This is a genomic window from Dellaglioa algida DSM 15638, from assembly GCF_001434695.1.
GTDB classification, from domain to species: domain Bacteria; phylum Bacillota; class Bacilli; order Lactobacillales; family Lactobacillaceae; genus Dellaglioa; species Dellaglioa algida.
The window spans coordinates 1-57,671 of record NZ_AZDI01000008.1 but is presented as its reverse complement, the minus strand read 5'-3'; the positions used below and the strand labels follow the sequence as shown (position 1 = coordinate 57,671).

Below are 57,671 nucleotides of genomic sequence, written 5' to 3'. Positions count from 1 at the left end.
CCTTTCCACGAATAATGCCATTGGTTAGCAGCTTCCAAAGTGACTGGATCACCCGTTTTATTTCCATTTGCATATAGTTGTGCAGTTACTTTCTCAGGACGCAAGCCATCCTGATTATCGTGGTCGTCCCATTTTTTAGTTACTGAAGCAATTGTTTTATTTTCTCCATCAATCTTGCCATCCACGTTGACATTTTTAACCGTCGCATTTGATTCTTTACCGCTTACCGCTGGTTGATTGAATTCTCGATACCATATTTTACTTTTATTTTCAAAAGACTTTTGATTGTAATCTTGAATTTTTGTTAAATATTTAATTCTAAAAGTATTCTTTGACACCCATCTTTCCGGGATAAAAACCTTAATTTGTCCAGTCTCTGGATCAGCAGAAATAGAGCTACCCTGAAATACTTTTGTGAATTTTTCTACGGCTCCTTTACCCAGAAAACAACTATGATTATAGCCATTCACAGAAATTTCAAAATTATCTAAATCTAGTTTCTGTCCGGGTTGTATTTTGTCATCAATATCGATGCCATCTGTTGCAAAATTTTTATTATTATTAATATTTAAAAACCACCGTACATGACTTGTATCCTCAGGTTGCATGTCGCCCGATTTATAATAAAACGAATTTATAGTCGGCTTCGTTGCAGGTTTTTCGATACTTATTTCCGCAGACTGATTCCCACTTGTGATGATTAAATTCCCAATGTTTTTATCATCCGTTTCAGTCATATTACGGCCCTCCAAATCAAACTCAGTCCATCCCTTAACATCTGACATATCTTCAATATTATGATCAAATAAAATGACTGCTTTTTCTTTGGTTACCGTTAAAGTTCCCACGTCGACATTATGTATTTTAAATTTATAGGTTTTAGCATATCCCGTCCCAAACACGTGGCCAGAATGTGGCCAATTGACAGCAATAACGTCTCCCGCCTTTATCTTTCTCCCTTGAGCATTAAATTCTAATCTAACCGTTGCCTTCCCTCCATCAACCATTCTATTTGTTGATAGTTTAAGATCCGTCACCATATGACTCACATCATTATTTACTTTTGCTTGTTGCGTTACTACATCCCCATGGGTTGCTTCAGCGTAAGCCGTTGCTGGCGTAATGCAAAAAGAAGTTAATAATCCTAATAATATGAAATATGTCCTTATTTTTTTATTCATCTAATCCTCCACTAAGATTCATCATTGGTCTAGTTCATTTATTGAGACGTTTGATCGTTTAATTTCGTTAAAATTTGTCCCATAAGTTCCTTTTCGTCATTTGAAAGAACTTTTATTGATTCGGCTAATGCCTTATCAGCGATAGTACTATAACGATTGTAAGTTTCTTTTCCACTATCTGTCAGCTTTAATCGGGAAGCTCGCTTGTCTAAAGGATTCACTTTTTTATCGACGATGTTTTTATCAATTAAACGTCTTAAAATACCAGAAATCGTTGCCTTATCGATATCTATTCGTTTTGCTAAATCCGCAGAAGTTACTAATTGCGTCTTAGACATTAAGCCTATATTTTTAATAACGGCCCATTGTTGAACCGTTACACCTTCTTTTATTAATTCTTTATTAACTTGATATTTCACTTTTTTAGAAACCGACATGAGCAAATAACCTAAATCCATATCCATCACTCCTCATATTTTAGTTAGCATACTAACTATACCAATTGGTACACAATATTTCTATGAAGGATTTCTCTTTTTTTTAAAATAATGCCAGTAATTTCTTACTGACATTATTAAAAAAAAATTATAGTCACTCACTTATAGAGATTTTATTGCAGGTACCATTGACTAAAGGAACGTATGTTCGTATAATTAGGTATTATATTGAAGGGAGGTTTTTAGAATGTACAATTATGGCAATGAACCTAGAAGGGTCATCTTTATGATTGATTCTAAATCCTTCTATGCTTCAGTTGAATCCGTTGCACGCGGACTCAATCCGCTACGTTCTGTTCTTGTCGTGATGTCTACTGCCGAGAATACTGGTAGCGGATTAGTTTTGGCGGCTAGTCCAATGGCTAAAAAACTATTTGGCATTAGTAATGTGACCCGTGCTAAAAGCGTTCCAATCCACGATGAACGTTTAGTAATTGCTCCACCAAGAATGAATTTATATATAGAAGAAAACATAAAAATTAATAAAGTTTTTCAACAGTTTGCGTCAGATGATGACATCCACCCCTACTCTATTGATGAATCAATTATTGATATGACGACTAGTTGGAAGCTTTTTGGAAATTCTCCATACGAAGTTGCTCGAAAAATTCAACTCGCCGTAAAAAAGGAAACCGGTATTTATACAACAGTTGGCATTGGTGATAATCCAGTACTTGCTAAGTTTGCCTTAGACATCGAAGCAAAACGTAATCATAGCTTAATTGCTGAGTGGCACTATGAAGATGTGCCAGATAAACTATGGCCCATTACTGAATTTGAAAATGTTTGGTCAATCGGGCAGCAGACTACTAAAAAATTAAAATCTTGGAAGTTCAATTCAATGTATGATTTAGCACACTCTAATCCGTATGAACTTAAAGCTAGATTAGGTGTTGTTGGTAGTCAATTATTCGCGCTCAGCTGGGGCATTGATCGTTCAATCATTCATGAAAAATACATCCCAAAAGAAAAATCATACGGTAATAGTCAGGTATTGCCTAAAGATTATGTTATTCAATCCGAAATTGAAGTTGTTATCCGTGAGATAGCTGAACAGGTTGCTGCTCGTTTAAGAGCCCATCATAAATCTGCAACCGTTATTAATTTGGGGATTGGTTTCTCTCTGGCAGAAACCACAGACTCTACACGCAGCCGGCCAGGTTTTGGAATATCAATGAAGATTAATCCCACCAATTCAAATCTAGAGCTGACAAATCACGTCCTGAGGTTATTTCGGAAAAAGTGGCATCACGAATCATTAAGACACATTAGTATTTCTTGTGGCAACTTGATTGATGACAACACACAGCAACTAGACATCTTTGATACTAAAGACGACGAACTTAAAAATCATATTTTAGATCATACAATCGATGACATTCGAAAGAAGTATGGCTTCAACTCACTTGTAAAATTATCCAGTAAATCAAAAGGCGCCACCGCGATTGGTCGTGCCGGTCTCGTTGGCGGCCATGCCGGAGGAAATGCATATGACTAAGGAAACTAGCGATTCAAATCTCATAAATCAATTCCTTAAATATGATTATCATGATCGTGGCATGATGAAATGGCAGGGCTTCTATTTAAGTGACCATACCTCGGCTAGGACAAAGAAATCGAACGAAGAAAAATCCAAACAAGCATTAACCCACGCTATTAAGATGACTAGTCGTGAGATTGCAGAAGTAATTAATTCTGCAATTATGCAATCTACTCCCGTCTCTATTGATTTATCTACCAAAAATATTGATGGCACTCTTCTGGATCCAGTTACGGGTTTAATTGCTGGGTGGTATGAAGATAACTTAATTATTAACGACGCGAAAGTAAATATTACGGATATACATGCGATTTATTTCTCTAGTTATTAAAAGAAGGCAACCGATATACGCAGAGTTTATCTGTGTATATCGGTTGCCTCCTTTTAATTATTCTTTACGGTAAGGATCAATTCATCCAGAACTGCCCACCCTACTTCAGTTACTTTTTCCGTGCACGATATAAATTAACCATAGTTCTACCTAAAAATATCGCTATAATAAAAATTCTACAATCATGAAATAAAGAACTATCTTGAATAAAGAATGATAACATTATTATCATTAAAAATATCGTCCCTATAAGAGAAAGAGAATCATCTACGCTCTTTTTAAATTTTTCCATATTTTACACCCGCCTAAAATATCATTATAGTCAACAAAGTGCCACTTCTTAACATCCACTCAAGTAATAAACTAAGTAAGTACCTTCTAAAAAGTACTCGCTCATTTTTCATTTAGATTTTTAAAATTGCCGCTATTATGAATGTATAAATAATAACAATAATACCCATTAAAATCCCTGAAAGTATTGCCTCTGAACCGATAGCTCCTTGTATACCCGCTAACCACGGTCCAATTATACATAATACGACACCAACTATACCCAGCCATCTCGCCTGATTATTATCAGTCTTAACTATTTTTTTATTGATAAAACTCCCCCTAGTATTTTAAAACCAACATTAGGATAACACCCGTTATCAATTGCTACAATTCATAACGTTTCTTATTCATGATATAATGAACTCATAAAAAAGAAGCCCCACGTCAACAGGCCTTCTCGTATAGAACTGTTAAAGACGATAGCTAAATGTTAATGATTTTTTTGTCCTAATTTTATAATGACCACTCATTTTCATAAGTATTACCTCCTTAAGAATAGCCACTATCTTTTCTGTTAGACACGTTTGCCATGGTCAAAGAATCTTTCTATTTTAAGCGCATGTGATAACATCTGAAATATATATTTTGAAGGAAATATGTTTAAAAAAAGACAATTAAGGAGTGATATATCATGTTTAAAAATAGAAATATACAAGGAATTTTTGTTGGATTCACGGCAGGTTTATCAATTTTATTGACACGTAGTTTAAACTTAAATTTAATCATGTCGGCTCTTGTAACTGCTCTTCTTGTTTATATCGTATCTAAAATAGTTGTGTATTTAGGAAATAAATAAGAAATATTATAAATTTAATTCTACTTTCTCTGGTTATCTAAGTTTGAAGACCCCCGACAATACTGTATCCAACCCTTAGACACAAAACTATTAAGTTTATTGACTGTAAAACAAAAGTCCGTAGAGAAGTTGCTCTCTACGGACTTTTGTATGTTTTCAAATAATAGATATTCATTTTATTTATTTTTTAAATCTTTTTCTAAATTCAAAATTTTTTGGGTAGTTAATTCTTTAATTTTTTCCGTACTAATCATCACTTTTTTTGTGATCTTATTTAATTTATTCCGGTATATTCCTGAATATATCGAACAAACAATCCAAATACATATTAATACTAAATCGATAATAACAATAATATGATTATTCATCTATTTCTCCCATTAACTTTCTTATTTGGTCTTGTTGCTTTTCTTCTAGTTTAGTAAGATAATCGATTTTTTTTCTATCTCTTCGTATTCCTAAAAGTGTAAATACAATTGTAAGACTAAATACAAATAGTCCCCATTTCATAATTTCCATAAGTTCCTCCTAAAGTGCTAATGCCAATGCTAAACATTCAAAAACTTCAACCAAAGCAGCAACTATCTCCGATTCCTCAACATATACTACTACACCACAGTCTATTCCATCAACTTGTGTAACATAGTTACTTTTATAAGATGGCATTAATCTTCTCTTTAAATTTTTCTTTAGTTAACAATTAAGTATATTCAGAGTGCTTTTTCATTCCATTATCGGTATTCTATTGTTTTAACAAGTTCTTAATTTTATTGGACTTTCCTCTAGCAAATTGCCTTGATAATTCAGAATCAAATTTGATTTCACGAGACTTAAAATTAATTTCAGTCATATTTTTAAGATTCACTAGACAATTTCGATTGATTCTAAATAAGTATGGGTACTTTTCCTCTAGATCTCTTAAGTTTCCATAAAATTCGTAGTGCCCATTTTTAGTGTTTAAAAGAACCCTATGGGGTAGACTTGAAGGTTCAATTAAATAGATATCTTGTTTATCAATTGAAAACATTTGGGAACCAATTGAAAACTTAAAATCACATTCTTGACACTCTCTGGTCGCATCAATTCTTTGTTGCGCTAATGTTAGTAATTCAACTATTTCGGCACGATAATCATCTAAAGGTTGATCTTTGGTCACAAATCCAAGTGCCTCAACCCGCCGTCGTAGCGTCAATGGCATCATCTCATCATGAGTTGTGACAAAAATAATTTTAGCTTGGACATCAGTTGCTCGAATCTGTTCAGCTAAATCAATCCCATCAATTGAACTTGCCAAATCAATATCTAAAAAATAAGTCCCTTGTTTTGGATTACATTTTTCTAGATAGTCAATGACTTCTATTGGGCTCTGAGTTTTTATTTCTACTTTAAATAAATCAGTATGAAAAAGAATATATGTTTGAACGATTGCTTCTAGTTGATTCAGTTGGATAATTTGATCTTCACAAAGAATAATTGGATAGGCCAATGTGATACCTCCACTATTTTAATAAAATTAATTGCGCTGAAAAGAAGCCATCTTCTTGTTGATATTGTATAAATATATTAGGATACTTTTGATTAAATTCTTGGATTGTATCTAGTCCAAGCCCTGAATGGTTCTTTTTCGTTGATATCCCTCTTTTTTGTAACCTTTCAATTGAAATATTTAGTTTTTTATAAGTATTTTTTATAATAAATTCAATTTGAGAATCATCTTGGTAAACCATTAGATTCAATGATCTATTGTCACACTCACTAGCTGCTTCGATAGCATTATCGAGTAAAATACCTAAGATACGCACACAATCAAATATTGGTATCATCACATCGTAGAGCGGTTTTTGACATTCAAAGTGGCAAATTACATCTAGTTTTTTTGCTTGATGAAGTTTTGCAATTAAGAGACTTTTTATAAAATCATTATGAATATTATAAAGCGCTTTATAATCAAACTCACCCTTATCAAGATACTTATCTGAGTAACTTTCAAGCATTTCAATTTGTTCAGTCAGTACAACACTATAATCGGATTTTGCAATTTCTTTAAAGCTAAGTAATAAATTCTTATAATCGTGTCTAAACTTAGAAAGCTGTTGTTGCTGTTTTTCTAATGATTCGGTATATTTTTTTAGATTTTCTAATTCTTGTTTTTCTATTTGCGCTTTATATTTTGCCTTTTGCCTAGTCAGAATTTTTAAAAAGAGAAAAACAACAAATACTGTTTGAATAATTAAAAAAATCATAATCCCAAAAACAAAGTGATCATAAGCATTATAATAATGAGCGGCATATGATATTAATGAAATCACAAGCAATAAATAGATAAGTAGGCATGCTATCGTTGCAGACCCATATTTTTCAGCTACAGTATGGAATTTATTTTTTTTATAGAAAAAAATAATAACGCTAATAACTATAATTTCTACAAATAGTTGTATAAAAATGCCAGTGAGTCCAACTATTCGATTATGTGGGAGTATTTGCACCATTATAGTTGAACTCAAAGTAGTAACACAAAATATGATAAACGTACAAAATAGCAAGTCATTTAATAGTAAGTAATCTTTTTCTTTTTTTACTTTTAAAATATAATATCCTGACAAAATTGGAATAACATCTGAAATATCACTATATAACTCTACCAAAAAAGTAATAGGTAAAAAAAACAGTATAAATATTACTCGTTTTCTTACTGTACCTTGCCTATTAATTGAAAAAAATAGTACATAAAACAATAAGTCATCTAATAAAGATCTTAAAATATACGCCTTTGTATCGATTAGCAATAACATCTCTCCCTTGTTAATACAGTATATCAAATTAAGGAGCTATTATAATTAAACTCTAGTAATGTTTAAACCCAGACCAAAAATATTGGGCTACATTTTTGATTGGTTTACCATACTTTATTTTGTTATATCCACCTATAATTAATTGTAATTGATTGTTTTTAATATTGTTAAATTTCATTATAGATTTCTCTCCTTTTTAATAGAATTAATATACCATATTTTTCATTTGTACAAAGGGTGCCTTCCTGAATAGTAAAATCGATAATTTACCCTATTCAAGAAGAATTATTACCTGGTTCAGGAAGGGCCCGCATACAATTAAATTAGTTCTGTTATGATTCATTTGTACAAAAAAATAATAACAAAGGAGCGTTTTAACTATGAGTAATGGTAAAGAATTAATCATGACAAAATTACAAAAGGTTACTGCCGCTGGAATAAATAAATTCTTGCTTTAATTTCAGATACGCTACAATATGTAAATTAACATTGTATCGTATTTATATTTAGCAAATAAAGTTAGGAGAATATACATGAAATTTATAAAGTGGTTTTCGGGAGGTAACGACCGATCAGAGGAAGCAATAAGAATCATTTCATCCCTGGTAAGTGAGTTAGGCGACAAGTCTAATTCGCTGTCACTCGTATTATCTAATTATGAAAAAGAATTAACTGAAAAAAGAACCTCTGTGCCATTTATTTTAAGTAGAATGAATATAGATATTTCAAACGCATTGAAACAAGATAAACTATTGTTAAACACGGAACAATCAAAAAAGTTAAAGCAACTAACCGCGCTATCCAACATTAGATATGGCTATTAATACAATAATAGCGTGCATAGGTTTACCATGTATAGAAAAAAAATCCACTTCCGAGAATAAGAATTAAAGTACACCCATGAAATCATTATTGAGGAACTTTTAACATTATAATCTATTATTTTATATCCCAGTAATATTGATGAAAGATACTCCTTAAGAATATGAGCTTTAAACTTTTTAGATAATTTAACCATAAAAATAACCCCCCTGTAATTAGATTTTTATCATTGTAGTGAACCCCCAGTATTGGACAAAAATCCAATACTGGGGGTTATTTGTATGGTTAGCAACGGATATTTTACATATTCAAATTTAAGATTAAGTACGATAAAAAACATTTTATTTTCTAGATTCATCACTCAATTACTAATATCTTTTCCATTGATAGTTTGCCATACTATTCCTCTGCTAAACTTGTATCAGACATATAAAAAAGAAGCCCTGAGACAACAGGACTCCGTTTAAGACAGTAGCCGGATTTAGTTAAAATCACAAGTACAATTTCACTACCATCTAAGTTACTGTCCTTTAGATATATTTTTTGAACTCATTAAACTATTTAAAATGAAAAAGACATCATAATTCGTATAAAAATAGCGTTCCAACAAGTCAAATATCCAGACAAGATTCGAGCAACTGGCTTCCCATGTCACTATGTAAAAATTATTCTAACTAAATCCAGACCATGCCTTAGGTGTTTCAACAACTGACAGTAGTTTAACCAAACAATCAGGAATCTCAAAATTATTATCAATTGTAAAGCAAGTAACCGTTGGACGAAATTTTCTTTTATAATCATAAAAGATTCTATTTTGTTTAGCTTCTTCTTGAATAATAGTTAGGAAGACTACTAAATCTTTATCTTTTATAATTTTAGGGTTTTTTAAAGCAATAGATGTGTAAGTTAGTATTGAATTTATTTTTTGATAATCTGCTTTCAATTTAAACTATCCTTTGCTATTATTTTTATACAAATGAATCATAACAGAACTAATTTAATTGTGTGCGAACCCTTCCTGAACCAGGTAATAATTCTTCTTGAACAGGGTAAATTATTGATTTTACTACTCAGGAAGACGTCCCCGTTCTAATAAGTAATAGACACAATCTTTGACGACTTACTTAACAAGTATAACTGCATTAATAATTGTTAGTTAAGGTCGCTAAAATCATTTTTTAGATACTGAAAAAGCATTAAATGTTCATCATTATTGTATACAAAAACGATCCAAGTCAGAAAAAATGACTTAGTATAGTGAACCCCCAGTATTGGACCAAAATCCAATACTGGGGGTTCATTTCATCTTCGGTTTTTTATCATTCTTGCCATAGGAGCCCATGACTTGCCATTTAATTTATGCTTTATGACTTTCTTGACTGAGCTCAGTAATTATTTTTGATTGTTCGGTAATGTGTTTCTGAATATCTCCTAGCATTTCTAACTGCATTTTTTGAATCTCCAGAAAGCTGGTATTGTCTTCTTGAAGGAGGTGATCGAGTTTTGAATGAACTTCTCGAATTTCATTTTCTGATTTCTGATTAATATGGTAATCGTTATTGGCCTGTAAACGATCATATTCAGCAGACCGATTCTGGCTCATCATAATTAAAGGGGCTTGCATAGCTGCCAACATACTTAAAAATAAGTTAAGTAGAATAAACGGATAGGGATCAAAACCTTTACCAAATAACTGAGTAGTATTGATAATTATCCAAAAAATCATAAAGAAGACAAAAATAATAATAAATGGCCAACTGCCCCCAAATTTGGCTACATTATCGGCAAGTTTTTGGCCAAAAGTTTGTTTTGATTCTAACTTTTGGCTAATATCGATTACCTTGTAAGCGTCGGATTTCATTATTTCTGTTAGTCGTTCGTTAGATTTTCGGTTTCGCTTAACCCCCTTAGAAATGATGGCATTTGCATATTTTAGCCGATAATCGACTAGATGTACGCTACAAATAAGGTCGTGTTCACTTAATTTGGGATAATCTTTTAGAATTAAATTTTGGATAATAGGATTCAGTTCGCAAATCTCCATACCATCTTCGGGTGAAAAAATTTGATCGTCTACTATACATTTCTTTTGACTAGTCATAATTAAAAACTCCTCTTGATTTTCATATAATCGACTAAATGCTCATACCAGATTTAGCATTCGGTCTATTTAAATTCCTAGATTGACCACAATAAAAAATAGACCACTTGTTGTCAATCTGTGGAAGCCCCTTGTAGTAAAACACAGTCTTGTTATAGCTGTCCTATTATCTTTGGATCAATGAAGTAAGAAACGCTAGTACAATCATCTGTAGACTGGTATTAAGTTGTCGTTCACATTTTCCCCATAGTCGTCGCCTTATCCAGCCAGCTAAATGATTGCTTTATAATCCAAAGTTTTAGCAAGACTTCAAACTTATACAATTCATCGCGCTTAGCCACCTGTGCGGTGGCTTTTATATTAGTTTTAACATCAGATTAAAAATTATATTCTATGTAACCACCATCAACTAATACGGATGTTACTTGATCTAGATGGTCACTATTAATTGCCAACTTAGCACTAGCACCGGCACGATCCGAAACATTGGCAGTTGTTATATGGATTGTCCGCGGTAGTCCATTACTATCTACAGTTAGGTGACGCTTGATTCCCGAAATTTTCTTTTCTGCTTCATAACCCTTATATTCTGCCGTATCGGTATTCTTAATACCTTGTGCATCAATTATAATAAAAGTTATTTTCGCTGACCAAGCTTATTTATTTCGGAATTCAGAGACAATTTTTTTAAACAAACTTCAAGAATAGACTCTTCGGCCACTCCTGGCTTGATCGACCATGGTTATTTTTTGTCCTAATTTTACAATGACGACAAAAGGCATTTTCTTTTCTAGATTGATCACTTATTTTCATAGGCATCATCTCATCAAGAGTGGCCACCATCTTTTCACTTTTCTATTTATTCAGTATATCATAAAAAACTATTCTAACCCGCGCTGATACGCTGCCTTTTTTTACTGACCCGGTAGATACCTAGTATTAATCTACAGTTTATTTAATTGAATGTTTTTTTCTAAACTCTAATACATTCAATTCACGTTGAACTAGAATCTTTTTGTCTACCTTCTTTAAAATCAGGATTATTCAACTTAACATAATATTTTCCACTCTGTATTCGTTCAACAATTTGAGCGCGTTCAAATTCAGCAAATGGCATAAACATCGTTTTCATCAATTAATTCGAGGATTTCTTTTGTATTTCGGGCTAATCAATCCAATTTCACAACAACTTAAAGACCAAGGTAATATCGAAATTATTCTACCCAAACATCCCAGACATAAAACTGCTAAGCTTATTGTCTACAAAACAAAAAAATCCGTAGAGAAGTTGCTCTCGACGGATTTTTGTATATTTTCAAATAATAGATACTCATTTTATTTATTTTTTAAATCTTTTTCTGAATTCAAATTTTTTGAGTGGTTAATTCTACTCCTGTTTACTCTTGGATTTTACTTTTTTTGTAACCGAAAAAAGCCAACAATAGTACTACCTAAAAAAATCATTATTAAATAAATCCTACTATGTATAAAAATCAGAACCATCCTTAATAAAAAAAGATAGAATTATTAGACCTAAAAAGATTATTCCCATAACAGAAAGCGATTCATCCATACTTTTTTTAAAATTTTTCATTTCTATGTTCCCCTTAGCTTGTTATTGTAGACCTGCACGACCTAAAAATGTAGGATAATAGTAATTGCAGTTAAACCAAATGCTACTCTTAATATGATTTACAGAAATACCTACGACTAAAAACAGCTGAGTAGTTAATGCTGCTTCCATTTATTCTTAGTTTTCACTTTTTCGTAACCTAAAAAAGCCAACAACAGTATCACCTAAAAAATATACTATTAAGTATATCCTACCATTATAAAAATAAGAACTATCCTTAATAAAAAAAGATAAAATTATTAAAACTAAAAAAAATATTCCCAAAACGGAAAGCGATTCGTCTATACTTTTTTTTAAATTTTTCATTTTTATGTTCCACCCAACTTATTATTGTAGACCTGCACGACCCAAAAATGTAGGATAAAAGTAATTGTAGTCAAACCAAATACCATTTTTATAAGCTGCACAAACTCCACCAATCGAGAACCCTAAGGCCAATCTTACGTCACTAGCTTTTATTTTTACTCTAGCATAGTTCTAATGAAATGAAATTGAATTCACTCCAGCTCCTATTAACATAACAACATAATATTACCACCTTTTTTAGAATTTAAAAGTATTTAGTCTCTAATTATTAACACCTCTTGCTAGTTCCAGTCATGTAGTTAATTTTCACATTACCCTGTACATTAAAAGTATAAATATTAAAACTAATTTTATTATCTTCAATGCACCAATTGAAAGTTTCTTTAGCTTGATGAAACAAGAATGTCTAAAGTGTCAGGTTATTCATGATATTGGCGAGCTCATTCAAGAAGCAAGCAAATACGTCTAATGGTTTAATAATGACCGGATCCCTTATAAATTAAAAGACATGACTCCAATAGAATATCGAAATCACGCCTTAATTGCTTAATTAACATTTAAACATCTAACTTTTTTGTTACACTTCAAAATTTCCATACTTATAATGCTTTTTAAATAGATGAAAATAGTAATTCCACTTACTCCACCACCGTCGAACTACTCAATTAAATGACTATCGTAATTGAGCTAATAATAATTTCCCACGTACACTTAGACTACAATCTTATCTAAATTATCACAAATAATAACGTTATTTTTATTTTAACTATATACTAGTTTTCTTCCCGTTAGTATAAGTAACTTCGACCTTTCCTTTTGTTACTCCTTTATTAACACCAGTACCTTCAAGACCAGATATTTCTTTCATTTTATCTTTATCATAATAATCAAAGTTAACTTCATTAGAACCAGGTTCTTTTTCATAAGTTAGCATAATAGTCATCATATATTGATTTATCCACGAATTATATAATGCTTGCTTAAATTTTATCGACTTAATACCAGCAACATTTTTTTTCAACTCTACTACAAAACTGTGTTCCACCTTAACTTGAACAATTTCATTTTTTTCTTCTACCTTTTTTTCGTGAACCTTATACAAGTTACCACCGATAACTGAAACTGTTATAAACGTCAGTAAAATAATCCAGCCTTTTCTTCCCATATGAACGCCTCCAAATTCTTGACTCCATTATTTGGTTATACATCTAATTTTAACACCCTCAGTTTACCAAAAAACGGCCTCCAAAAGTTAGACTTTTAGAGACCGTTATAAAAATTTAAATTTATTTGGTTGGTGCATCACTTAAAGACCAATCCATCGTCCCATTGTAGCTACCAATCGTAACATCTGAATTTGCGTGCAATAAAATACCCTTGTTGTCAGTCCAACCGTCATTTAATTTATACGTATCACCAACACCTGTTGCTTTTTGACCCGAAGCAATAAAGGTACTGCCGGTACCAATCTTAGTTTCATTCTGTCCATCAGCCGTGTAGTAAACGTAACCCGATAATTCTTTCCCCGTCTCACTGTTCGTTAATGGCGATTCTGAAACGCTCAAATACCAAGGACTCCCAGATTTACGTGTATCTGTGACCCCAACGTTCCAATCACCAGTTCTCTGAACTATTTGTCCTTGCCCATTGATCATCGTTTTAGCAAAATCACTCCGTGCGGGCATTGTGCTAAATGATAACATACCAGCACCAACTGTCACAGTTAACGGGTTAGCCATCGCAACAGTTTCTCCTGACTTCGTAGCCGTAAAAGGCGTGCTAACTGAAGTCCCACCACTTGCCTGACGCAGGTTCTTCAAAAACTGACTATCACTAGTCCCAATAATAATACCCGTACTACTATTATTATCAGCTTTATCTATCGCGGTAATGCCAAATCGTTTAATTAAATCGGCCATTACTTGATCATCCGACATATTTTGGTAACCTTCAATATCGGATGGCATTAAATTAATTGCCGTTTCTTTTGACGTAATGGATAAGTCCGTACCCGAAATAGTTGCCTCCACCGTTCCCGGTTTATCGCCATAAGCATTGGTTTCTGTTACTGTCATTTTAGCTTGGACCGGGAGTTTACCGCCCCAGTTCAGACTCCAAGTTCCATCGGCTTTAACGGTTGTTTCTTTAGTAGTCCCATTAACAACCACACTGATTTTATCACCAGTTTGCGTTCCAGTACCTGAAATATTTGGGTTTGTAGCTGCTGGTGTTCCTGTAATAGTTGGTTTTAAAGTTATTTGTCCCACATCTGTATATGTTTCTTGAGTTACATAGTAATTACTCTTAATTGGTCTAATACTATGGTAGGTTTGTACTTTATTTCCGATCCATACTTTTTTCCCTGCATTTTTAGCCATATCTGCCGTATGGTCTCCAACTGTGATAGTTGTATCACCCGATATGTCCATTATTCTATCCTTAGACCCACCTTGAATTGTACCCGACTTATCGCCGGCTCCTAGCTCAGAATATGCATCGGCTGAAAGTATATTCCACATATTCGAAAATGTATATCCCGCAGAAGCTGATTCTTGCATTGTTATTGTCCCTTTTGAAGTCACAATTAATTTATCCGTTCTTCCTGTTAAATGCCCATCACGTACAAAATTGGCTTGGATTTTTGTTGTCCCCCATGAAAAAGGATTAGCTCCCGCTGGTCCATCGGCAAGTCTAGGTGCACTTGTAAAAGTATCCGTTATATCCTGCATTGCATTCGTTGGTTCTGTAAGTACAGCCGCTCGAATGGCTTTAGACGAAAGTAATACGCCTACAAAAGCCGTTAAAAATAGACCCGTTTTCTTAAAGATTTGATTCATGTTAATCATTCCCCCCTGAGTTTGATTATTAGTATGTAAAAAAATGAAACCTAATACTACTTTTAATTAACTTATTTTAAATTATTAGGTATTACTTAAACGCTTTTTTTATGCTGTTAAAATTCTATAAACTCATTTCATTGCACATTATGTACGAATATCATCCACGTTTATATTCTACACTAGTTATCCATGATGGCAACATATTTATACAACGCTATTCTACTTAATATTTCTCTTAAATCCCCTCTTCCTAAGCTTCGTTTGCGCTTACTTCAATTATGGTCAATCTTTTACGGCATAGTCCATTTTTTTGACATTATTTTACTGTCTAGCCGCACTAACCAGGTAATTTTAAAATAATGCACTTCTTTAAAACGTTTCATTTGTAAACGTTGTCACATAATGCAATAATGTATTGTGTAAGATACATTATTATCTAATTGAAAGTGGGGATTTAAATTATGTCAGAAAAAATCAAAGCATCTATTGCTATGTTAAAAGTATTACAAGATTGGAAAGTCGAAAATGTTTATGGGTTACCCGGTGGGTCATTCAATACAACAATGCGTGCTCTCGAATCTGAAAAAGAAAATATTAATTATATCCAAGTTCGCCACGAAGAAGTTGGCGCATTGGCCGCTGCTGCAGAAGCAAAATTAACAGGTAAAGTTGGGGTTGTTTTCGGTTCAGCTGGTCCTGGTGCAACGCATTTATTTAACGGTTTATACGATGCACAACAAGATCACGTCCCCGTTCTTGCTTTAATTGGCCAAGTTGCTTCAGGCGCAATGAATATGGATTCATTCCAAGAAATGAATGAAAATCCAATGTTCGCCGACGTTTCTGTTTACAATAGAACCGTTATGACACCTGAAAGCTTACCTCGTGTTATTGACCAAGCAATTAGAACGGCATATCAATACAAAGGCGTTGCTGTTGTAACAATTCCAAATGATTATGGTTGGATGGATATCGACATGGATAGCTATTACGCATCAGGTCATAACTACTCAAGTCCAATTCTTCCTGAACCAGACGATTCAAAAATTAAAGACGCTTTAGCACTAATTAAAGAAGCTAAACAACCTGTTTTATTTGCCGGTATTGGTACAAAAGGTGCTACTGATGAAGTTATCGCCTTTTCTGAACATTTTAAAATGCCAGTTATCATTACGGCTATCAATAAAGGAACAGTTCCTGATAGTTTCCGTGCAAACTTAGGTTCAACTTATCGTGTTGCAACAAAACCAGCCGATGAAGCAATTGAAGCTGCTGATCTTGTTGTCTTCGCGGGTGCTGATTTACCTTTCGCACAAACTAAAAAAATCTTAAAACCAAATATGAAATTCATTCAAATTGATATCGACGCATCAAAAATTGGTAAACGTCATGCAGTTGATGTGGCTTTACTCAGTGATGCTAAGAAAACATTAGCTCGTTTTGTTGAATTAGATGGTGCTCCAGTTGAAAGTCGTCCATTCTTTGATGCAACAATTGAAGATATGGCTAACTGGCGTGAATACCTCAAGAAATTTGAGGACAAAACAACAACACCTCTTCAACCGGCTGCTGTCTTTAAAGAAATTAACAAACATGCAACTGGCGATGACATTTTCGCAATCGATGTTGGTAATGTAACGATGAATAGCTTACGTTACTTAGATATGAATCCTAAACAAAAATTCACAACATCCGCTCTATTCGCTACAATGGGCTACGGTATGGGTGCTGCAATTGCTGCTAAATCAGCATATCCTGACCGCCAAGTCTTTAACCTTGTTGGTGATGGTGCCTTTGCTATGGTCGTTCAAGACTTATTAACACAAGTGAAATACAAACAACATGTTATCAACGTTGTTTTCTCTAACCAACATTTCGGTTTCATTCAAGATGAACAAGAAGATGAAGGCCAACCATTCTACGGTATCGATTTCAACGATGCTGATTGGGCTCAAGTCGGAAACGCAATGGGTGCCGTTGGTATTCCAGTTTCTACTCATGACGAATTGGTTGCCGCATTTGAAAAAGCTGAATCTATAGAAGGACCTGTTGTCATTGATGTTAAAATCACTGACGAACGTGCCATCCCTGTTGAAGATCTAGCTGTTAATCCAAAGAATTTCTCAGCTGAAGAAATCGCCGCATATCGTAAACGCTACGAAGCAGAAGACTTACTTGTCTTAGACGATTTAATTGAGAAATACTCAAAATAATGCCCTCACGAATGATTAAGAACTTATCTGTTTAGATAGGTTCTTTTTTTGTCCATTGATCTCCAGATAATGGTACAATACTAGGCATACAAACCCTTAGGAGGTTACGATTATGACAAACACACACCAACTAGTTAACCGTAAAAATGTTCCCGAAGAATTGACTTGGGATTTAACCGCTATATATCCAAACGATATCGCATTCCAAACGGATATCGACTTAGTTCGTGATTTGGTTCAAGCATTCGATACTGCATATCACGGCCATTTAGATAAATTAGTCTCAATTCATGATGCATTCAGTGCGCTAGAGGACATATATATGCGTCTCTCTCATATTGAACATTATGCATTCTTGCAACAAGCTGTCGATATTACTGATGCAACAGCTAATCAATTAATGCGTGAATTTGAGGCATTATCTGCCGAAATTTCCACAAAATTGGTTTTCTTCGACATTGAATTACTGGAACTACCAGTTGAGCGTCTAGATGAGGTCGTAGTCGCCAATCCAAAATTAAAAGCCTACATTCGCCAATTAAAAAAACAAAAAGAATACCAATTAAGTCCCGAAGTTGAGCAAGTCCTCGCAACTTTCCAGCCTAACTTTTCGGCACCAGAATCCGTTTATGGACAAACACGTGCGGCTGATATGGACTTTGATGATTTTGAAGTCAATGGGGTCACTTATCCCATGTCATTTGTTTTATACGAAAATACTTACCAATATAATTCAGATCCGGCCGTTCGTCATGCCGCATTTAAAAGTTTTTCTACAACATTAGCACATTATAAACATACGATTGCCGCAAACTACTATAATCAGGTTTCAATGGAGAAACGGATTGCCACATTACGCGGTTATGATTCCGTATTTGATTATTTATTAGCGGAACAAGAAGTCGATCGTACCCTATTCAACCGTCAAATCGATACCATCATGACTAAATTAGCACCCGTTATGCAAAAATATGCCGCACATATTAAGAAAGTTCGTGGCTTAGATAAAATGACCTTTGCCGATTTACAAATTGATTTAGATCCTGAATTCGCACCTAAAGTTTCAATCGAAGATGCCAAAAAATATGTTAATGACGCCGTAGCCCCACTTGGTTCTGACTATCAAGCAATGGTTGCCCGCTCATTCCCAGAACGTTGGATTGATTTCCCTCAGAATATTGGTAAAGAAACAGGCGGCTTTGAAACAACGCCTTATGGCAAACATCCCTACATTCTGATGTCTTGGACAGACGAGTTAGCCGACGTCTATACTTTAATTCATGAACTTGGTCATGCTGGACAAGCTATTTTGACGCAATATAACCAATCTATTCTTGGGAGCGAGCCTTCTACTTACTTGGTTGAGGCACCTTCTACTTTTAATGAATTATTACTAACCACTTCAATCGAGAATCAATCAACAGAACCACGCTTACAACGTTTCGCTTATTCAAAAATGTTAACAAATACTTATTTCCATAACTTCGTCACGCATTTACTTGAGGCAGCTTACCAACGTGAGGTTTACCAATTGATTGATGCTGGCCAAGGCTTTGATGGCGATCAATTAAGTGAAATCAAACGGAATGTCCTCGAACGTTTCTGGGGTCCTGACGTTGAAATTAACGACGGTGCTGAATTAACTTGGATGCGCCAATCTCATTACTACATGGGACTCTACTCTTACACCTATTCAGCTGGACTCGCTATTTCAACACAAGCGCATTTGAATCTACTGAAAAATCCAGAAGTCGCAACTGAATCTTGGCTAGCTTTCTTGAAACTTGGTGGTGAATTACCTCCAATTGAAGCTGCTAAGGTGGCCGGTGTTGATATCACAACCGATGAACCGTTGAATCAAACAATTCAGTTCTTAGACAAAACTGTTGATAAAATAATTGCCCTAAGTCAAACGATTTAGGCCACAAATACCACTTCATTCACCAATCGGAAGTGGTATTTTTATTGACAACCTTACTACTACGTGATACTTTATACTAGTAGTAAGTCATACATGATAGGGAGGCGTTACGTTGGAAAACTTAACTGAAATGCTTAAAGGTGTGCTAGAGGGATGTGTTCTCGAAATCATTAGTCGTGAAGAAACCTATGGCTATGAAATTACCCAGCGGTTAAATGCGCTCGGGTTTACGGATGTTGTCGACGGAACAGTCTACACCATCTTAATTCGACTTGAGAAAAAGGAACTCGTTAATAGTGAAAAAAGGCCTTCTCTCGTGGGTCCACCACGTAAATTCTATACATTAAACGCCGCAGGAACTGAAGAACTACGCCAATTTTGGAATAAGTGGCAATTCGTATCAACAAAAATAACCGAATTAAAGGAGCTTTCACATGATAAAATGGATTAAAAAAATGATTGGTGACAAAAAGGACTGGCGCCAAATGCAATCTAGAGCTAAAGCATTACCGACTGAATACACATACGTTTTCCACAAGATTCAGCATTACATGTGGAGTTTCTCTTCGGGGCATGACTCGGGAATGGATATGATGCCAATCTTTGATGATGTCCTTGGACTCTTCGAAGAAGGTGCTGCTGCCGGTAAACGGGTGCTAGAAGTAACTGGCGAAGACGTTGCCGCATTCAGTGATGCCCTACTACAAAATGCGAATACGTACACGGAAAACTCACGCAATAAACTAAACAGCGAAATTAAAAACAAGGTAAATAAACATAATTAACCAAATAAATAGACCACTAAATTGAAAACGTTTAGTGGTCTATTTATTTTTACTTACTTGGTGTGTTAGTTAATACCCAGCTCACTTTAGCCGTGTATGCGTCTTTATGGATTTGACTTGGGTCAGCTTTAATTAAAACTCCTGCATCTTTATCCCATGGTACTTTTGTCGGCGTCAACTTAGATGATCCCGATAAAATTTTAAGACCAGTTTGATTTAAGACTTGTGCGTTATCGCCAGCCGTTGCGCGATAAATAATGGCACCTTTAATGGTGTTACTTCCTGAAGTTAAATCAGTTGCCGAAACTGATAAATCCCAAGTACCCGGTAACGATGTTTCTAGATCAACAGAAAAATCAGTTTTCCGCGATAAAATCGTTGCCTTATCAGGGATATCAGTTGATCCGAAATCTAAAGTACCAGCAGTCGTAAGACCTAACTTACCTGGAACCATGACCGTAATTGTTTGTGTATCAGACTTATTATCATCCGAATCTATTGCGTAAACGGTTATAACATGTTTACCTACTGATAAATCATCCGGTAATTTGTAGGCACCGGAATGCAATTCATTAGCTTTAGGATTATCAAATGTGTCCATCAGGACTGGTGTCCCTGATCCATCTTGATAGTACATTTTAATTTTCGCACTATCGTCAGTCACATGATAACTTAAAGAATAAGGCGCGTTAACTGTTTTACCACTATCATCCAAAGTTAAGGTTGGTTTATTAGCACCCACGCTAATATTGGCCGTGTATGATTTAGTTTGATTGCCAAATTGATCGGTCGCCATTACCGTATAAGGATTTTTACCAAGCTTTAATTGGTCACTTGGTACATTAACACTGAATTTTCCGTCAGTTCCAACATCAGCTTGTACTGAATAGTTATCATTAACTTTAATTGCCGCAGTTGTTGTTCCTGCCGGGAAAACACCGCCGAGACTTGATACGACTGTCCCAGCAATGGTTGCTCCACTACCCGCCTTAACGGTAATATCATTAATACCAGACAGGGTTAACGTCCTTATCCCACCAATTGTGAAACTAGCCGCATTTGATTGGACAACAGCATTTGAACCAGTAAACTCACTCTCATCACTGTGAACAACAGTATCTTTTGTCTCTTTGTTAGCAGTTCCCAACAATGTAATTTTAGCGTTTGAATATTTGGTTGATGACAAGTTATTCTTAAGTAACTTGGTAATTTCTCCGTTGGAGATATTCGTTAAATTAATTGTTTCTGAATCGGTGCCCGCACCCGAATAAGTGATTGTTCCTGATTTCAAAGTCACATCATTTGGTATTTTTAAACTAGCATTAATATTCTTCCACTCTTGTTTACCACCTGAATAATTTATATCGGTTACAAAGCTTAATGAATCATCAGATTGAATTAAGCCATTATTAGTGACATCTTTATTTTTTTGAGTAGTATCTGTTACCTTCTGCGTAGCACTCGCATTAACTAGACCTGGTACTTGTTCAAACATAACCAAGTTAGTTTCATAACTAGCACCCGTTGATCCAGTGAAGCCCCAACGAATTGAACCATTTGACTTGAACTTAGATTTATCAATTGAAACTAACGCAGTTTTACCAGGTAACGCGGCATTAGTTTTCGGATCCTTATCATCAATTGAATAGGTCATTGATGGAGAGCCATCAGAAACATATTTCAACGTCACATGATGCCACTGACCATTAGACAACGATACGTTTTTACCGTAATCAATAAATCCAGAATGTTTTTGAGAATAAAAATAATTAGTTACTAGCGGTATTAACGAACCCTCCATATCTCGTACATAAGTTCCAGTATCAGCAGGATAACCACTAGCTAAATGGTTATTTCCACCTAAATTTGTATCAAAATTATTATTAGCATTCCGACTATCATTGGTATGAGTATCAAACTCAAGCGCCCAACTATTTTGAACGCTCGTCTTAACTAAATCGTCAACTTTATTATACCCTGAGGTTCTTCCAGTAAAAATATTTCCAGTAGTTGGTGTCACATCGTCAGCCCAAACCCCAAGTGTTTCACCGTTCCCCGTTGAGATTGCGGCATTCCCTTTAGGATCGTTCTGTAAAACCAATGCCATACCATCTCCGGCAGCGGCATACCCATTTCCGAGATATACCCACATTGAAGCTGTCTCGTTTTTATTGATATCAAATGTATTACCATCCGTCGACCAGACAGCCGCTTTTTGATTTTTATCATCCGTTATTGTTACAACTGATTTCGTAGCTGCATTCGGATCCGTCGTAATAACATTATTTGGCGTTAAATTAACTGTTTTACTTGCCGAAGAAACGCCCGACCCGGTACCCGTTTGAAAGATACCATTCAAAGTTATTCCATGTGGCGCTGCCTTAATTGCATTAGGGTAATCCGTTACAGCGGAAACACCCGAAATACTAGCGAAAAAAGTAATCGCTATAGTAAACATAACTACCTTTAATTTTCCCTGTTTAATTCCCATACTTCACACCCCATTCTACCTAATCGATAAACATAGTATACGCCCAAATATAATTAAAAAATGTCAGTATTTTACCGTCTACTCTCATAAATTGACCGGATTGTGGATGTTCAAAAGGGTTGACTTTATGATCGCCTTTAAATGTCCATATACCGGTCTTTTCCGGTCCACTAAAAATAAAAACAAACTTACAGTATTGTAAGTTCGCTTTTATTTAGTAAGTTTATTTTAATTTAATTCCTAGTAAAGTGACTAAAATTGTTGCTTGGTATGCATTAATCGATAATCCACGAACTAATCTAGGATCTAAAATAACTGTCTCAAACTCACTCTGCGAGAAATCAACGAACTTCATATTTGTTTCAATAAAATCACAACCTTCAAGGTTACTTTCAGGAAACGTTAGTTTTTTCTTAATTTCAACTGCTTGAAAACTAGCTTCCTTTAGATCGCAGCGTGTAAATTCAACGTCTTGAAAATGAGTGACACTAAAGTTTGAGTAGCTCAACTGACAATCCTTAATCGTCATTTCTTTAAAAACAGTCTGATTTGAAAAATCACAACCCATCATTCGGCAACTTTTAATCTCACTTCTAAAAAAATAGCTTTCATTAAATGCGGCATTTAAAAATTCACAATGATCAATAACAGTATCTAGCCACTCACTACGCACGAAATCAGTCTGCATAAATACACAATGATCAAAAGTAACTGAATCTACTTTTACCGGATCAAACGAGTTTTCAATCGTACAGTTACGATAAGTCGATCCATATGTAATTGTATCAAATGAAATGGTTTGTCCTTCTATAACCTGATTATCCAAACGTAATCAACTCCCTATTTATTTCATTCAACTAGTTTACCATATCTATAATTAAACAAAAAAATAAACCAGAATATTCTGGTTTATTTTTAATTTAATTATTATTTTCTTCTTTTTTATCCCTGCGAATGTAGAACAATAATAACGTTCCTAACAGAATGATAAGTCCCACTAAAAATGCGGTAATCGACTTTTCTTCATTTGTTTGTGGCAAGATACCACCCACAACTGAAGTACCGATGCCCTTATTAGCAGGTATATCATCATTATGTTTTCGGTCAGGCACATTGGTTGGTTTTTCGACCGATTTATTCTCTTTAAATTTAACCGTTATATTAGTCGAACCAGCTTCCATCACCGTTGCATTAACCGGTCGACTAATGCTTAGCGTAATAAATCCCAAAAACAAGATAACAATAAACAATACCCTTTTTTTCATAAGCTGACCTCCCCCATACTTTATCGTTTCTTGTAAAAAAACATTATACAGTGATTAACACTATATAATGTTTTTTAGTTGAATTATTAAGCAGGCACGTCTGAAAGTGTCCAGTTCATTGTTGTTGAGTAAGCTTGCGCTTTAGCAACACCAGCGGGAACAACTAATTTAATCTTACCAGCAGCAAGATTATCAACCGTTACACCACTACCTGTTCCTTTAGCAGCATTAAGTGCAACTGATGCAGTTGTTGCATCAGTTACAGCACTTGAAACTGCTGTAACTGTCGAAGGTTGTGCTTCGGCAACCTTAACATCATCTGATTTATCGATTGAAAGTACGGCACCAGTAAGAACATCTGATCCACTCTTGAATTGGTCAGCTTGGATTGAAAGTGCCCATCCAGCATCGGTTCCACGAACATCCCCAACTTCAAGACTAACTTTGTCAGAAGACTTAACAGTCAATGCTTTCGTAGGAATTTCAAGATTTGAACCAAAGTTTACGTCTTTTGTAGCAAAGACAATTGCTAAGTTACCGTTATTACCAGTATTACCGTTATCACCGGGATCTGTTGGTTTTGTTGGATCTGTTGGATCAACAGGAGGAATAACTTGTCCTTCGTCGCCGGCTTTAAATGAAACGGCAGCATTCGTGCTAGCGCCTTTTTCTAAAGTAGCAGCATTTGCGTTACTTGAAACCGCTAAACCTGTTCCTAAAACTGTTGCTGATAATAAAACACTTGTAATTACTTTTTTCATGATTTAATTCCCCCAATTATTAGTTAATACCATGTAACTTATTTATTATGCTACGGGTGCTGCTGCAAGGCTCCAAGTTAATGTTGAGGCATATGCAACGTCTGCTTTAGCAATACCAGCTGGAATTGTTAACGTTACGCCATCTTTAGCGATAGTATCAACGTTAATACCTGAACCTGTATCCTTAACTGCATTAAGAACAACTGCTCCTGTTGTTGTATCAGCAAGTGCTGCAGTTGTTGCTGCAACAGAAGTTCCACCATTAGCAACAACGTTTTTACCAGCTGCTAAGCCTAATTGTGCGCCAGTAAGAGTATTCGTTTTACCATCTGTCAATTGATCAGATTTAACTGATAAATCCCATCCAGCATTTGTTCCACGAACATCCCCAACTTCGACAACAACATCTTTATCAGCTTTTAAGTTAACTGTACTTGCTGTAATGACATTCTTATCACCAAAGCTAATAGCTTTTGTAGCGTAGACAATTGCTAAATTACCTTCGTTACCAGTACCAGGATCTGTTGGGTCAACGGGTTTTGTAGGATCTGTTGGGTCAACGGGTGGAATGACTTGTGATCCGTCATCCGCCACAAATTGAACACCTGTTGTTGTTGCTGCGCCTTTAATAGCGTCAGCAGCACTTACGTTACCTGAAATCACTAAGCCTGCTCCTAAAGCTGTTGCTGAAAGTAATGCACTTGTTAATACTTTTTTCATAATTAAATTCCCCCGATTTTTTTATCTATTATAATTAAGCGCCTGGTGTGTCTGAAAGACTCCAGTTTAATGTTGTCGTGTAAGTATCAGCTTGAGCTGATCCGGCTGGGATTGTTAAAGTCATCTTATCAGCACGAATTTTATCAGCATTTAAACCAGCACCAGTAGTAGGTGCGGCAGACAATACGGTACCACCGGCACCAATTGCATTCTTAACTTCAGCGGCAACTGCTGCTGTACCTGTTGCGCCACCAGCTAGCACGTTATCACCTTTACCTAAAGTTAAAGTTGCGCCAGCTAAATCACCAGATTTTGCACTCGTGAATTGGTTTGAGCTAACAGAAAGCGTCCAACCGGCTGATGTTCCACGAACATCTCCAACTTGAAGTGAGATGAAGTTACTACCTTTAAGGTCTTGAGACTTTGCAGAAACGGGAACTGTTTGGCTAACAGCATATTTGCCATCTTTAGTTTCATCTAAACCAAAGTTAACTGCTTTTGTAGCGTAAACAATTGCCAATGGACCTTTGTCTCCTGTTTCGCCACCGCCACCATCACCAGGATCTGTTGGATCAACGGGGTTCGTTGGATCAACGGGATCTGTACCTTCACCGGGTACAAACGTTACTGAACCGTTAGTTGATGCTTTACTTGTTTCTGCAGCACTTGCGCTACCTGAAACTACTAAGCCTGCCCCCAAAACTGTTGCTGCTAATAATGTACTTGTTAATATTTTTTTCATGATTATTATTCCCCCGAATGTTTGTTTATTAATTTTATATGATTAAGCTACTGGGCTATCTGTTAACGTCCAGTTAAGTGTTGTTGAGTATTTAGCAGCATGCGCTGACCCACCAATAACTCCTAAATTAATACCGGCTTGCGCATATTTAGTACTGATTTCACCAGTACCACTCTTAGCTGGTGCCATAATTTCTGCACCACCATCTAAAACATTAGCTGTAGCCGTAGCCGTTATACCTGCAATTGCATCAGAACTACCGTCAACTGATGAAGCCGTACCAGCAGGAAGTGAGATCGTAGCACCCTTTAATTCAGTAGGTTCTTTTTCATCACTCATTAATTTTGCTCCACTAACGTTAACTTTCCAACCAACAAATGTCCCACGAAGATCATTAACAGTTACATCAATGTCCGTATTTGAGTTAAGTGTATCTGCCTTTGCAGAAATTGGTTTTGAACCAAAATCGATTGCAGCTGTAGCACTCTTAAGTGATAAAGGACCAGAACCAGGATTTGTTGGATCTTCACCGGCTGTAAATGTTGCTGAAGCCGTTGTATCTTTTGATGTATTAGTATCAGCAGCTGATACGCTGTTCATTGCCCCAAGACCTAAAACCGCCCCACTGATTAATGCTGTTGTTAATAATGTTTTTTTCATAATTGTTACCCCCAAGTTTTTTTGTATACGCTTATTATAGTAAATATATAATCTAAAAACGGTCAATATTTTACGGTTGAACGTATATTTTTGATAATATTCATATATAGTGATCTTCTTTGTTCATCTCTTATAACGATTACTATAATATCAAATTTTTATCATTTAAAACGACCAACATTTGCGCGTTGAGTGTAAGTTTTTGACACTTTTTTGATTTACTAATTGTTTATTTTTAAATTAGAAAGCCCACTTATACAACAAAAACGGATCTTAATGAGCAATTACGGCCATTTAAAACATCATATTTATTAATAGTATACCCCGTTAACCAATGGTACTATTTCTGCTTACATAAAAGAAGTCAATATTCGCCACTCACTTCTACTTTTGTGATAATTTTTGATAAAACGCTTATTAATGTACTTATATTACTTTTCCTGACGAACAATATCGTTAAGTTAATTTTACTTTTACACCCTTTCCTTCTATATTAATGTCTTTTATTCGGATACAAAATTTAGTTGTACTTTGATTTCATTTTTCTTTATACTTAAGCTTAACAATTGTTCCAAAATCTCATTAAAAATATTTTTTATTCTATGGAGGCTATTATTTTGCTTGAATCAGAAAAAACGTTACGCTGGTATAACGTTGCTTTAATTGCATTCGTTTCCGTTTGGGGACTTGCAAATGTCTTTAATAACTTTGCGAACCAAGGTCTTACGGTTATTACATCTTGGATTCTAATCATGATTTTCTACTTCGTACCTTATAGTTTAATTGTTGGCCAATTAGGTTCAACATTTAAAGATGCCAGTGGTGGTGTTTCTTCTTGGGTGAAGGAAACGTCAACAAAAAGACTTGCCTACTACGCGGCTTGGACTTACTGGGTTGTACATATTCCTTACTTAGCGCAAAAACCCCAAGGTATCTTAATTGCCTTCAGTTGGTTATTTAAAGGTAACGGTAATTTTGTTAACGAAACATCAGCCATGACTGTTTCAATCATGGGCCTAGTTATCTTCGTCTTTTTCTTATGGATCGCCTCAAAAGGGATCGCAACTTTAAGTCGAATTGGTAGTATCGCTGGAACGGCAATGTTCGTCATGTCATTACTCTTCATTTTATTAGCTGTGTCAGCTCCCTTCATGACACATGCTAAAATCCAGACACCTGACATGGGTGCGATTAAATCATACTTACCTAACTTCAACTTCGCCTACTTCACAACGATTTCAATGTTAGTCTTCGCCGTTGGTGGTGCTGAAAAAATTTCACCTTACGTTAATAAAACAAAGAACTCTGCCAAAGAGTTCCCTAAAGGTATGTTGGCTTTAGCTGCCATGGTTGCTATCTGTGCTATCTTAGGATCATTTGCCATGGGATTCCTATTTAATGGTAAAGATATTCCTTCTGATTTAATTACAAATGGCCCTTACGAAGGTTTCTTACGTCTTGGTAGTTTCTACCATGTCGGTAACTTATTCATGATTCTTTACGCAATCGCAAATGCAATGGCTCAAATTTCTGCCCTTGCCTTCTCGATTGATGCCCCATTAAAAATTCTTTTAGGCGATGCAGACGATAACTTCATCCCTAAAAAATTATCAAAACTCAACAAAAAAGGTACGCCAGTTAACGGCTATGCTATGACAGGTATCTTGGTTAGTATTCTAATCATCATCCCCGCTATCGGAATTGGTAACATGAACGAATTATACAAATGGTTATTGAATTTAAACGCGGTTGTTATGCCAATGCGTTACCTCTGGGTATTCTTTGCTTACATGTTATTAAACAAACAATACAAGAAATTCAAATCAGGTTATAAATTCGTTAAGAACCCAGTTGTCGGTTACATTATTGGCGCTTGGTGTCTTTTATTCACGGCCTTCGCATGTATCTTAGGGGTTGTGCCTAAACTTAACTATTCAGATAGCCCTTCTAACTACATGTTCCAATTAGCACTTAACATTATCACACCAATCGTATTGGTAGCACTTGGACTTATCTTACCAGCAATCGCACGTCGCAATAAAAAAGACGCTGCATAGATTTCATGCTGTCAGGCATCTATCAATTTAAATTGATAGATGCCTTTTTTTGTATTATGTTAAGAAGAAGATAACTCTGCTGAAATTTATGGTTTTTGACTTACGGATTGGGTATACTAAAACAGTTAAATAAAAATTTTGGAAGGAACCTGTCATTATGATGAGTATTATTGAAATGTTTAAGGTGATTGTTCTGGGTGTTGTTGAGGGTATCACAGAATGGTTACCAATTAGTTCCACTGGGCACATGATTTTAGTCGATGAGTTCCTACAACTCAAAGAAAGTCCTGCCTTTATGGAAATGTTCTTTGTTGTCATTCAACTAGGCGCTATTCTTGCCGTCTGTGTGCTTTATTTCCATAAGTTAAATCCATTTTCTCCAAAGAAATCACAATTAGAGAAAAGAGATACTTGGTTACTCTGGAGTAAAGTTATCGTCGCTGTCCTACCGGCCGCTGTTATTGGTTTGGTAGCTGATGACTGGTTGAACGCTAAATTATACAATTTCCCAGTTGTTGCTCTAATGTTAATTATTTACGGTGTTCTGTTCATTATTATTGAAAACAAGAAAGCCAATACAACACCTGCTATTACATCATTTACACAAGTTAGTTATAAAACAGCTATTTTAATTGGTGTCTTCCAAGTCCTTGCTTTAATTCCCGGAACATCACGTTCTGGTGCCACAATTTTAGGTGGTATCTTGCTTGGTACATCTCGTTTCATTGCTGCTGAATTTTCATTTTTCTTATCAATTCCAGTTATGTTCGGCGCAAGTTTATTAAAATTATTTAAATACTTCCATAATGGAAATTCATTTACTGGTGATCAATCAGCCGTCTTATTACTTGGCTGTGCCGTTGCCTTCTTCGTTTCAATCGTTGCAATTAAATTCTTAATGGGTTACATAAAATCAAAAGATTTCAAACCTTTTGGTTGGTACCGAATCGTTTTAGGTTCGCTACTCCTTATCTACTATTTCTTCATTAAATAAACAGACAAAAAACCACCAATTTAAAATTGATGGTTTTTATTTATCTTCTTTTTTCTTAGTTGTTGCTTTTTTAGCCGCCGGTTTCTTTGCTGCGACTTTTTTCTTAGTTGTCACTTTTTTAGTCACTGCTTTCTTGAATGCTGGTTTTTTAGCTGCCGCAGTTGTTTTCTTAGCTGGTTGCTTTTTAGCCGGCGCCTTTTTCTTTTTAACCGCTTTTTTCTTAGTTGCTGCTGCCTTTTTAACGGGTTCAACTTTTTCTTTTTCAACAATTTCAGGTGGATTCTCTAAGAAGGCTACCTTCTCGGCAATCATGGTCGTCATGGTCACGTTGAAATCATCTTGATGTTCTAAATACTCAACTCCAGATGTTACCTTATCAATGCGTAACTTCGAAACGTTAATCACTGGAGATTCAACAATCAAATACACATTAATCTCTGCTTCATCCGTTACTTCATTAAAGAATCCTGGTAATTTTTTGTAATATTTATAGGGTAAATTAATAATATTAGTCTCAAGCGTAAAAATGGCTGTTCCTTCAGGATATTCAATCATCAATTGAATTTCAGCAAGTTGGTTATTTTTCAAGCTCTCAGCCAAGGCTGCGTACCCTTTAGCAAATAAATCGGGAATACCGACATTTTGTACATCTTCTGGTGTCGCCGCATAAAAAATCTTCGTATACGTCTCTTCTTCAATCGCTGACATGAACTGTTCAACCGTCATTTTCATTAGGTGTCCTCCGTCTTTTCTCTCATTCCATAAACTATCATATCCTAGATAACAAGAATTGCAAAATTAAAATACAAAAAAAAGCGCATAAATATACTTATGCACCTCCGTGAATCCTTATTTTAGTGGGACATTACTTAATGTCCATTTTATTGTAGCATGGTAAGTCTGCCCTTTAACCGTGCTAGGCTTAATGTGTAATAAAATCCCCGTATCTTTATCCCATACCTTATTTATTTTGTCACGTGATGAAGTCCCACTTAGAATTGAAAGACTACTATTGTTTAACGATGTCCCCGCATCCTTCGCAGAAGCCTTATAGATTAATGCATCTTTCAAAATTGATTGATCCGCTCCTACCAGTTCACTAGCTGTAATGGCTAAGTTCCATGTTCCTGGTAACGACGCCTCTAATTGTACATTTAACTTCTCATTAGGGTTGAAGTCCGTTAATACATTCGGAATTGGTAATGGCTTTTTTTCCGTCCCGAAATTCAAGGCGCTAATAACCGTTAAACTTAATTTACCTGGATCGGTGACGGTAATCATAGCCGTTTTTGACGCGGTATGCTGATAGTTGTCCACAACGGTTACGGTATACGTATGCTTACCGACTGTTAACTGACTCGCCGGAATCGTTTCTTTATGGTGGGAACCGGTTTTACTTAACTCGATGTATTCTGGCTTGCCTTTAGTGGTATTATCAACAACACTGGTTACTTCGCCAATATTTTGCGGCTTAATATCTCTATCCGTTTTCACAAGCGCATCAAAACTAGCTGAATCACCAAGATTAATATTTTGGTCATTAAGTCCTGTAATGCTCAACGTTTGGTTAGGAACCGAAATGGTAAAGTTAGCCGCGTTGGATTCTACAATTGCGTTATTTCCATTGAAGTGACTAATGGGGCTCATTGCCTTAGTATCCGCAGTTACGGTATTAGCTGTACCCGTCATACTGATTGTTGCCGTATTATTTGCGGTTGATAAGTCTTTAGACAGTTCTTTAGTAATAACACCGTTTTTAGCCGTATTTGTATTAAAGTTATCGACTGTTCCGTCTGCATACTTGATCGTAGCGGCTTCGTTCAACGTCACATTAGTTGGTACATTCAGTACTGCTTTAATTTTTTTCCAGTCCTGTTTACCTTCTTTATAGGTTAAAGTCGTTTGAAAATTAAGTTGATCGCCACTCATCACGTTGCCGTTATTCGTTACGTCTTGATTATTATTCGTACTATCCGTGACCTTTTGAACACCGGCCGCCGAAACTAAATTTGAAATCTGTTCAAACATAATTAAGTTATTTTCGTACTTACTACCAGTTGACCCCGTGAATCCCCACATAATATCAGTCCCATCACCATTTTTTCCATCCGCAGTAAATCTACTTTTATCAATTTGGGCGGTTTGGCTTTGACCTGTTAATGCCAAACCTGTTGTGGGATCCTTATCATCTATTGTATAAGTCATCGAACCCTGTGTTGCCGATAATGTTTTATAATCTAACGTTACGTGATGCCATGCAGCATTAGATAAGTGACTTGTTTTAATAACACCCTGGTGATTCATTACAGCATAAAACTTCAAGAAACCAAACCCAAATTTTAATCCGTATGTATCAGCTGAACTGGGATACCCATAAGCGATATGATTAGTCCCCTTGACATCAGACGTATTATCATAGGATGTCCCTTTCCCCGTATCGTTATTATCATACGTATCAAATTCAAGCGCCCAGGCATTATTTATTGCAGTCTTAGCAATTTCTGCTCTAGTGCCACCATTATCAATTCCCCAAACACCCAATGATTGACCAACCCCAGATATGGCACCCGTTCCACGGATATCATTTTGAAGCACAAAAGCCATTCCATCGCCGGAATCAAATTGATTACCAAAGTACATCCACATGTTCGTTTTACTATCTTTATTTATATTAAACGTGTTCGCAGGCATAGACCATTCTGAACCTAGCTGATCGTTGGAATCCGTTAGTTTCACAATCGCCTTTGTTGCCGCACTGGAACTTTCATCCACGACCTTGTTATCCTTATTAAGCGAGATAACACTTGAATGATTGGCTGATCCGCCACCCGTCCCTGTTTGAAAAATATGATCTAATGTTAACGCATCTGGCGCCACCGAAATAGCTTTAACATAGTCTGCCGCTGCATCCGTTGCTGTATTCGCACTAACAGAACCACCAATGCCTATCAATCCCAATGATAGACTCATTAACAGTATTTTCCCCAATTTTACCTTCATTATAAAAGCCCTCCCATTCGGTAACTCTTATATATTATCTTAACACTTAATCTTACAAAATTGATTAAGAATTACAACATTAATCAACCGTACCAATTACTTAAAAACAATATACCAAGGCATCCATATCACTTATTACTTATGACCAAATTGAATCTGAAATTTAAAATTTAAATAAAAAAAGAGGCATAATTAATTATGCCTCTTCCCCTATATCTATTCTGTTGGTGTGTGGCTTAACGTCCAGTTGATAGTCGCTTTATAATTTTGTGTTTTAACTTCACTCGGTTTAACTTTTAACAGAATCCCTGTATCTTTAGCCCATGTCTTCGTTACTTTAGACGCAGATGACTGACCGTTAAGAATTGTTAAACTGTTACTATTAACAACCGTCTCTGCGGCATTAACTGAATCCTTGTAAATTAAGGCACCCTTTAAAATAGATTTATCAGTCCCAACAACATCACTACCTTCAACCGATAAGTTCCACGAACCCGGGAGTGATGCTTCAAGCTCAACATTCATTGCTGAAACAGGATTGTAAGTTGTCGTTGATTGAGGAATCGGTATCGTTCCAAAATTCAAGTCATTAACTGTCGTTAAATCAATCTTACCTAAATCCTTGACCGTAATCGTTGATTGAACTGTTTTAGAATCACCATAACCATCATCAACCCTAATTGTGTAGGTGTTATCACCCAACTTTAATTTATTCGCTGGGATTGTTTCAGGATATGGATATGGATCTAACTTATTCAATATAATTAACTCATCACTTAACTGCGTGCCATTAAGTTTAGTCGTGACTGAAACAACATTAGATTCCAAGATAGTATCCGTATTAATGCTCGCAGCAACTTTGGCAGCTTGACCAACATTAATGGTTTGGTTAACTAACCCGGTAATTGTAAATCTTTGTTGTGATGCCTTAATCGTAAACGCCGCAGCATTCGATGTTATCATCGCATTTTTACCGTTAAACGCACTTGCAGGGCTAGCCACTTTTGTATCTGATGTAACTGTATTAGCAGTCCCGTTCATACTAATTGTTGCAGTATTGTTAGTTTTAGACAAACTTTTCGATAAAACTACTGAAATAACTTTATTCGTCACTTTAGTCGTATCGAATTTTTGGATTGTTCCATCCGCATATTTAATTGTTGCTTCTTTATCTAAGGTCACGTCATTTGGCACTTGCAATAAGGCCTCAATTTTTTGCCAATCTTGTTTACCATCTTTATAGGTTAACGTTGACTGGAAATTAAGCTCGTCGCCACTAACAACCGTTCCGTTATTAGTCACATCCGCATTGTTTTGCGTTACATCAGTAACTTTTTGGATGGCATCAGCAGAAACCAAACTAGAGATTTTTTCAAACATCACTAAGTTATTTTCATACTTATCACCAGTGGCCCCTGTGAATCCCCACGTTAATTGGCCGTTCGCGCTAGCAAATTTATTCTTATCGATGTTAAATGAATTCGTTTGTCCGGCCAATGCCGCACCTGTACTCGGATCTTTATCACCAATCGTATAAGTCATCAATCCGCTTGATTTATAGTCTAACGTTACATGCCACCACTTACCATTAGACAATTTTGCGGTATTGATAATGCCATTATGACCCAATTTATTGTACCAATTAAACCCACTCAAGTGTCGTTCGTATGCACCAGCCTGATTGGGATAGGCACTTGCAAGATGGTTGTCATTAATTGAATTTAAATCATCAAAGCCACTGCCTGTCCCTTTATCACCATTTCGATGCGTATCAAACTCAAGTGCCCATGAATTTTTAATGGCACTATTGGCAATTTCTGACTCCCGTCCACCATTATCCACACCCCAGACACCTAATGATTGACCCGCTCCAGAAATAGCAGCCGTTCCACGTGCATCATTTTGTAAAACAAAGGCCATTCCATCACCAGAATTACCGCCCGCATTACCGAAATACATCCACATGGTTGTTAAATTATCTTTATTAATATCAAATTTATTACCAGCGGTTGACCATTCTGACCCCACTTGTTTTTGTGCATCCGTAATTTTAACCAATGATTTATCCGCGGTTGCCGATCCTTCTGGCACCACATTTCCTTTAGCATCCAGTGTTACAACAGTTGCAACGTTAGATGCCCCTGATACAGTTCCTGTTCCTGTCTGGAAAATTCCAGTCAGAGTCAAGGCTTCAGGTGATGATTTTAAAGCAGTATCGTAGTCAGCGTCAGCACTGACTGTGCGACTACCAACCCCCAAGGTTAGTGCAATCATGATACTTGTTACAATCAATATTTTCATCATTCAGTTCCTCCTCCCAAAATGTCTTGCATTTTGATCAGTAGCTTAAAATCCGACAATTCAACTCATTGGTTGCAGCATTTATTTTTATTAGTTAACTGGTGTATTTGTTAATGTCCAATTAATCTGTGAGGTATAAACTTCGTCAGCTTTAATCTCACTTGGTACTACGTTCAACACAATTCCTGCGTCTGTAGCCCATTTTTTTGTAATTGTTGCTGCTTGTCCCGTGCCACTATCAATTGTTGTCCCAATTGTTGGACTTAGTGGAGTGAAACTTTTATCTTTGGTATCACGGAACCCAACTGTTGAATGTTGCAAAGTACTGTTATCACTCTTAGCAGTTAAAGCACCCGCAGTGACAGACAACGTCCAATTCTTTGCCGCTGAGGTTTCTAACTTAAGTGTATAATCCGCAGTACGACTTAATACACTTGTTTTAGCTGGAATTTGATTCTCAAAGTTAATCGAATCGTCAGATGAAATGCTCAACAATCCCACAATAACCGTAATCGTTTGATTATTAGATGTATTCCCCTCTGTATCGACTGAGTATACCGTTAAGACATGCGTCCCAATTGAAAGCTTGCTTGTATCTAGGTCAACTTTATGATCTTGTGTTGAACCTGGTTTAGTATTGGCATATTTTTCCAATTGAACCGGCGTGCCAGACGCGCCTTCTTTATAGTACGTTGTAATATCTGCACTATTATCAACAACTTGGAAATTAAACGTATATGGTGCAATGACCGTTCCGTTGTTGTCATTTAATGTTAATACAGGATGAATATTTATTTTATTTGTATACTTCACTGTTTGAATACCAGCAGCATCTGTTGCTTGAACAGTGACCGTATTTTCGCCAGCTTTATATTTATCTTTTGGTACCGTCACGCTGAATTTACCATCTGTCCCAACGTCTGCTTTAATCGGTGTTGTTTCATTGTTCACGGTTACGTCAACCTTGGCACCTTTGGCAAGTAGCCCACCTAAACTAGATTTTACTGTCCCGCTGACAGTTGCATCTGAACCATAGTTAACATCGATATCTTTGAGACCATCGATTGTTAATAGGATTTTAGGTTGACCTTTGACGGTATAACTAACAGCATTTGTATCGACAATCCGATTACTTCCAATAATCTGTCCAGCCGGACTAATGTCTTTACTGTCTTCAGTAATTGATTTTACCGTACCAAGATACGTTACTTCTGTAGTTGAATTCGGGTTTGAGAGGTCCATTCCCATATTTATCCCCTTAGCAGCATCGGCGGGTTCAGCACCTGGGAATTCTGAACCATTTACCAGGACACTAGTCCAAGTAATATTATCGGTATTAGGTATTTTGGCATGTCCAGTTATATTTTTCCAATCCTGTTTTCCACCTAGATAAGTTGCCTTACTTGTAAATTTCAATTTATCCCCAGCATTAACCACACCTGTCCCATCGCTAGGTAGATCCTTTCCTTGCGTAAGATTTGTCACGGTCTGCGTTGCTTTTGCATCGACAAGACCGGGAACTTGTTCAAACATTACTAAGTTACTTTCAGAATTAGCACCTGTAGAACCCGTAAATCCCCAACGAATTTTTCCACTAGTTGAATTAAATTTTGTTTTATCAATCGTTACCTGTGCCGTTTGACCTACATAAGCGGAAGGAGCAATTTTTGTGTCAGAATTCTCTGAAACTGCTTCCTTATCATTAAACGTATATGTCATTAATCCGTTTTTAGGCTTGGCCGGGTCAACATTTTTGTAATCAATTGTCAAATGATGCCATTCCCCATTTGACAAAGAATCATTATAAGTAATCAATCCACCATGTTTTTGTGCATAGTATGTTGAGCCAAAAAATCCACCCATTTTAGTATAGCTACCCTCATCTGCTGGGTATCCACTCGCAAGATGACTAGCGCCCGGTAAATTCAAATCAAAGGCACCACCTTTATTTAATCCCTTATTCATATAGGTATCAAATTCTAAGGCCCAACTATTTTGAATAGCCGCCTTAATCATATCGCTAGGAGCTGGTTTAAGATCATCACCCCAAACACCTAACGTTTCACCAGAATTTCCCGAAATGGCAGCATTTCCTTTAGGGTCATTTTGAAATACAAGTGCCATCCCATCTCCGGCGCCGCCCCTTCTATTTCCTAAATAAACCCACATTGACGCTTGTCCGTCCTTATTAATGTCAAATGAATTATCATCTGTCGACCAAACCGCTGCTTTTTGGGCCTTATCATTAGTTATTCTAACAAGCGTTTTCACTACATCTTGAGGGGTATTTGTAGGTCGATTAAGTGCGTCCATATTAACCATGTCACTACTTGTAGTAACACCCGTTCCTGTTCCTCGCTGGAACAGATTATCCATTGTTATTGCTCGAGGAGCAGTTGAAAGCCCCTGAGCATAATCAACTTCTTCCTCGGTAGGCGCAGGCGCCGCTTTAACACTCGAAACTCCAGCCAAAAAGAACATCCCAAAAGCCAATATTGTTATTTTTAATTTATTATTTATCATCATCGTAATAGTCCCCCACCCATTTTATCGAAATATAACATACTTATATAATATCATGTTATATCTTTTAAAAACGTCAAAAAAAGGGGGACTACACGCATTTTTTGATACTTTTACACCTCCAATAATACTTAATTTCCGTCAATTATGAACCTAAGTTATCATTCATGAATTTAACGACTTTTTTACTATATAGGGCTGGATCTGTACCGAAGGCTTTTGCATGTCCTGCACCCTTAATAACCCACAATTCTTTCTTACCTGCAGACGCCTTATAGTTGTCGTAAACCATTGAACTTGGTACAAAGTCATCCTTATCCCCATGAATAAATAACGTTGGTAATTTATTTTTCTTCAATTGCTTAACAGAATCTGCTTCAGCAAAAGAATATCCCGCACGCAACTGTGTCACCCAACTTGAGGTTGTGATTAACGGTTGCTTGGGTAGATTAAATTGTAGCTTCAATTGATAAGCTAATAGGTCCTCAACATTCGTGTACCCACAATCTTCAACAATTGCCTTAACTTGAGTAGGTAACTTCTCGCCACTCATCATCATGACCGTTGCGGCACCCATACTTAGACCAAATAGACCAATTCTCTGATCTTGCCCTTTTTCAGCAATTAATTTTTTTGTCCATTTAATATAATCTAAACGGTCTTTCCAACCAAAACCAATATAATCGCCTTCACTCTTACCTTGTCCGCGATCATCTGGCGCTAACACATTGTAGCCAGCATCATGGAATAGTCGAATATATGACGCCATATTTTCTTTGTTTTCCATATAGCCATGAGCGACCACAACTGTTTTAGTTGATTGTTTTTCCGCAGGCACATAATCAGCAACTAATTTTAAATTCTCGCCAGCCGATTGTTGTGTCCAGTTCTCTTTTTTTACACCAGCCAACCATTTTTTATCTTTAATAGTTCTCTCCGGTGTTTTCTTTGACGCCCCTGTTAATGTTTTTTCGGTATTTTGGATAGCGTAGTGATAGAGGTAAAAACTTCCACCTGCAATCGCGACCGCAAATAGGACCAAAATACTCACGATCCAAATGATTATTTTCTTTTTCATTCAAAAATCCCCTTTTATTGTATATGCCATTAACGTATTATAGCATTGTTCATTTTATAATTCATATTTTAATTAAAAAAAATAACCACACTAGTTTACTAACTAGCGTGGTTACAACGTTATAGACCGTTTATTTAACTTGTTTAACTTCTTTTAAAATAGCTTGCATAACTTTTGCCTTTTCTTGTACCTTAAATGCGTCAGTTGCTTGTTTAACTATTTCAGCTTTATCTGCGGATGAAATTTTATCATTTTTCATCATTGCATTTGCGACTGCTTCCTTAGCGAAGGTAGCCCCTTCTTTAGCAAGTTTTGCTTTACCAGCCTTAGAATTTACTTGAGCTTGTTCAGCTTTAACTATTTTAGGCATTGCCTTAGCTTGGTTAGCCGTTAAAACTAGCATATCTTTCTTAACATAGAACGTATTCGTTCGTTTAATTAAGACATGATTGTTATCGGCGATTCCAAACATCAATTTGTAGGTATTATTTTTATATACCCAACGCGTTTCTTTGACTACCAACTTATTGCTCTTCGCATTTTCAACGATTTTGCTAGTTGTATCATCCGTTTGCGTATGTTTCGTTTTTGTTTGTGATGCCGTATTTTTATAGACGACTACTTTTTCAGAACCATCCGTCCCAATTGGTTGGTAGACCAATAAGTTCGTATCCTTAGACATTGAAGCTAAAGATTCTGTTTTAGTTGTTGTTACTTTTTCCATCCCGTAATGAGTGCTGTAATTGACAACAATCATCCCACCGAGAACGATAATACAAAGTGCAAAAATACCACCGAGCGTATAACTTACTGCATTATTCCTAATTAAATTCCATGTTAGGAAGAATAAAACAACGGCAATAACCAATAAAATAATAATCATTATTTTGCACCCCCGTTATTTGTTACTTGTTGTTTTGATTTTAAGAAGAATGAGAGCCAAAGACCAATGACACAGAAAATAATCGCAATGGCAAAGGCTGCTTTATACCCACTCAACGTCGCATTAATCGCTTGGTTCTTATAATCTAAAGGTGCTGATTTAAGCAATGATTTACCAGGCAGTGCATCTACCGTTACGTTTGTTAAAACAGAAACCATGACAGCTGTCACAATTGAACTAGCAATTTGACGTGCTGTATTATTAACGGCCGTTCCATGACCCATCAATCTAGCTGGTAAAGCATTCATCCCAGACGTTGTTGTTGGCATCATAACCATTGAAATCCCGAACATCCGGATAGCGTACATGACCACGATGTATAACGTTGGCGTATCTTTCGTTAAGAATGCGAAAGGAATTGTTCCTAACGTTAATAGGAACATCCCACCAGTCGCTAACTTCTTAGCCCCAAATAAATCAAACAGACGACCCGTGAATGGACTCATAATTCCCATCATCAATGCCCCGGCTAATAACGTTAACCCTGATTGGAAAGCACTATCTCCACGCACAGTTTGTAGGTACATTGGCAAGATCATTTCGACACCGATCATAGCCATATTAACGATAGAACTTAAGAGCGCAGCAATTGTGTATTCTTTAGACGCAAAGACGTGTAATTCTAAGAATGGTGTTTCCATAGTTAGTTGACGCCATACGAAAAGACCAATAAAGATAACCCCAATTGCTAAGAAACTAAGTACTGACACGCTACCCCAACCATTATCACCAACAGTTGAGAAGCCATAAAGTAAACTACCAAAACCAATTGTTGATACGATTAATGATAGAATATCAATTTTTGATTTATGCGTTTCAATAACGGGTTTCATAAACCAGAAAGAAGCCACAATAACAACGGCTACGATAGGTACAATCATTCCGAAAAGATCACGCCATGTTGCATTATCCACGACCCAACCTGAAAGCGTGGGTCCAATAGCGGGTGCCAACCCAATAACCATTCCGGCAAGTCCCATTGATGCCCCACGTTTTTCTGGTGGGAAAATCGATAACATAATCGTTTGGAGTAATGGCATCGTTACACCGACACCGACAGCTTGAACTAAACGACCGGCAAGTAAGAAACTAAAGTTAGGTGCTGTATATGACATCACCGTTCCAAGTTCAAAAATCATCATTGCCCCAATATAGAGCCATTTTGTGTTCACACGACTACTTAACCACGCACTAACAGGGATAAGGATCCCATTAACCAACATAAATCCAGTTGTTAACCATTGAACTGTTGACGTTGTCACGTTAAAGTCCTTCATTAACGTTGGATATGCTGTTGCTAAAATTGTTTGATTCAAAACCGTACAGAACGTTCCTATTAACAATGTTGCAATCAATAGGTTACGATTATACGGTCTTCCTTTTGCATCTAAATTCATTTTGCTGACCTTCTTTTCCTCTTAAAATAACTTCGACTATTAATATAAGACTATTTGCAACGTATGTCAACCTACTTGACATACGTTTTAAAAAATATATAATCAATAGAGTAAATATGACAAGATTAATCCCGTTATCATTAATAAATTTTTTAATTTGGAGGTAAATTTATATGGCTGATATAAACGACATCGCAAATATTCAAGATTATGCGAAAAGAATGGCCGATATTATGAAAAACGATACATTCTCGATTGGTATCGGCGAAATTGCTGAAACAACTGGTCTTACACAGAGCCAAATTCGCTATTGGGAACAAAAAGGCTTCATTGAATCAATTAAGACGAATAAAAATCAAAACAGAAAATATTCTTACCATACATTATCGATTATTCGTTTAATCAAATCTTACCTAGATTCTGGGTTCACTCTCAAAACTGCGGCAGAAAAAGCCAATGCGCATAAAAAAATGGGTAAAATGCTACGTCAAATCTTTACGGATCGTTTCGTGGGCGTTGAAGAAATCGATGGTTTACCATGTATCAATCTCGGATTCTTCGATAAAGAAGAAACTCAGACGTTATACGTTGTAATTCATGATGACTCAACCGAAATAAAAGTTGTTCCAGTAAAATAAAAAATGCTCAACACTCCGAATTTTTCGTGAGTGTTGAGTATTTTTTATTTTTTTAGCGCTTATTATGTCCGAGCAAGGGCCCAAACTAACATTCCGATGAAACCAAAGATAACCCAATAGTAGCGTGCCAAAAATTCCCATCCATTATTAATAGGTTTGTATTGCCATTCTCGCCATCGATGATTTTCATGCCAATCTTTATCCGCCTCATCTTCTTCAAGTAGGCCTTTAATTTTCTTTTTAAATCCTGATTCAGATTGACTGGCATCCCCGCCAAATAATAAAACTTCTACAGGAACGTCCAACACCTTCGCAGCTGCTTCAATTTTACCTAAATCCGGTTCAGCTTCTCCCGTTTCCCATTTTGAGATAGCTTGTCTTGAGATAAATAATTGGTTCGCCAATTCCTCTTGCGACAACTGTTTTTCCTTACGACATTTAACCAATTGTTCTGCAAAAATAATTTTCATCCCGATGTCCTACTTTCCTTTAATTAACACCTTAATATTATCATCCGGTAAAATGTTCAACAAGCAACGGATGGGGCAATCTCCCGCAACCAAAAATAGCATACCGCAAATCAAATTTGCATTTCCTTATATCATAGGGTTTTGAATGTATTTTATGCGAATGAACGCAATACTGATAATCCTTAATTTTTTCTATTATTTAAATCCATTTATTATGCTTTTCTCTCCAGATAGGTATAATTAAGTTAAAATATATGTTAATTGAGAGGGTCACATTATGAAATTCAAAAATATAATTTATACGGCGGCAGTCACTACATTAGCTGTCCTTAGTTTAGGATCAGTTGCTCACGCTGCAACTGACACATCTAGTTCGGCTTCATCAACAACAGAAAAGACAACCGATTGGTCAAATCCCGTTGTCACATTAGGTTCAAGTTTAACGGATTCACAGAAATCGGGTACAATTTCGACATTAACAGCGAGTTTAGACAGTAATTCTACTTACTCGACCTTACCAGTTAATGGATCCACGTTGGTTAAATATCTCAATAGTTCTGGTAGTACCTTCAACTCAGATTCAGGCGTTTGGTCATCAGCGATGGTTCAAAAAACCAGCAGTGGTTCCGGAATTAACGTTAAAATTTTAGATTACAATGGCACAAATAATATTACGACAATTACGGAAAACCAATATAAGAATGCGGCCTTAACGGCTGGGGTAACCGACGCTAACATCTATGTGACTTCCGCAACAAGAATTGATGGTTCTGGCGCCCTTGCTGGTGTCTATGCAGCTTTTGCTCAAAACGGTGAAACCTTGAATACAAAACAAGTGACTGCCGCTCAAAATGAAATGTCGACGTTAAGTGACATTACGCAAGCTAATAAGAGTAAAGACGGTTACACGGATTCACAGTTAAATAATGCGGTAGCCGGTGCCAAGAAAGATATGGCCAAAGAAGGTAGCAACGTTACGAACAACCAGATTACAAATATTGTGAATAACCAAATCACAAATAATAACTTAACTAACATCATTACTGACAATCAAAAACAACAAATTGTTGCTGTTTTAATTAAGATTCGTGACTCGGGTGCTTTAGATTCATCCGATTTCAAGTCACAAGCTAACAAAGTCGCAACAAACATTCAAGATGGTGCGAAAGATATTTTCAGCAAATTGAATACGTCTGAAAATCGTAACTTCTTACAAAAAATATGGGATGCAATCGTCTCATTCTTCAGTTCTATCTGGTCAGCTATTACATCAATGATTTCATAAACATAAAAACACACCATTTAAGAAGATAATTTATCTTAAATGGTGCGTTTTTATTTAATTTAACAGACTAAATCCAATTCTAACTACCATAATCATGCACAACATCTCAAAAAAAATATATTTATTCGTTCTAAAGGTCAACGTTATCATGAGACTCATCAAGGTTGTCACTAAAATTCGTAAATCACCTATAACAAAATTTTGTTTAATTGCCAGACTCATTACCAAATTTATAACAATGAGTATGATAAGATTTGGTGCAATTCGCTTAAAGGCCAACCAATAATATTTCACGTTGTTAACTCGAGGACGAATCATATTCTCCAATTGCCAGATATCATTAATGGGAATTAAAATAATTAATACCTCGAGACAACTCAAGAAAATAATCGTCAATTGACTCATTAGCGTCCCATTCCATGCAAAATTATATTGAATAGCATTCATAATTTTGGGATCTTGATAATAGAGACCAAAAATACATAGTTCTAATAGTACCAAATAAAGGATAACTTGATTCTTTCTCATAACTTTTGTAAGTCACCTTCGACTAGTTCATAACGCGTTGTAAATTCCAATTCTGATAAGTTTTCATGTGACGCAATAATAATAGATTTCCCTTCACCAATTAGCTCCATAACCATCTGGCCAAACGTTTCCAATGCCTTTTTATCAAGACCTCGTGTAGGTTCATCCAACAAGATTAAGTTTTGATTCTCCATAATAGCTTGTATAATGCCCACTTTTTGACGCATACCTAGTGAGTACTTATTAATTTTTTCACGACTATTATAATCTAAATCAAGCTTGCTAAATAAGTCACTGATTCTTTTCTCATTGTAATGATGATTAATTTGAGATAAGAACTTCATATTTTCTTTAGCTGTACTAGTTTCCATAAAGCTCGGGTTCTCAATTAATGCCCCAATTTCTACGTTTTCAAAAAGTGTAACAGTTCCACTACTTGGTTCCATAATATTAGCGATGATTTTGAAAAGAGTTGATTTTCCGGATCCATTAATCCCCATGATATGGATTAATTCACCTGAATCAACGGTTAAATTTAAGTCATTAATAATCTCATGTTGTTTAATTTTCTTTGATAATGCTTCTATTTTTAACATTTTTTTAGTTTCCATTATATAATTCCCTCCACATACCATTTAGAAATAATATTCATCACAAATGCGTAATGCCAGATAAAATTCATTCCCAGTGCAACTGCGAACACGAACACAGGGTTCATTCCAAAATTAATTAAGTTCATAACCATAATTTCAAATAAAAATAAGACCATATTAATCAATAAATAGAGATAAATGACGCCGACTCTAGCCGGATGTTCAACAGGCAACAACCATAAATTTAAAGCGTATTGAAATCCTAAATAAACGAGTCCAAGACTCATAGACAACATCAACTGACTTGTTAAATATTTTGTCAATTTCACTCTTGTAATGAGTAAGTTACTGATCCGGTTGTACCTCACTAACTGGCTAAAGATTAACACAAGTACAATTACGTTAGGTACAGTCGTTATAAAATTAGTCTGAGCTAAAGTAGAATAAACATCTTTATTTAACCCGCCTAACATTAATAGATTCCCACCGCCACAAACCAACACTGCCATAAGTAGTAAGACATTCTTCTTACGATTTAAAATTCCAATCATCCTGCTACCTCCTCATTCCTACTCATCATAGTATTGATCCCATACCTTATATAAAATAAAAGTAACTAACCCAAAAAAGAAAACTGAGCCGATAAAGGGAAACCACGCATTAAATTTAGGCGCATAGGAGCCAATCGTCCGTATTCCAGGTGTGAATAAGGTGTCAAAAGACACCGAATTCATAAAGAGAGAGCCAATAAAACTTCTAATATTTAATAACCCCATTAGTAGAGCCGGTACTAACGAAAAAAATAAACTTACAATCAGTCCTACGGCGTAATAAAGAACCGAATTTTTCAAAAATAAACCGATACTTAAAATGAAGCTAGCAAATACCATAGCGCCAATTGTTGATAGGATAAGGTAAAAGACTAAGTTTAGGATAGCGTTCGTTGAGAAGACGTAAGGTAATTGATCGAACAGACTCCGTGTCTCTTCCGTAAAATTAATTGGATTAATTATCATAACGGAAACAACTAATTCTAAAATTCGATAACTTAAAAAGATACCTCCTGAATAGACGATATTCATTACGATTGCTTTTAGTCGATAGCGTTTTTGTGAACCCAGTCGTGTGATCATAAGGTTATCAAAATGGTTATTTTTAGCGCTGATAATATTATGAGAATAAAGAAATGGCATCACTGAGATATAGAAAAAGAATAAAAGTGCTGATGAAAAGCTCCCCTGTGTACCATAAAAGAAATTTAATCCTGAAGCTTCTTTTGGAATACTTGCTAAACTGATATACTCATTTTTTGCGTATAAAATCGTCGCTATTACCACATATAAATATGAACAAATTAAAAATATAACTCTTTTTTTCTATTAAATATTAACATCTTAAATGTCCTTTCTATGTTGTTCACATTTCATTAAAATTTAAATTTTTGATTAATTATTTCTTCTCAGTATAACGAAGTATACAACTCTAAACAACGTTAGCGCATGAGTCTCTATTTTATTAAAATAACATAAATATTAACGGTCAGAGTTGTACATATGCGTTTAAAGAAAGCGTTTTACAAAGATGCTCATTTATCGTAACATTATACAGAAAGGAGGGATTTCATGAAGAAAATATGTTTTGTATTAACCGTTAGTTCCGGTATAAACTTTAGTTCAATAGATGCTATCCCATTTATTAAAAATCACGATGACCTAAAAGCCTATTTTTCTAGGTATTATGATGTTTCAGTTAACTATCTTAAAGATAAAGACAGCGTTGATTATTTGGTGGTCCCCAAACCTTTCGTGCCTTTTGATAATGAAAATAATTTACCAATAATTGAGGTGCCAGCACGTTTATTTATAGAAAAGGACTTTGAAAAAATAAAAATGTATCTAGATAATTCTATTTCTTAATAATTAAATAAAAAAATGGATAACGTAGAAAATTCTACGTTATCCATTTTAATTTCAACCGGTTAGTTAAACATTTTTACGCTTGAATACGAGGTATCCCAAGAATAAGAATACTGCTGTGTAACCAAGGTTACCCCAAATTAATTGATTTGTCGTCAAATGTGTTAAAGCCTCAAATGTTTTTCCGGCTGATAACTGATTACTCAAGTTCATCATGTTAAGCGGATTCCATTTAACCCAGTCCCATTTAGTAATAACTAAAATTTGGATACCTGAAAGGATACTCGTTAAGAAGTAGAATCCAATTCCGGCAGCAATTGAAGCACCAGAACTATTAAAGGCACTAGCTAATAGCAAGACTAAACTGATAATTAACCATAAATTCACAAAGTTACCAGCGAGGGATGTTGTTAATGCGCCGATAATCATTTGATTTCCTACTTTTTCTGCGAATGATAGATCAGGTAAGAAGATTACTTTAGCAACAATTGAAGCAACAATCACTAATACGTTTAAATAGATTGAGTAGATGAACACGGTCAACCATTTACTTGATAAAACGGCCCCCCGTGAATATTTACGATATAACAAATCTTTAATTGTTCCAAATTGTGATTCCATAGCAACAATTGTACTTGCACTCGCAACCATTATCATCACGATAAAGAACGTTGCGCCAAAACCACCAACAAACAGGTCTTTAGCTCCAAATATTTTAGGATTCATTTTTGAGATAATTGCAACGCCAAAAATAAAAATGGTAAGTAAAATTGAAATAATTGGTGTTGATTTCTTTTTCAATAATTTGAATGTTTCTTGTTTAACCAATGTTAACATCAGGCTTTACCCCCATCTTTTTGATCTAATAAATTAAGCAATGATTCTTCCATATCATTTTCTTGATGTCTAACATCATTGATTTGAATTTTATTATCATAAAGAACTTGAATAATATTTGCCAAATCAGCATTTTCACTCATTTTAATTTTAACTGATCGGTCAACTTGTAGCTCATACTTAGCCGCCGTTAAAACTTCCTTAGCTTTTTCATTATCAGTTGTCGTTAACATAACGTAATGGCTATGTCCCGCATTTAATTCCTCAACAGACATTGCTTGAATGATTTTACCTTTGTTTAAAATGATAAAATGATCAACGATCTTTTCTAATTCGCCCAAAATATGACTTGAAATTAAGAACGATGTTCCTTTTTTTGATAATTTCAATACAAGTTCACGGACGTCACGTGTTGCTTGAGGATCAAGTCCATTCATTGGTTCATCCAAAATAATTAATCTTGGTCGATTCAATAATGCCAAGGCAATTCCTAATTTTTGTTTCATCCCCAATGAGTATGACTTAGCCTTACGGTTAATATAATCTGTCATATGTAGGTCAGCCACAATTTCGTCTAGTTCTTCTTTAGTATTATTTTCAGAGAATAATTTTAAATGATCATAGCCACTTAAAAATGGATAAATACCGGGGTATTCAATTAACGCACCGACTTCTTCTAACGCCTGATGACTCGTTGTTGAAACCATCTTCCCATCAATCGTTATTTCTCCTGCTTGGTAACTAGCTAATCCAAGAATGGATTTCATGATGGTTGTTTTACCGGCACCATTAGCACCAACAAGTCCAACAATCTCACCTTCCGAAATCTTGAAGTCAATCCCTTTAAGCACTGTCTTTTTGCCGAAACTCTTTGTTAAATTATTTATCGTTAACATTTCTTTCAAACTGAATCCCTCCCAATAATATCGCTTTTATGTGTATAAATTGTAGTTTATCATAATCCACTTATTATACATACTAACAAGTTTGTAAGGTCGAAATAGCCCCCTATTCGTTATGAATAGAGGGCTATTATTTTTTAAGATTTATTTTTTGAAGATTTATTTTGTATCTTTTGCCAAATGTTTTGTGGCCGATAGATAACGATATACGCAACGATAAACGTGATAATCCCGGTAATGACGCCCACTTTTATCATTTCACTCAGCTTTGTATAACCGCGACCTTGCCCACCAATAATGAATCCAATATAAAGAGTTACAAAAATCAGTAACGGTTTTTTTAGATAGTTAAATTGTAAGTAAGGACCGTCTTGTTCTAATGACAGATTATTAAAGAAATAAGAAGCTGCCCACATCATTAACGCGGCTAAAATCAAGAATATTACTATCTGGACTGGGACGCTAGGCCCCATCATTTCCATATTATATTCGGACGCATAATTAAAAGGATTACCCATGCTATTATTGAGGAATGCCCCCGTAAATATTATCCAACTTCCAAGAAACCCAAATGCAGTTATTGTTGCTGCTAAAATACCGTTCACTAGAATTCCAACAATGGTTCCAACAGCATATATGGCAGTATATCCCGCTATATAATGTCCCAATTTTAATACTAAAAATGATTCTGAAACGTGGAAATAATTGCTTGAAATGAATAGTTTAGCAATACCAACATCTGCTATCATACAGATTACGATTGTTGCAAGTGTCGTTATAAATATTAATCCTGATTTTTTCCAAAAATATCGACGTCTTGAAAAACCACTCGAAAAGATAAATTCATTAAATTTTGTTTTTAAATCATATAAACTCGTAAACAGACCCACACCGACTATAAATAAAAGAAATATTTCTGACCAGGCATTGCCCAGAATAGTTGAGCCATCATTATAACCCATATCTGCTTGATACTTTTTATAATCTAACTGACTGACATGGTTTTTTATTTTACTTTCTTTAGCATCAGAATTGGTTTGCTTGACATAATACTCGTATGTTGTCATCTTTTCTGTATCCTTGACACTATTAATGGTGCCCACCGTGTTCATCATCGATACCCCGACAATTAAAGCAACAAATAACGCGATAAACCACTTGTATCTTTGCCAAACAATTTGATTCAATCTCTTATTTACTGTCATTATTTTTCACCTTCAGTACTTTCTTTAGCTGAAATGCTTGCTCGGAATAAGTCTTCCAGAGTTAACGGCAATTCTTCAAATAACGCTGGGTCTTCAGCTTGAATTTGCGCCTCAAGTTCTGCCGAATAATGTTCAAATAAAACAACGACTACGCGTCCTTGAATACTAATGGCGCGGCTATTTTCTTTGACAAAAGTTGGAATTTCTTTTGATTTAAACACTAATTGTACTTTTCGAGCTTCTGAACGCGTATCTTCTAAGCGATAATCACTCACAATATGACTACCCTTCAATACAATCGCGCGATCGATAAGTCGGTCTAACTCTTCTAGGTTATGTGACGAAATCAAAACGCCTCGCTGATCTTCAGAAACGGCATCGATAATAATCTGAAAAACCTGCTTACGAACGATAACATCCAAACCGTCCAACGGTTCATCTAAAATCACGTATGGTGCTCCGGTTGAAAAAGCTAAAACAATGTTAAATAACCCTTGCATCCCCTTAGAGAATTGACGGTATTTCGTTTGACGTGGTAAATCATATTCGATGACCCAATTGTTATATTTTTCACGATCGAATGTTTGATAGGCTAACTCGTAAAAGTCGGCGATTTTGTCGATTGTGTAGCTATCAAAAAAGTTATTTTGAGTATCCAAGTAGAAGAGCTTTTCCTTTAACGTTAAATCTTCTTTAATCCATTGGTCATCAATCAAAATATCGCCAGTATCTGGTATGTATTGGCCCGCGATTGACCTAAATAACGTCGTTTTACCGACACCATTACGGCCAATTAGACCTACAATTTCTCCGGGGACCAAGCTAATATTAATATCTTTTAATATGTCTTTGTCTCCGATTTTTTCTGATAATCCTTTAATTTCAAATCCCATGTTTAGCTCTCCCCCTTTTCAAAATATTGTTTAATCCAATCATGTATTTCATTTTCTTGTACACCTAGATAAGTTACTTCTTTAATTGTGTCTAATAATATCGTACGAACTTTTTGAATCTGACGTTCATCACGATCACTCTCATTTGTTGCTTTAACATACGTACCACGGCCTTTAACGGTGACAAGTACATCTTGCGACTCGAGCACCTTGTAGGCTTTACTAACCGTATTCGGATTCATCTCATGAATTTTAGCCATTTCTCTGACCGATGGGACTTTATCGTCTGTTTGTAAAATACCTTTAAAGATATCTTCTTTAATACCTGATATTAATTGTTCATAAAATGGTTTACTGCTTGTCTTATTAATTTGCACTTATCTCACCTCCACCATGTGTACTATTATACATAGTACACAAATTAATACAACCCCTATGCACAAAAAAAGAGAGGTCAACGGAATGTTAACCTCTCTTCGTTCATTATTTATTAAACTGTTGCGTTCACGAAAGCTTGGAATAAACCTTCTGGACGTTGTGGTCTTGATAAAAATTCTGGATGGTATTGAGCTGCCACGAAGAATTTGTTTTGAGGAATTTCAACAACTTCAACTAAACGGTTATCTGGAGATGTTCCAGAGAAGACCAAACCTTCGCCAGCAAGTTGTTCACGGTATTCATTGTTAAATTCATAACGATGACGGTGACGTTCTTGAATGACATCTTGATTGTTGTAAGCTGCAGCTGCAACTGTTCCTGGTTTTAATTTACATGGATATAAACCAAGACGTTGTGTGCCACCCATATCTTCAACTTCTTCTTGATCTGTCATCAAGTCGATAATGTTATATGGTGTTTCTGGAACAGCTTCTGTTGAATGTGCGCCTTGAAGACCCACCACGTTACGAGCAAATTCGATACATGCCATTTGCATACCAAGACAAACGCCTAAGAATGGCACATTGTTTTCACGCGCATATTGAATTGAAAGAATCATCCCTTCAAGTCCACGGTTACCGAATCCACCAGGTACGATGATACCATCAGCAGCTTGTAATGCTTCGACAACGTTGCTTTCATCTAATTTTTCAGAATCAACCATCGTAATCTTAACGTCAGCATCAACCGTGTACCCAGCATGTTTCAATGCTTCAGCAACAGAGATGTAAGCATCTGGTAATTTAACATATTTACCAACAAGCGCAATATTGATCGTTTTCTTCAAGTTTAAAACTTTCGTTTCAAGTTCTTGCCATTCAGTCATATCAGCTTCTGGCGTTGTTAATTTCAAGTGATCAACAACAATTTGGTCCATTCTTTGCTTTTGTAATGCTAAAGGAATCGTGTATAACGTATCAACGTCCATTGATTCGATAACCGCTTCTGGTTCAACATCACAGAAATTAGCTAATTTATTACGCATATCTTGTGAAATATGTTCTTCTGTACGAACAACTAGCATATCTGGTTGGATACCCAAACCACGTAATTCTTTAACACTATGTTGTGTTGGTTTTGTTTTCATTTCACCAGCAGCTTTTAGGTATGGAATTAAAGTTGTATGGATATAAATTACGTTTTCAGAACCAACATCAGCTTTCATTTGACGCAATGCTTCAAGGAAAGGTAATGATTCAATATCGCCGACAGTTCCACCAATTTCAGTAATCACAACGTCTGAATCTGTTGTTGTTCCAGCGCGCATGATTTTTTCTTTAATTGTGTTTGTGATATGTGGAATAACTTGAACTGTGGCACCCAAATAATCACCACGACGTTCTTTTTGTAAAACTTCTGAATAAATTTTACCAGTTGTCACATTCGAATATTGATTTAAGTTGATATCAATAAAACGTTCATAATGACCAAGATCTAAATCAGTTTCCGTACCATCATCAGTTACGAAGACTTCCCCATGTTGATATGGGCTCATCGTTCCTGGATCCACATTAATGTAGGGATCAAACTTTTGAATTGTGACCTTTAAGCCTCTGTTCTTTAATAAACGGCCAAGAGATGCTGCAACGATCCCTTTACCAATTGACGAAACAACGCCACCTGTAACAAAAATATATTTGGTCATTATGAATCTCCTTTGGGTTAGTTTTTTTGGGGATTGTATGTTTATGGCCTGATACTTGTTCATTATAAATATAAAAACAACAAGCTCCCTAAGCTAACTAGATTACTCTAATCAGGGTAGGGAGCTTGTATCAACCGTGCGTTTGCCCTCGCAAGAAATACCTGCGAGGTGCCCAAAAAATATATTACAGGGTTTTGACGAAATCGTCAAGTCCTTTTAACTATTTTCCTCGTCATCATCTGTATCATCATCAGCTATCTCAGATAATTGATCTTCAATACCTTCTGGTAATTCTTCTTCATCATCAGAATCATCATCAGCTATTTCATCAAGATCTTTATCATAGCCTTTGATTTCTGCATCTTCATCGTCATCATCGTCGTCATCTTCATAAGTTGCATCTAAATCATCGTCCTCAGGATCGTCATCATTGTAATCGATAACGTCATCATCATCAGCGACATCTGCTAAGAAAGCATTAACTTTCTTACGTTTTTTACGTTTAGGACGATCTTCGTCATCTTCATCTTCCACATGAGCAACAGCTTCATCGATTGAATCGAAGGGATACCATGAACGTAATCCCCATAAGTTCTCTCCAAGCGAAATGAAACTACCATCTGCGTTCAAATCTGTGTAAAATTGTGATAAGCGATCTCTCACTTCTAAATCATTTTTACCAAGATATGTTTGGATTTCATTAGTTAAGTCAGCAAAACCCATGACGTCACCATGTTGCGATAAGATTGCGTGAGCAACCTCAATCATTGATAACTCGTCTTTGTTTTGGCCATCGAATTGTTTAAGCTCCAACTAGCACACGTCCTTTCCAAAAGTCTACTCTTAATCATACATTTTTATGCGGTAAATTGCAATCGGATATTGTAGTCTCCTAATAATTCACCATTAGTTGTCAATCGGTAATCAATCTCAACTGACCCCGAAATAGGTTGATTTTTTAATTGGCTTTTTAGCCGTTTCGTTTCAATTTCAATTGGAATCCGGCCATACGCCGTTTTATAAGTTCCGCTAATCTTTTTTTGCGCCAAAAAGATTAATTTTGTTCGGATGGCATCTGTTTCTCGTGTTAATTGAATTTCGCCATCATCTTGTAATTTAAATGTGACTGGAATTGTTTGACCAGTCTCTTCATCTTCTTCTTTATATCTGATGTACATCCCGTCGCCTAAACGAACAAGTTGACCTGTCGTTTCAATGACGTAGCGTTCAACTTCGCCTTCTTGCGTTTTAACCGTTTCTAAATGAATTGCAATTTGTTTATCCAATGTGATTGCCACGTGACTGAGTCCTCCGTTCACCTTATTGTTTCATTGTATTATAACTTAGATTTTCATAAATGTCGTTACTTAAAATCAGGATTATATCATGACTAAATTACGAATGTTCGTTATAATGAAAGTATTGCGTCATTACATGGACTCAATTTGTCGTTAAATTTTCGAGGAGGGATTTCTATTGCTCGAACAATCACCGTTACTCACTAGAGAAAAAGTATTACGTGATCCAATTCACGATTACATTTATGTGCAACATCAAGTCATTTTAGACTTAATTAATACTAAAGAATTTCAGCGTTTACGCCGAATTAAACAACTGGGTACAACATCACTAACATTCCATGGTGCTGAACATTCTCGTTTCACTCACTCTGTTGGTGTTTATGAGATTACGCGTCGCATTTGCGATAACTTTCAACGTAATTACCCAACCAAAGAAGCCGGTGACGGTTTATGGGATGATTCTGAAAAATTAGTTGCGTTATGTGCTGCACTCTTGCATGATATTGGCCACGGCCCTTACTCGCATACTTTTGAGCATATCTTCAAAACAGACCATGAAGCTATTACCGCACAAATTTTGACTGATCCTTCAACCGAAATCAATCAAGTTTTAGCAGGTGTTTCAACTGATTTCCCGGCAAAGGTCGCAAGTGTCATTCAGAAAAAATATCCGAACCCACAGGTTGTTCAATTAATTTCCAGTCAAATTGATGCAGATCGTATGGATTATCTGCTACGCGATTCTTACTATACGGGTACAAATTATGGAACATTTGATTTAACACGGATTTTACGCGTGATGCGCCCTTATAAAGGCGGCATTGCATTCGATATTAACGGGATGCATGCGGTTGAAGATTATATCGTCAGTCGTTTTCAAATGTACGTCCAAGTTTATTTCCATCCAATTTCTAGATCAATGGAAGTTATTTTAAGTCACCTCTTACATCGTGCTAAGTATCTATACGAAAATAATCGATTAGGTCTTGAAGATTCTCCAAAGTTATTGATTCCACTTTTTGAGAATGATTTCTCGTTAGACGATTACTTACAGTTAGATGATGGTGTTTTAACGACTTATTTCACAGAATGGCGTCAAAATACGGATACCATTTTAAGTGATTTAGCCGTTCGTTTTTTAGATCGTAAACCTTTCAAATCAATTAAATTTGATGCGAATACGGCCGACTTGCTTCCTGATTTAGAGCGTTTAATCGAATCAGCCGGCTTCAACCCTGAATATTATACGGCTGAAAACGATAGTTACGATTTACCTTACGACGCCTATGATCCAACTAAGGATAAACCACGTACTCAAATCGAATTGGCTCAAGAAGACGGCTCGCTCGTTGAGCTTTCTAGTGTTAGCGACCTAGTTGCCTCAATTACCGGCAAAGTTTCAGGTGACAGGCGTTTCTTCTTCCCAAGAGAATTGTTGAAATCAGAAGATGATTTATTCGTAGATATTTATAACCAGTTCAGAACTTATATTAACAACGATAACTTAATTCACCCAAAGGAGATTACACAACATGACAATTAAATTAATCGCAATTGATATCGATGGCACACTTGTTGATGATCAAAAAGAAATTGCGCCAGAAACAATCGCTACTATCAAAGCTGCTAAGGCTGCAGGTATTCGGGTCGTTCTTTGTACCGGCCGTCCATTAACTGGTGTCACAAAATACTTAGAAAAATTAGATTTAACAACAGATGACGATTTTGTTATTACATTTAACGGCGCTTTAGTCCAAGTTTCTGGTACTGGTGAAAGTTTAATTCACCACACATTAGATATTAACGATTACCACTTACTTGAAGAAACCAGTCGTGAATTGAACGTGCATATGCATGCTGAAGATCAAAAACTGATGTACACACCCAATGCTGATATTAGTGAATACACGGTTGCCGAATCTTTCTTGGTTCAAATGCCACTTCGTTTCCGTAACCCAGAAGAAATGCCTAAAGATATTGTTATTTCAAAAATAATGTATATTGATTATCCTGAAGTTATCACACGCGTTGTTAACGCCTTGCCCGCAAAAATCGCAGATAACTACTATTATGTTCAAAGTGAACCCTTCTTCTTAGAACTTTTAAATAAGAATGCCAGCAAAGGTAATGCCGTTATGGGCTTAGCCGAAAAATTAGGCATCAAAAAAGAAGAAGTTATGGCACTTGGTGATCAAGGTAATGATTTATCAATGATGCAAGCTGTTGGTTTCGGTGTTGCCATGGGCAATGCTATCCAAGAAGTAAAAGATAGTGCCAAAGCTGTAACGGCTACTAATGTTGAATTAGGTGTCGCTAAAGCCATTCAGAAATATGCGTTAAATAACTAGAAACAACAATTAAAATCAGATTTAAAAGGGAGCTCTCAATTAATGAGGGCTCCCTTTGTTATTTATTTTAATTTTAGATGATTATTTTTGTTTTGAAACTTTTTTAATGATGAATGCACCTAATGCCGTTGCTGAAATAACCCCTAGTCGTTAAATATTTGTTCACCCAATATCGAATATAACAATCAAAAGCTAATTATTTAAAGTTGAAAAAGCATCACTATTATGACGTACATTGCAGATATGATTGCTACCAACCTTATTAGCAGTATTCCTAGTACCTAATGCCAAGAATCTTGTCGAAAGAAGGCCAACGTCCTAATATAAGTTTCAATAGACGCGATACCTATACCTATTAAGAATATTCCAACAAGCAATAAAGCTTTTAATAGATGGGCCATCAATCACATAATTCTCATTTACGTACTTCTAGTTTCGTTTTTTTAAAGTGTCACGGCTATTGAGATGACAATCATTACCATTCCAATAATAAAACATCCCCGCATAAACGGTGAAATTTTGAGTGGCCGATTCTTTTTGCTACCCACACTTCGAACATCTATTTTTCGTTCAGCATAATCTTCTTTAGATTCACCTTTGTCTCGACGTTTAAACCAGCCGGCGAATAGTTGCGCCTGTCCTAATATGAAACAGATACCCAATAAAATCAAACAGATTCCGATATAAAAATAAGCGTTTGATAAAGAAAAGTTATCTCCGCCGACACGGATCCAAACAATCGCAATAATCATAACAAGGATACTCAATAATAATGTACTATTCTTTTTAACCTGTTTCATAACGATTTGTTCCTCGCTGACTTTTAATTTGTGCCTTAATTATAGCATTTATCCCTGTTAACTCACAATTTCCATTTCACATATGCCATTGAATCCGTTATACTTTAAGATACAGTTAACCAAACTAAAGGAGACTTATTAACTATGTTAAAAGAATTTAGAGATTTTATCACTCGTGGGAACGTGATGGATTTAGCTGTCGCTGTTATTATTGGTGGCGCATTTACAACAATCGTTAAATCTTTCACAACTAACATTATTGGCCCTATCATTGCGCTTGTCGTCGGTAAGGTTGATTTGTCAGGAATTGTGCTCACAATTGGCGATACAACTTTTAAAATCGGACAATTCTTAGATGATATCATCAACTTTATAATCATCGCCTTCGTTATCTTCATGTTGCTAAAAGGGATAACATCACTCAGAAATGCAACAAGCAAATCTAGTGAAAAAGATGAAGACGAAAGCTTAGATGTCGCGTTAACACCGACAGAAGAGTATCTAAAAGATATTCGTAACTTATTAGCTGAAAGAGACAGCGACTTACCTCGAGAAGCTTCTAAGAAAATCGAAGAGAAAATTGCAAAAGAAGACTAACCTAATAATCACCAAGAGCCTACTCCGGTACTTCAATCAGAGTAGGCTCTTTTATTGTTGAGAACACTTTTTATATTTTTTCTTTTTTACGTCATAATTTCTTCACAACTCATTGTTATTATAAATTCATACCTTAATTAATAACTTTTAACTCTTAATTCATTTCCCCGAATGAATTAAGTTAATGAATAACTAATTTCTCCCCCGAAATTAATTATACCTACCCCTTTTTCCGTCAGTCCTCCCAGACTG

Annotated in this window: 56 protein-coding genes and 2 pseudogenes (1 of these 58 running past the window's edge); 17 read left to right on the top strand and 41 right to left on the bottom strand. The window is 35.7% G+C overall.

The window, feature by feature from the left end; translation table 11 throughout:
* A protein-coding gene (locus tag FC66_RS06060) for a Cna B-type domain-containing protein (RefSeq protein ID WP_057974496.1) crosses the window boundary here: on the bottom strand, positions 1-1,181 show its 5' portion. The gene continues 5,203 nt to the left of window position 1, outside the view; 1,181 of the gene's 6,384 nt are visible here — the first part of the coding sequence; it begins with the start codon at positions 1,179-1,181; the stop codon falls past the left edge of the window.
* 38 nt (positions 1,182-1,219) lie between these two features.
* Entirely contained in the window at positions 1,220-1,639 is a 420-nt protein-coding gene (locus tag FC66_RS06055; protein ID WP_057974495.1) for a MarR family winged helix-turn-helix transcriptional regulator, read from the bottom strand.
* A gap of 226 nt (positions 1,640-1,865) precedes the next feature.
* Here FC66_RS06055 and FC66_RS06050 point away from each other — a divergent pair, with 226 nt between their 5' ends.
* The 3 genes from FC66_RS06050 (at position 1,866) to FC66_RS07980 (ending at position 4,678) form a co-directional block, all read left to right on the top strand.
* The gene (locus FC66_RS06050; RefSeq protein ID WP_057974494.1) at positions 1,866-3,176 is read left to right on the top strand and encodes a Y-family DNA polymerase; all 1,311 of its coding nucleotides are present in this window, start codon (positions 1,866-1,868) and stop codon (positions 3,174-3,176) included.
* On the top strand, positions 3,169-3,549 hold the full coding sequence (locus FC66_RS06045) for a hypothetical protein (protein ID WP_057974493.1): 381 nt from the start codon (positions 3,169-3,171) through the stop codon (positions 3,547-3,549). The genes FC66_RS06050 and FC66_RS06045 overlap by 8 nt, the downstream gene beginning before the upstream one ends.
* A 964-nt stretch (positions 3,550-4,513) precedes the next feature.
* Positions 4,514-4,678 (top strand): hypothetical protein, encoded by a 165-nt coding sequence (locus tag FC66_RS07980; protein ID WP_157052001.1) that lies wholly within the window; start codon positions 4,514-4,516, stop codon positions 4,676-4,678.
* A gap of 176 nt (positions 4,679-4,854) precedes the next feature.
* Here the strand turns inward: FC66_RS07980 and FC66_RS06035 are convergent, their stop codons facing one another.
* The 4 genes from FC66_RS06035 to FC66_RS06025 form a co-directional block, all read right to left on the bottom strand.
* The gene (locus FC66_RS06035; protein ID WP_057974491.1) at positions 4,855-5,046 is read right to left on the bottom strand and encodes a hypothetical protein; all 192 of its coding nucleotides are present in this window, start codon (positions 5,044-5,046) and stop codon (positions 4,855-4,857) included.
* A complete protein-coding gene (locus FC66_RS07975) occupies positions 5,039-5,197 on the bottom strand; it encodes a hypothetical protein (RefSeq protein WP_157052000.1) in 159 nt (52 codons plus the stop codon). The genes FC66_RS06035 and FC66_RS07975 overlap by 8 nt, the downstream gene beginning before the upstream one ends.
* A 223-nt stretch (positions 5,198-5,420) precedes the next feature.
* Positions 5,421-6,164, bottom strand: coding sequence for a response regulator transcription factor (locus FC66_RS06030; RefSeq protein ID WP_057974490.1), 744 nt, complete (start codon positions 6,162-6,164; stop codon positions 5,421-5,423).
* Positions 6,165-6,177: 13 nt separating this feature from the next.
* Complete coding sequence (locus FC66_RS06025) at positions 6,178-7,464, bottom strand: sensor histidine kinase (protein ID WP_057974489.1); 1,287 nt, start codon at positions 7,462-7,464, stop codon at positions 6,178-6,180.
* 539 nt (positions 7,465-8,003) lie between these two features.
* On the opposite strand from FC66_RS06025, the gene FC66_RS06020 reads away from it, so the two are divergent.
* On the top strand, positions 8,004-8,294 hold the full coding sequence (locus tag FC66_RS06020) for a bacteriocin immunity family protein (RefSeq protein WP_057974488.1): 291 nt from the start codon (positions 8,004-8,006) through the stop codon (positions 8,292-8,294).
* A 668-nt stretch (positions 8,295-8,962) separates the two neighbouring features.
* Here FC66_RS06020 and FC66_RS06010 read toward each other — a convergent pair.
* From FC66_RS06010 to FC66_RS08130, 5 genes and pseudogenes are all read right to left on the bottom strand, one after another.
* Positions 8,963-9,235, bottom strand: coding sequence for a hypothetical protein (locus FC66_RS06010; RefSeq protein ID WP_057974486.1), 273 nt, complete (start codon positions 9,233-9,235; stop codon positions 8,963-8,965).
* A gap of 414 nt (positions 9,236-9,649) precedes the next feature.
* Positions 9,650-10,393, bottom strand: a complete 744-nt coding sequence (locus FC66_RS06005) for a DUF1003 domain-containing protein (RefSeq protein WP_057974485.1) — start codon at positions 10,391-10,393, stop codon at positions 9,650-9,652.
* 166 nt (positions 10,394-10,559) lie between these two features.
* Positions 10,560-10,701 (bottom strand): annotated as a pseudogene (locus FC66_RS08195) (IS5/IS1182 family transposase); the annotation flags it as partial.
* A gap of 69 nt (positions 10,702-10,770) precedes the next feature.
* Positions 10,771-11,025: a transposase gene (locus FC66_RS08190; RefSeq protein ID WP_420911476.1), complete on the bottom strand. Its 255-nt coding sequence runs from the start codon at positions 11,023-11,025 to the stop codon at positions 10,771-10,773.
* A 362-nt stretch (positions 11,026-11,387) separates the two neighbouring features.
* Positions 11,388-11,516, bottom strand: a complete 129-nt coding sequence (locus tag FC66_RS08130) for a recombinase family protein (protein ID WP_162253180.1) — start codon at positions 11,514-11,516, stop codon at positions 11,388-11,390.
* Between the two features lie 1,288 nt (positions 11,517-12,804).
* Here FC66_RS08130 and FC66_RS08185 point away from each other — a divergent pair.
* Positions 12,805-12,882, top strand: a pseudogene (locus tag FC66_RS08185) (IS3 family transposase); the annotation flags it as partial.
* 216 nt (positions 12,883-13,098) lie between these two features.
* Here FC66_RS08185 and FC66_RS05990 read toward each other — a convergent pair.
* Both FC66_RS05990 and FC66_RS05985 read right to left on the bottom strand, forming a co-directional pair.
* Positions 13,099-13,497, bottom strand: coding sequence for a hypothetical protein (locus tag FC66_RS05990; protein ID WP_057974482.1), 399 nt, complete (start codon positions 13,495-13,497; stop codon positions 13,099-13,101).
* Between the two features lie 121 nt (positions 13,498-13,618).
* Positions 13,619-15,169 (bottom strand): hypothetical protein, encoded by a 1,551-nt coding sequence (locus FC66_RS05985; RefSeq protein WP_057974481.1) that lies wholly within the window; start codon positions 15,167-15,169, stop codon positions 13,619-13,621.
* Positions 15,170-15,633: 464 nt separating this feature from the next.
* Between FC66_RS05985 and spxB the strand changes: the two genes are divergently transcribed.
* The 4 genes from spxB (at position 15,634) to FC66_RS05965 (ending at position 20,091) form a co-directional block, all read left to right on the top strand.
* The gene (spxB, locus tag FC66_RS05980) at positions 15,634-17,385 is read left to right on the top strand and encodes a pyruvate oxidase (RefSeq protein ID WP_057974480.1); all 1,752 of its coding nucleotides are present in this window, start codon (positions 15,634-15,636) and stop codon (positions 17,383-17,385) included.
* Positions 17,386-17,497: 112 nt separating this feature from the next.
* On the top strand, positions 17,498-19,306 hold the full coding sequence (gene pepF / locus FC66_RS05975) for an oligoendopeptidase F (RefSeq protein WP_057974479.1): 1,809 nt from the start codon (positions 17,498-17,500) through the stop codon (positions 19,304-19,306).
* Positions 19,307-19,418: 112 nt separating this feature from the next.
* Entirely contained in the window at positions 19,419-19,757 is a 339-nt protein-coding gene (locus FC66_RS05970; RefSeq protein ID WP_057974478.1) for a PadR family transcriptional regulator, read from the top strand.
* Positions 19,741-20,091, top strand: coding sequence for a DUF1048 domain-containing protein (locus FC66_RS05965; protein WP_057974477.1), 351 nt, complete (start codon positions 19,741-19,743; stop codon positions 20,089-20,091). The genes FC66_RS05970 and FC66_RS05965 overlap by 17 nt, the downstream gene beginning before the upstream one ends.
* Before the next feature lie 49 nt (positions 20,092-20,140).
* On the opposite strand, the gene FC66_RS05960 is transcribed toward FC66_RS05965, so the two are convergent.
* The 7 genes from FC66_RS05960 to FC66_RS05930 form a co-directional block, all read right to left on the bottom strand.
* Positions 20,141-22,582: an L-type lectin family protein gene (locus tag FC66_RS05960; protein WP_057974476.1), complete on the bottom strand. Its 2,442-nt coding sequence runs from the start codon at positions 22,580-22,582 to the stop codon at positions 20,141-20,143.
* A 223-nt stretch (positions 22,583-22,805) separates the two neighbouring features.
* Positions 22,806-23,408: a pentapeptide repeat-containing protein gene (locus FC66_RS05955; protein ID WP_057974475.1), complete on the bottom strand. Its 603-nt coding sequence runs from the start codon at positions 23,406-23,408 to the stop codon at positions 22,806-22,808.
* Positions 23,409-23,502: 94 nt separating this feature from the next.
* Positions 23,503-23,847, bottom strand: a complete 345-nt coding sequence (locus FC66_RS05950) for an LPXTG cell wall anchor domain-containing protein (RefSeq protein WP_057974474.1) — start codon at positions 23,845-23,847, stop codon at positions 23,503-23,505.
* A gap of 86 nt (positions 23,848-23,933) precedes the next feature.
* Positions 23,934-24,608 carry a WxL domain-containing protein gene (locus FC66_RS05945; RefSeq protein WP_057974473.1) on the bottom strand — a complete coding sequence of 225 codons (675 nt, stop codon included), beginning with the start codon at positions 24,606-24,608 and terminating at the stop codon, positions 23,934-23,936.
* A gap of 45 nt (positions 24,609-24,653) precedes the next feature.
* Positions 24,654-25,328, bottom strand: a complete 675-nt coding sequence (locus FC66_RS05940; protein WP_057974472.1) for a WxL domain-containing protein — start codon at positions 25,326-25,328, stop codon at positions 24,654-24,656.
* 34 nt (positions 25,329-25,362) lie between these two features.
* A complete protein-coding gene (locus FC66_RS05935) occupies positions 25,363-26,070 on the bottom strand; it encodes a WxL domain-containing protein (protein ID WP_057974471.1) in 708 nt (235 codons plus the stop codon).
* Between the two features lie 42 nt (positions 26,071-26,112).
* Positions 26,113-26,730: a WxL domain-containing protein gene (locus FC66_RS05930; protein ID WP_057974470.1), complete on the bottom strand. Its 618-nt coding sequence runs from the start codon at positions 26,728-26,730 to the stop codon at positions 26,113-26,115.
* A gap of 617 nt (positions 26,731-27,347) precedes the next feature.
* On the opposite strand from FC66_RS05930, the gene FC66_RS05925 reads away from it, so the two are divergent.
* Both FC66_RS05925 and FC66_RS05920 read left to right on the top strand, forming a co-directional pair.
* The gene (locus FC66_RS05925) at positions 27,348-28,787 is read left to right on the top strand and encodes an APC family permease (RefSeq protein WP_191978439.1); all 1,440 of its coding nucleotides are present in this window, start codon (positions 27,348-27,350) and stop codon (positions 28,785-28,787) included.
* Positions 28,788-28,947: 160 nt separating this feature from the next.
* Entirely contained in the window at positions 28,948-29,781 is an 834-nt protein-coding gene (locus FC66_RS05920) for an undecaprenyl-diphosphate phosphatase (RefSeq protein WP_191978440.1), read from the top strand.
* Positions 29,782-29,817: 36 nt separating this feature from the next.
* Here the strand turns inward: FC66_RS05920 and FC66_RS05915 are convergent, their stop codons facing one another.
* The 7 genes from FC66_RS05915 to FC66_RS05885 form a co-directional block, all read right to left on the bottom strand.
* The gene (locus FC66_RS05915) at positions 29,818-30,513 is read right to left on the bottom strand and encodes a hypothetical protein (RefSeq protein WP_057974469.1); all 696 of its coding nucleotides are present in this window, start codon (positions 30,511-30,513) and stop codon (positions 29,818-29,820) included.
* 117 nt (positions 30,514-30,630) lie between these two features.
* On the bottom strand, positions 30,631-32,781 hold the full coding sequence (locus FC66_RS05910; protein WP_057974468.1) for an L-type lectin family protein: 2,151 nt from the start codon (positions 32,779-32,781) through the stop codon (positions 30,631-30,633).
* A 216-nt stretch (positions 32,782-32,997) separates the two neighbouring features.
* The gene (locus FC66_RS05905) at positions 32,998-35,085 is read right to left on the bottom strand and encodes a lectin-like domain-containing protein (RefSeq protein WP_057974467.1); all 2,088 of its coding nucleotides are present in this window, start codon (positions 35,083-35,085) and stop codon (positions 32,998-33,000) included.
* A gap of 87 nt (positions 35,086-35,172) precedes the next feature.
* The gene (locus FC66_RS05900) at positions 35,173-37,608 is read right to left on the bottom strand and encodes a lectin-like domain-containing protein (protein ID WP_057974466.1); all 2,436 of its coding nucleotides are present in this window, start codon (positions 37,606-37,608) and stop codon (positions 35,173-35,175) included.
* Between the two features lie 142 nt (positions 37,609-37,750).
* A complete protein-coding gene (locus tag FC66_RS05895) occupies positions 37,751-38,683 on the bottom strand; it encodes an alpha/beta hydrolase (protein ID WP_057974465.1) in 933 nt (310 codons plus the stop codon).
* Positions 38,684-38,813: 130 nt separating this feature from the next.
* The gene (locus FC66_RS05890) at positions 38,814-39,566 is read right to left on the bottom strand and encodes a DUF4811 domain-containing protein (protein ID WP_057974464.1); all 753 of its coding nucleotides are present in this window, start codon (positions 39,564-39,566) and stop codon (positions 38,814-38,816) included.
* Entirely contained in the window at positions 39,566-41,023 is a 1,458-nt protein-coding gene (locus FC66_RS05885; RefSeq protein ID WP_057974463.1) for an MDR family MFS transporter, read from the bottom strand. Before FC66_RS05885 ends, FC66_RS05890 begins: the two co-directional genes overlap by 1 nt.
* A gap of 173 nt (positions 41,024-41,196) precedes the next feature.
* Here FC66_RS05885 and FC66_RS05880 point away from each other — a divergent pair, with 173 nt between their 5' ends.
* Positions 41,197-41,661, top strand: coding sequence for a MerR family transcriptional regulator (locus FC66_RS05880; protein WP_083478975.1), 465 nt, complete (start codon positions 41,197-41,199; stop codon positions 41,659-41,661).
* 62 nt (positions 41,662-41,723) lie between these two features.
* Here FC66_RS05880 and FC66_RS05875 read toward each other — a convergent pair whose 3' ends face one another.
* Positions 41,724-42,131 (bottom strand): helix-turn-helix domain-containing protein, encoded by a 408-nt coding sequence (locus tag FC66_RS05875; RefSeq protein ID WP_057974462.1) that lies wholly within the window; start codon positions 42,129-42,131, stop codon positions 41,724-41,726.
* Positions 42,132-42,408: 277 nt separating this feature from the next.
* On the opposite strand from FC66_RS05875, the gene FC66_RS05870 reads away from it, so the two are divergent.
* The gene (locus FC66_RS05870; RefSeq protein ID WP_057974461.1) at positions 42,409-43,416 is read left to right on the top strand and encodes a DUF1002 domain-containing protein; all 1,008 of its coding nucleotides are present in this window, start codon (positions 42,409-42,411) and stop codon (positions 43,414-43,416) included.
* A 54-nt stretch (positions 43,417-43,470) separates the two neighbouring features.
* Here the strand turns inward: FC66_RS05870 and FC66_RS05865 are convergent, their stop codons facing one another.
* Genes FC66_RS05865 through FC66_RS05850 form a run of 4 tightly spaced genes read right to left on the bottom strand, consistent with a single transcriptional unit; the run spans position 43,471 to position 45,874 of the window.
* Entirely contained in the window at positions 43,471-43,944 is a 474-nt protein-coding gene (locus FC66_RS05865; RefSeq protein WP_057974460.1) for a hypothetical protein, read from the bottom strand.
* A complete protein-coding gene (locus FC66_RS05860; RefSeq protein ID WP_225416504.1) occupies positions 43,941-44,555 on the bottom strand; it encodes an ATP-binding cassette domain-containing protein in 615 nt (204 codons plus the stop codon). Before FC66_RS05860 ends, FC66_RS05865 begins: the two co-directional genes overlap by 4 nt.
* The gene (locus FC66_RS05855; RefSeq protein ID WP_057974459.1) at positions 44,555-45,088 is read right to left on the bottom strand and encodes a hypothetical protein; all 534 of its coding nucleotides are present in this window, start codon (positions 45,086-45,088) and stop codon (positions 44,555-44,557) included. The genes FC66_RS05860 and FC66_RS05855 overlap by 1 nt, the downstream gene beginning before the upstream one ends.
* Before the next feature lie 18 nt (positions 45,089-45,106).
* Positions 45,107-45,874 carry a hypothetical protein gene (locus FC66_RS05850; protein ID WP_057974458.1) on the bottom strand — a complete coding sequence of 256 codons (768 nt, stop codon included), beginning with the start codon at positions 45,872-45,874 and terminating at the stop codon, positions 45,107-45,109.
* Positions 45,875-46,159: 285 nt separating this feature from the next.
* On the opposite strand from FC66_RS05850, the gene FC66_RS05845 reads away from it, so the two are divergent.
* A complete protein-coding gene (locus FC66_RS05845; RefSeq protein ID WP_057974457.1) occupies positions 46,160-46,453 on the top strand; it encodes a hypothetical protein in 294 nt (97 codons plus the stop codon).
* 66 nt (positions 46,454-46,519) lie between these two features.
* On the opposite strand, the gene FC66_RS05840 is transcribed toward FC66_RS05845, so the two are convergent.
* From FC66_RS05840 to FC66_RS05805, 8 genes are all read right to left on the bottom strand, one after another.
* Positions 46,520-47,290 (bottom strand): ABC transporter permease, encoded by a 771-nt coding sequence (locus FC66_RS05840; protein WP_057974456.1) that lies wholly within the window; start codon positions 47,288-47,290, stop codon positions 46,520-46,522.
* Entirely contained in the window at positions 47,290-48,186 is an 897-nt protein-coding gene (locus tag FC66_RS05835) for an ABC transporter ATP-binding protein (RefSeq protein WP_057974509.1), read from the bottom strand. The genes FC66_RS05840 and FC66_RS05835 overlap by 1 nt, the downstream gene beginning before the upstream one ends.
* 143 nt (positions 48,187-48,329) lie before the next feature.
* Positions 48,330-49,397: a hypothetical protein gene (locus FC66_RS05830; RefSeq protein ID WP_057974455.1), complete on the bottom strand. Its 1,068-nt coding sequence runs from the start codon at positions 49,395-49,397 to the stop codon at positions 48,330-48,332.
* Positions 49,397-50,290 carry an ATP-binding cassette domain-containing protein gene (locus FC66_RS05825; RefSeq protein ID WP_057974454.1) on the bottom strand — a complete coding sequence of 298 codons (894 nt, stop codon included), beginning with the start codon at positions 50,288-50,290 and terminating at the stop codon, positions 49,397-49,399. Before FC66_RS05825 ends, FC66_RS05830 begins: the two co-directional genes overlap by 1 nt.
* A gap of 2 nt (positions 50,291-50,292) precedes the next feature.
* A complete protein-coding gene (locus tag FC66_RS05820) occupies positions 50,293-50,667 on the bottom strand; it encodes a GntR family transcriptional regulator (protein ID WP_057974453.1) in 375 nt (124 codons plus the stop codon).
* A 113-nt stretch (positions 50,668-50,780) separates the two neighbouring features.
* On the bottom strand, positions 50,781-52,373 hold the full coding sequence (locus FC66_RS05815; RefSeq protein WP_057974452.1) for a CTP synthase: 1,593 nt from the start codon (positions 52,371-52,373) through the stop codon (positions 50,781-50,783).
* 216 nt (positions 52,374-52,589) lie between these two features.
* Complete coding sequence (gene rpoE, locus FC66_RS05810) at positions 52,590-53,186, bottom strand: DNA-directed RNA polymerase subunit delta (protein WP_057974451.1); 597 nt, start codon at positions 53,184-53,186, stop codon at positions 52,590-52,592.
* A gap of 44 nt (positions 53,187-53,230) precedes the next feature.
* Positions 53,231-53,671: a YwiB family protein gene (locus FC66_RS05805; protein ID WP_057974450.1), complete on the bottom strand. Its 441-nt coding sequence runs from the start codon at positions 53,669-53,671 to the stop codon at positions 53,231-53,233.
* Positions 53,672-53,849: 178 nt separating this feature from the next.
* Here FC66_RS05805 and FC66_RS05800 point away from each other — a divergent pair, with 178 nt between their 5' ends.
* Positions 53,850-55,217 (top strand): HD domain-containing protein, encoded by a 1,368-nt coding sequence (locus FC66_RS05800; protein WP_057974449.1) that lies wholly within the window; start codon positions 53,850-53,852, stop codon positions 55,215-55,217.
* Complete coding sequence (yidA, locus tag FC66_RS05795; RefSeq protein WP_057974448.1) at positions 55,207-56,022, top strand: sugar-phosphatase; 816 nt, start codon at positions 55,207-55,209, stop codon at positions 56,020-56,022. Before FC66_RS05800 ends, yidA begins: the two co-directional genes overlap by 11 nt.
* Before the next feature lie 443 nt (positions 56,023-56,465).
* On the opposite strand, the gene FC66_RS05790 is transcribed toward yidA, so the two are convergent.
* Positions 56,466-56,822, bottom strand: coding sequence for a DUF3899 domain-containing protein (locus FC66_RS05790; RefSeq protein ID WP_057974447.1), 357 nt, complete (start codon positions 56,820-56,822; stop codon positions 56,466-56,468).
* A gap of 144 nt (positions 56,823-56,966) precedes the next feature.
* Here FC66_RS05790 and mscL point away from each other — a divergent pair, with 144 nt between their 5' ends.
* Entirely contained in the window at positions 56,967-57,419 is a 453-nt protein-coding gene (gene mscL / locus FC66_RS05785) for a large conductance mechanosensitive channel protein MscL (protein ID WP_057974446.1), read from the top strand.
* The last annotated feature ends 252 nt before the right edge of the window (positions 57,420-57,671 follow it).

Bases quoted from the DNA above. Each gene is read 5' to 3' on its own strand.
- FC66_RS05855 (WP_057974459.1), bottom strand. From the start codon at position 45,088: ATGATTGGAATTTTAAATCGTAAGAAGAATGTCTTACTACTTATGGCA.
- FC66_RS05865 (WP_057974460.1), bottom strand. From the start codon at position 43,944: ATGAGAAAGAATCAAGTTATCCTTTATTTGGTACTATTAGAACTATGT.
- FC66_RS05840 (WP_057974456.1), bottom strand. From the start codon at position 47,290: ATGTTAACATTGGTTAAACAAGAAACATTCAAATTATTGAAAAAGAAA.
- FC66_RS05965 (WP_057974477.1), top strand. From the start codon at position 19,741: ATGATAAAATGGATTAAAAAAATGATTGGTGACAAAAAGGACTGGCGC.
- pepF (WP_057974479.1), top strand. From the start codon at position 17,498: ATGACAAACACACACCAACTAGTTAACCGTAAAAATGTTCCCGAAGAA.
- FC66_RS05915 (WP_057974469.1), bottom strand. From the start codon at position 30,513: ATGAAAATGACGGTTGAACAGTTCATGTCAGCGATTGAAGAAGAGACG.
- FC66_RS05935 (WP_057974471.1), bottom strand. From the start codon at position 26,070: ATGAAAAAAATATTAACAAGTACATTATTAGCAGCAACAGTTTTGGGG.
- FC66_RS05895 (WP_057974465.1), bottom strand. From the start codon at position 38,683: ATGAAAAAGAAAATAATCATTTGGATCGTGAGTATTTTGGTCCTATTT.
- FC66_RS06050 (WP_057974494.1), top strand. From the start codon at position 1,866: ATGTACAATTATGGCAATGAACCTAGAAGGGTCATCTTTATGATTGAT.
- FC66_RS05905 (WP_057974467.1), bottom strand. From the start codon at position 35,085: ATGATGAAAATATTGATTGTAACAAGTATCATGATTGCACTAACCTTG.
- FC66_RS05870 (WP_057974461.1), top strand. From the start codon at position 42,409: ATGAAATTCAAAAATATAATTTATACGGCGGCAGTCACTACATTAGCT.
- FC66_RS05830 (WP_057974455.1), bottom strand. From the start codon at position 49,397: ATGACAGTAAATAAGAGATTGAATCAAATTGTTTGGCAAAGATACAAG.
- FC66_RS07975 (WP_157052000.1), bottom strand. From the start codon at position 5,197: ATGGAAATTATGAAATGGGGACTATTTGTATTTAGTCTTACAATTGTA.
- FC66_RS05845 (WP_057974457.1), top strand. From the start codon at position 46,160: ATGAAGAAAATATGTTTTGTATTAACCGTTAGTTCCGGTATAAACTTT.
- FC66_RS05880 (WP_083478975.1), top strand. From the start codon at position 41,197: ATGGCTGATATAAACGACATCGCAAATATTCAAGATTATGCGAAAAGA.
- spxB (WP_057974480.1), top strand. From the start codon at position 15,634: ATGTCAGAAAAAATCAAAGCATCTATTGCTATGTTAAAAGTATTACAA.
- FC66_RS05900 (WP_057974466.1), bottom strand. From the start codon at position 37,608: ATGATGATAAATAATAAATTAAAAATAACAATATTGGCTTTTGGGATG.
- FC66_RS06020 (WP_057974488.1), top strand. From the start codon at position 8,004: ATGAAATTTATAAAGTGGTTTTCGGGAGGTAACGACCGATCAGAGGAA.
- FC66_RS05835 (WP_057974509.1), bottom strand. From the start codon at position 48,186: ATGTTAACGATAAATAATTTAACAAAGAGTTTCGGCAAAAAGACAGTG.
- FC66_RS06005 (WP_057974485.1), bottom strand. From the start codon at position 10,393: ATGACTAGTCAAAAGAAATGTATAGTAGACGATCAAATTTTTTCACCC.
- FC66_RS05930 (WP_057974470.1), bottom strand. From the start codon at position 26,730: ATGAAAAAAACATTATTAACAACAGCATTAATCAGTGGGGCGGTTTTA.
- FC66_RS05945 (WP_057974473.1), bottom strand. From the start codon at position 24,608: ATGAAAAAAGTAATTACAAGTGTTTTATTATCAGCAACAGTTTTAGGA.
- FC66_RS05815 (WP_057974452.1), bottom strand. From the start codon at position 52,373: ATGACCAAATATATTTTTGTTACAGGTGGCGTTGTTTCGTCAATTGGT.
- FC66_RS05990 (WP_057974482.1), bottom strand. From the start codon at position 13,497: ATGGGAAGAAAAGGCTGGATTATTTTACTGACGTTTATAACAGTTTCA.
- FC66_RS06045 (WP_057974493.1), top strand. From the start codon at position 3,169: ATGACTAAGGAAACTAGCGATTCAAATCTCATAAATCAATTCCTTAAA.
- FC66_RS05985 (WP_057974481.1), bottom strand. From the start codon at position 15,169: ATGAATCAAATCTTTAAGAAAACGGGTCTATTTTTAACGGCTTTTGTA.
- FC66_RS06035 (WP_057974491.1), bottom strand. From the start codon at position 5,046: ATGAATAATCATATTATTGTTATTATCGATTTAGTATTAATATGTATT.
- FC66_RS05885 (WP_057974463.1), bottom strand. From the start codon at position 41,023: ATGAATTTAGATGCAAAAGGAAGACCGTATAATCGTAACCTATTGATT.
- FC66_RS05940 (WP_057974472.1), bottom strand. From the start codon at position 25,328: ATGAAAAAAGTATTAACAAGTGCATTACTTTCAGCAACAGCTTTAGGA.
- FC66_RS07980 (WP_157052001.1), top strand. From the start codon at position 4,514: ATGTTTAAAAATAGAAATATACAAGGAATTTTTGTTGGATTCACGGCA.
- FC66_RS05790 (WP_057974447.1), bottom strand. From the start codon at position 56,822: ATGAAACAGGTTAAAAAGAATAGTACATTATTATTGAGTATCCTTGTT.
- FC66_RS05950 (WP_057974474.1), bottom strand. From the start codon at position 23,847: ATGAAAAAAAGGGTATTGTTTATTGTTATCTTGTTTTTGGGATTTATT.
- FC66_RS05875 (WP_057974462.1), bottom strand. From the start codon at position 42,131: ATGAAAATTATTTTTGCAGAACAATTGGTTAAATGTCGTAAGGAAAAA.
- FC66_RS05860 (WP_225416504.1), bottom strand. From the start codon at position 44,555: ATGGAAACTAAAAAAATGTTAAAAATAGAAGCATTATCAAAGAAAATT.
- FC66_RS06055 (WP_057974495.1), bottom strand. From the start codon at position 1,639: ATGGATTTAGGTTATTTGCTCATGTCGGTTTCTAAAAAAGTGAAATAT.
- FC66_RS05910 (WP_057974468.1), bottom strand. From the start codon at position 32,781: ATGAAGGTAAAATTGGGGAAAATACTGTTAATGAGTCTATCATTGGGA.
- FC66_RS08130 (WP_162253180.1), bottom strand. From the start codon at position 11,516: ATGTTTATGCCATTTGCTGAATTTGAACGCGCTCAAATTGTTGAACGA.
- yidA (WP_057974448.1), top strand. From the start codon at position 55,207: ATGACAATTAAATTAATCGCAATTGATATCGATGGCACACTTGTTGAT.
- FC66_RS05890 (WP_057974464.1), bottom strand. From the start codon at position 39,566: ATGATTATTATTTTATTGGTTATTGCCGTTGTTTTATTCTTCCTAACA.
- FC66_RS05920 (WP_191978440.1), top strand. From the start codon at position 28,948: ATGAGTATTATTGAAATGTTTAAGGTGATTGTTCTGGGTGTTGTTGAG.
- mscL (WP_057974446.1), top strand. From the start codon at position 56,967: ATGTTAAAAGAATTTAGAGATTTTATCACTCGTGGGAACGTGATGGAT.
- FC66_RS05825 (WP_057974454.1), bottom strand. From the start codon at position 50,290: ATGGGATTTGAAATTAAAGGATTATCAGAAAAAATCGGAGACAAAGAC.
- FC66_RS05960 (WP_057974476.1), bottom strand. From the start codon at position 22,582: ATGGGAATTAAACAGGGAAAATTAAAGGTAGTTATGTTTACTATAGCG.